The sequence below is a fragment of the Thiobacillus sp. SCN 63-57 genome (assembly GCF_001725555.1).
GTDB lineage: Bacteria > Pseudomonadota > Gammaproteobacteria > Burkholderiales > Thiobacillaceae > Thiobacillus.
The window spans coordinates 1-54427 of record NZ_MEGP01000021.1 but is presented as its reverse complement, the minus strand read 5'-3'; the positions used below and the strand labels follow the sequence as shown (position 1 = coordinate 54427).

At 62.9% G+C, this 54427-nt stretch carries 62 protein-coding genes (1 of these 62 cut by a window edge); 35 read left to right on the top strand and 27 right to left on the bottom strand.

Translation table 11 applies throughout. The features are described from left to right. The 4 genes from ABT23_RS09815 to nirD form a co-directional block, all read left to right on the top strand. Positions 1 to 2326, top strand: the 3' portion of a protein-coding gene (locus tag ABT23_RS09815) for a nitrate reductase (RefSeq protein WP_296634375.1). Its footprint begins 356 nt before the window's first position; 2326 of the gene's 2682 nt are visible here — the last part of the coding sequence; its start codon lies beyond the left edge, outside the window; the stop codon is at positions 2324 to 2326. A 31-nt stretch (positions 2327 to 2357) separates the two neighbouring features. Continuing rightward, positions 2358 to 3323 (top strand): DNA-binding protein YbiB, encoded by a 966-nt coding sequence (gene ybiB / locus ABT23_RS09810; RefSeq protein WP_296634372.1) that lies wholly within the window; start codon positions 2358 to 2360, stop codon positions 3321 to 3323. A 207-nt stretch (positions 3324 to 3530) separates the two neighbouring features. Then, a complete protein-coding gene (gene nirB / locus ABT23_RS09805; RefSeq protein ID WP_296634371.1) occupies positions 3531 to 5987 on the top strand; it encodes a nitrite reductase large subunit NirB in 2457 nt (818 codons plus the stop codon). A 12-nt stretch (positions 5988 to 5999) separates the two neighbouring features. Next, the gene (gene nirD, locus ABT23_RS09800) at positions 6000 to 6332 is read left to right on the top strand and encodes a nitrite reductase small subunit NirD (RefSeq protein ID WP_296634368.1); all 333 of its coding nucleotides are present in this window, start codon (positions 6000 to 6002) and stop codon (positions 6330 to 6332) included. Between the two features lie 33 nt (positions 6333 to 6365). On the opposite strand, the gene minE is transcribed toward nirD, so the two are convergent. The 10 genes from minE to ABT23_RS09750 all read right to left on the bottom strand — a co-directional run bounded on the left by minE (position 6366) and on the right by ABT23_RS09750 (position 14282). Then, positions 6366 to 6620 carry a cell division topological specificity factor MinE gene (gene minE / locus ABT23_RS09795; RefSeq protein WP_296634365.1) on the bottom strand — a complete coding sequence of 85 codons (255 nt, stop codon included), beginning with the start codon at positions 6618 to 6620 and terminating at the stop codon, positions 6366 to 6368. Position 6621: 1 nt separating this feature from the next. Next, the gene (minD, locus tag ABT23_RS09790) at positions 6622 to 7437 is read right to left on the bottom strand and encodes a septum site-determining protein MinD (RefSeq protein WP_296634361.1); all 816 of its coding nucleotides are present in this window, start codon (positions 7435 to 7437) and stop codon (positions 6622 to 6624) included. Between the two features lie 23 nt (positions 7438 to 7460). Continuing rightward, positions 7461 to 8231, bottom strand: a complete 771-nt coding sequence (gene minC / locus ABT23_RS09785; RefSeq protein ID WP_296634359.1) for a septum site-determining protein MinC — start codon at positions 8229 to 8231, stop codon at positions 7461 to 7463. Positions 8232 to 8338: 107 nt separating this feature from the next. Continuing rightward, positions 8339 to 9136, bottom strand: coding sequence for an ABC transporter ATP-binding protein (locus ABT23_RS09780; protein WP_296634356.1), 798 nt, complete (start codon positions 9134 to 9136; stop codon positions 8339 to 8341). Positions 9137 to 9217: 81 nt separating this feature from the next. Next, positions 9218 to 10132, bottom strand: coding sequence for a nitrate ABC transporter permease (gene ntrB / locus ABT23_RS09775; protein WP_296634353.1), 915 nt, complete (start codon positions 10130 to 10132; stop codon positions 9218 to 9220). A 17-nt stretch (positions 10133 to 10149) separates the two neighbouring features. Then, positions 10150 to 10563, bottom strand: a complete 414-nt coding sequence (locus ABT23_RS09770) for a globin family protein (RefSeq protein ID WP_296634351.1) — start codon at positions 10561 to 10563, stop codon at positions 10150 to 10152. Positions 10564 to 10581: 18 nt separating this feature from the next. Then, positions 10582 to 11799, bottom strand: a complete 1218-nt coding sequence (locus ABT23_RS09765; RefSeq protein WP_296634447.1) for a CmpA/NrtA family ABC transporter substrate-binding protein — start codon at positions 11797 to 11799, stop codon at positions 10582 to 10584. Between the two features lie 329 nt (positions 11800 to 12128). After that, on the bottom strand, positions 12129 to 12695 hold the full coding sequence (locus ABT23_RS09760) for an ANTAR domain-containing protein (protein ID WP_296634348.1): 567 nt from the start codon (positions 12693 to 12695) through the stop codon (positions 12129 to 12131). Between the two features lie 275 nt (positions 12696 to 12970). After that, positions 12971 to 13393 carry a DUF4124 domain-containing protein gene (locus ABT23_RS09755; RefSeq protein ID WP_296634345.1) on the bottom strand — a complete coding sequence of 141 codons (423 nt, stop codon included), beginning with the start codon at positions 13391 to 13393 and terminating at the stop codon, positions 12971 to 12973. Positions 13394 to 13487: 94 nt separating this feature from the next. Then, the gene (locus ABT23_RS09750) at positions 13488 to 14282 is read right to left on the bottom strand and encodes a dienelactone hydrolase family protein (protein WP_296634342.1); all 795 of its coding nucleotides are present in this window, start codon (positions 14280 to 14282) and stop codon (positions 13488 to 13490) included. Positions 14283 to 14486: 204 nt separating this feature from the next. Here ABT23_RS09750 and ABT23_RS09745 point away from each other — a divergent pair, with 204 nt between their 5' ends. Beyond that, entirely contained in the window at positions 14487 to 15239 is a 753-nt protein-coding gene (locus ABT23_RS09745; protein ID WP_296634337.1) for an energy transducer TonB, read from the top strand. A gap of 21 nt (positions 15240 to 15260) precedes the next feature. Here ABT23_RS09745 and cueR read toward each other — a convergent pair whose 3' ends face one another. From cueR to ABT23_RS09730, 3 genes are all read right to left on the bottom strand, one after another. Continuing rightward, positions 15261 to 15659, bottom strand: coding sequence for a Cu(I)-responsive transcriptional regulator (gene cueR / locus ABT23_RS09740; protein ID WP_296634334.1), 399 nt, complete (start codon positions 15657 to 15659; stop codon positions 15261 to 15263). After that, the gene (locus tag ABT23_RS09735) at positions 15656 to 18022 is read right to left on the bottom strand and encodes a heavy metal translocating P-type ATPase (RefSeq protein WP_296634331.1); all 2367 of its coding nucleotides are present in this window, start codon (positions 18020 to 18022) and stop codon (positions 15656 to 15658) included. Before ABT23_RS09735 ends, cueR begins: the two co-directional genes overlap by 4 nt. 77 nt (positions 18023 to 18099) lie before the next feature. After that, complete coding sequence (locus tag ABT23_RS09730; RefSeq protein WP_296634329.1) at positions 18100 to 18834, bottom strand: Crp/Fnr family transcriptional regulator; 735 nt, start codon at positions 18832 to 18834, stop codon at positions 18100 to 18102. A 58-nt stretch (positions 18835 to 18892) separates the two neighbouring features. Between ABT23_RS09730 and ABT23_RS09725 the strand changes: the two genes are divergently transcribed. The 17 genes from ABT23_RS09725 (at position 18893) to ABT23_RS09645 (ending at position 33184) form a co-directional block, all read left to right on the top strand. Further along, positions 18893 to 19372 (top strand): BLUF domain-containing protein, encoded by a 480-nt coding sequence (locus tag ABT23_RS09725; RefSeq protein ID WP_296634326.1) that lies wholly within the window; start codon positions 18893 to 18895, stop codon positions 19370 to 19372. Positions 19373 to 19559: 187 nt separating this feature from the next. After that, complete coding sequence (locus tag ABT23_RS09720; protein ID WP_296634323.1) at positions 19560 to 19871, top strand: hypothetical protein; 312 nt, start codon at positions 19560 to 19562, stop codon at positions 19869 to 19871. A 49-nt stretch (positions 19872 to 19920) separates the two neighbouring features. Next, a complete protein-coding gene (locus ABT23_RS09715) occupies positions 19921 to 20283 on the top strand; it encodes a PRC-barrel domain-containing protein (protein WP_296634320.1) in 363 nt (120 codons plus the stop codon). Between the two features lie 404 nt (positions 20284 to 20687). Then, positions 20688 to 21008, top strand: coding sequence for a plasmid stabilization protein (locus ABT23_RS09710; RefSeq protein WP_296634317.1), 321 nt, complete (start codon positions 20688 to 20690; stop codon positions 21006 to 21008). A gap of 182 nt (positions 21009 to 21190) precedes the next feature. Continuing rightward, positions 21191 to 21799, top strand: coding sequence for a hypothetical protein (locus tag ABT23_RS09705; protein WP_296634315.1), 609 nt, complete (start codon positions 21191 to 21193; stop codon positions 21797 to 21799). Between the two features lie 277 nt (positions 21800 to 22076). Then, complete coding sequence (locus tag ABT23_RS09700; RefSeq protein ID WP_296634312.1) at positions 22077 to 22469, top strand: hypothetical protein; 393 nt, start codon at positions 22077 to 22079, stop codon at positions 22467 to 22469. Between the two features lie 229 nt (positions 22470 to 22698). Beyond that, complete coding sequence (locus ABT23_RS09695) at positions 22699 to 24714, top strand: catalase (protein ID WP_296634309.1); 2016 nt, start codon at positions 22699 to 22701, stop codon at positions 24712 to 24714. Positions 24715 to 24759: 45 nt separating this feature from the next. Next, entirely contained in the window at positions 24760 to 25434 is a 675-nt protein-coding gene (locus ABT23_RS09690) for a superoxide dismutase (RefSeq protein ID WP_366366525.1), read from the top strand. Between the two features lie 31 nt (positions 25435 to 25465). Next, positions 25466 to 25849, top strand: coding sequence for a hypothetical protein (locus tag ABT23_RS09685; protein WP_296634305.1), 384 nt, complete (start codon positions 25466 to 25468; stop codon positions 25847 to 25849). A 56-nt stretch (positions 25850 to 25905) separates the two neighbouring features. Next, a complete protein-coding gene (locus ABT23_RS09680; protein ID WP_296634302.1) occupies positions 25906 to 27816 on the top strand; it encodes an AsmA family protein in 1911 nt (636 codons plus the stop codon). Between the two features lie 58 nt (positions 27817 to 27874). Then, the gene (locus tag ABT23_RS09675) at positions 27875 to 29053 is read left to right on the top strand and encodes an AI-2E family transporter (protein ID WP_296634299.1); all 1179 of its coding nucleotides are present in this window, start codon (positions 27875 to 27877) and stop codon (positions 29051 to 29053) included. A 370-nt stretch (positions 29054 to 29423) separates the two neighbouring features. Further along, positions 29424 to 30107 (top strand): PEP-CTERM sorting domain-containing protein, encoded by a 684-nt coding sequence (locus tag ABT23_RS09670; RefSeq protein ID WP_296634296.1) that lies wholly within the window; start codon positions 29424 to 29426, stop codon positions 30105 to 30107. A 28-nt stretch (positions 30108 to 30135) separates the two neighbouring features. Beyond that, positions 30136 to 30552 (top strand): BON domain-containing protein, encoded by a 417-nt coding sequence (locus tag ABT23_RS09665; protein WP_296634294.1) that lies wholly within the window; start codon positions 30136 to 30138, stop codon positions 30550 to 30552. A gap of 65 nt (positions 30553 to 30617) precedes the next feature. Next, positions 30618 to 30833, top strand: coding sequence for a CsbD family protein (locus ABT23_RS09660; RefSeq protein WP_296634293.1), 216 nt, complete (start codon positions 30618 to 30620; stop codon positions 30831 to 30833). Positions 30834 to 30925: 92 nt separating this feature from the next. Beyond that, positions 30926 to 31996: an NAD(P)H-dependent oxidoreductase gene (locus ABT23_RS09655; RefSeq protein ID WP_296634290.1), complete on the top strand. Its 1071-nt coding sequence runs from the start codon at positions 30926 to 30928 to the stop codon at positions 31994 to 31996. A gap of 81 nt (positions 31997 to 32077) precedes the next feature. Beyond that, entirely contained in the window at positions 32078 to 32629 is a 552-nt protein-coding gene (locus ABT23_RS09650; protein WP_296634285.1) for a hypothetical protein, read from the top strand. A 66-nt stretch (positions 32630 to 32695) separates the two neighbouring features. After that, positions 32696 to 33184, top strand: a complete 489-nt coding sequence (locus ABT23_RS09645; RefSeq protein ID WP_296634283.1) for a YetF domain-containing protein — start codon at positions 32696 to 32698, stop codon at positions 33182 to 33184. A gap of 147 nt (positions 33185 to 33331) precedes the next feature. Here ABT23_RS09645 and ABT23_RS09640 read toward each other — a convergent pair whose 3' ends face one another. Then, entirely contained in the window at positions 33332 to 33754 is a 423-nt protein-coding gene (locus ABT23_RS09640; protein ID WP_296634282.1) for a low affinity iron permease family protein, read from the bottom strand. Positions 33755 to 34099: 345 nt separating this feature from the next. Here ABT23_RS09640 and ABT23_RS09635 point away from each other — a divergent pair, with 345 nt between their 5' ends. After that, the gene (locus tag ABT23_RS09635; protein ID WP_296634279.1) at positions 34100 to 34969 is read left to right on the top strand and encodes a YihY/virulence factor BrkB family protein; all 870 of its coding nucleotides are present in this window, start codon (positions 34100 to 34102) and stop codon (positions 34967 to 34969) included. Between the two features lie 124 nt (positions 34970 to 35093). On the opposite strand, the gene ABT23_RS09630 is transcribed toward ABT23_RS09635, so the two are convergent. The 8 genes from ABT23_RS09630 to ABT23_RS09595 form a co-directional block, all read right to left on the bottom strand. Beyond that, positions 35094 to 35576 (bottom strand): hemerythrin domain-containing protein, encoded by a 483-nt coding sequence (locus tag ABT23_RS09630; RefSeq protein ID WP_296634277.1) that lies wholly within the window; start codon positions 35574 to 35576, stop codon positions 35094 to 35096. A 338-nt stretch (positions 35577 to 35914) separates the two neighbouring features. Then, positions 35915 to 36892 (bottom strand): c-type cytochrome, encoded by a 978-nt coding sequence (locus tag ABT23_RS09625; protein ID WP_296634274.1) that lies wholly within the window; start codon positions 36890 to 36892, stop codon positions 35915 to 35917. Continuing rightward, complete coding sequence (locus ABT23_RS09620) at positions 36889 to 37635, bottom strand: c-type cytochrome (protein WP_296634272.1); 747 nt, start codon at positions 37633 to 37635, stop codon at positions 36889 to 36891. The genes ABT23_RS09625 and ABT23_RS09620 overlap by 4 nt, the downstream gene beginning before the upstream one ends. A gap of 164 nt (positions 37636 to 37799) precedes the next feature. Then, positions 37800 to 38345, bottom strand: coding sequence for a hypothetical protein (locus tag ABT23_RS09615; RefSeq protein ID WP_296634269.1), 546 nt, complete (start codon positions 38343 to 38345; stop codon positions 37800 to 37802). A gap of 46 nt (positions 38346 to 38391) precedes the next feature. Beyond that, positions 38392 to 39834 (bottom strand): phospholipase D-like domain-containing protein, encoded by a 1443-nt coding sequence (locus tag ABT23_RS09610; RefSeq protein ID WP_296634267.1) that lies wholly within the window; start codon positions 39832 to 39834, stop codon positions 38392 to 38394. A 3-nt stretch (positions 39835 to 39837) separates the two neighbouring features. Then, complete coding sequence (locus tag ABT23_RS09605; RefSeq protein ID WP_296634263.1) at positions 39838 to 40251, bottom strand: hypothetical protein; 414 nt, start codon at positions 40249 to 40251, stop codon at positions 39838 to 39840. Beyond that, positions 40248 to 40622 (bottom strand): hypothetical protein, encoded by a 375-nt coding sequence (locus ABT23_RS09600; protein ID WP_296634256.1) that lies wholly within the window; start codon positions 40620 to 40622, stop codon positions 40248 to 40250. The genes ABT23_RS09605 and ABT23_RS09600 overlap by 4 nt, the downstream gene beginning before the upstream one ends. A gap of 32 nt (positions 40623 to 40654) precedes the next feature. Beyond that, positions 40655 to 40963 (bottom strand): hypothetical protein, encoded by a 309-nt coding sequence (locus tag ABT23_RS09595; RefSeq protein WP_296634254.1) that lies wholly within the window; start codon positions 40961 to 40963, stop codon positions 40655 to 40657. A gap of 494 nt (positions 40964 to 41457) precedes the next feature. Between ABT23_RS09595 and ABT23_RS09590 the strand changes: the two genes are divergently transcribed. From ABT23_RS09590 to ABT23_RS09575, 4 genes are all read left to right on the top strand, one after another. Further along, positions 41458 to 41631 carry a DUF1328 domain-containing protein gene (locus ABT23_RS09590; protein ID WP_296634251.1) on the top strand — a complete coding sequence of 58 codons (174 nt, stop codon included), beginning with the start codon at positions 41458 to 41460 and terminating at the stop codon, positions 41629 to 41631. A gap of 168 nt (positions 41632 to 41799) precedes the next feature. Continuing rightward, complete coding sequence (locus ABT23_RS09585) at positions 41800 to 41964, top strand: DUF1328 domain-containing protein (RefSeq protein ID WP_296634248.1); 165 nt, start codon at positions 41800 to 41802, stop codon at positions 41962 to 41964. Positions 41965 to 42012: 48 nt separating this feature from the next. Further along, entirely contained in the window at positions 42013 to 42648 is a 636-nt protein-coding gene (locus ABT23_RS09580) for a response regulator transcription factor (RefSeq protein WP_296634246.1), read from the top strand. 49 nt (positions 42649 to 42697) lie between these two features. After that, entirely contained in the window at positions 42698 to 43087 is a 390-nt protein-coding gene (locus ABT23_RS09575; RefSeq protein WP_296634244.1) for a response regulator, read from the top strand. 20 nt (positions 43088 to 43107) lie between these two features. On the opposite strand, the gene ABT23_RS09570 is transcribed toward ABT23_RS09575, so the two are convergent. Next, positions 43108 to 44487, bottom strand: coding sequence for an ATP-binding protein (locus ABT23_RS09570; RefSeq protein WP_296634242.1), 1380 nt, complete (start codon positions 44485 to 44487; stop codon positions 43108 to 43110). 211 nt (positions 44488 to 44698) lie between these two features. Here ABT23_RS09570 and ABT23_RS09565 point away from each other — a divergent pair, with 211 nt between their 5' ends. Next, on the top strand, positions 44699 to 44818 hold the full coding sequence (locus ABT23_RS09565; protein ID WP_245539255.1) for an entericidin A/B family lipoprotein: 120 nt from the start codon (positions 44699 to 44701) through the stop codon (positions 44816 to 44818). 40 nt (positions 44819 to 44858) lie between these two features. Beyond that, complete coding sequence (locus ABT23_RS09560; protein ID WP_296634240.1) at positions 44859 to 45437, top strand: ferritin-like domain-containing protein; 579 nt, start codon at positions 44859 to 44861, stop codon at positions 45435 to 45437. A 34-nt stretch (positions 45438 to 45471) separates the two neighbouring features. Here the strand turns inward: ABT23_RS09560 and ABT23_RS09555 are convergent, their stop codons facing one another. Beyond that, entirely contained in the window at positions 45472 to 46701 is a 1230-nt protein-coding gene (locus tag ABT23_RS09555) for an MltA domain-containing protein (protein ID WP_296634238.1), read from the bottom strand. Positions 46702 to 46903: 202 nt separating this feature from the next. Next, entirely contained in the window at positions 46904 to 47287 is a 384-nt protein-coding gene (gene apaG / locus ABT23_RS09550) for a Co2+/Mg2+ efflux protein ApaG (protein ID WP_296634235.1), read from the bottom strand. 108 nt (positions 47288 to 47395) lie between these two features. Here apaG and rpe point away from each other — a divergent pair, with 108 nt between their 5' ends. The 4 genes from rpe (at position 47396) to ABT23_RS09530 (ending at position 51006) form a co-directional block, all read left to right on the top strand. Next, complete coding sequence (gene rpe / locus ABT23_RS09545) at positions 47396 to 48049, top strand: ribulose-phosphate 3-epimerase (RefSeq protein ID WP_296634232.1); 654 nt, start codon at positions 47396 to 47398, stop codon at positions 48047 to 48049. A gap of 84 nt (positions 48050 to 48133) precedes the next feature. Further along, positions 48134 to 48817, top strand: a complete 684-nt coding sequence (locus ABT23_RS09540) for a phosphoglycolate phosphatase (RefSeq protein WP_296634229.1) — start codon at positions 48134 to 48136, stop codon at positions 48815 to 48817. A gap of 113 nt (positions 48818 to 48930) precedes the next feature. Then, positions 48931 to 50427, top strand: coding sequence for an anthranilate synthase component I (gene trpE, locus ABT23_RS09535; protein ID WP_296634225.1), 1497 nt, complete (start codon positions 48931 to 48933; stop codon positions 50425 to 50427). A 39-nt stretch (positions 50428 to 50466) separates the two neighbouring features. Beyond that, entirely contained in the window at positions 50467 to 51006 is a 540-nt protein-coding gene (locus ABT23_RS09530) for a DUF1697 domain-containing protein (RefSeq protein ID WP_296634222.1), read from the top strand. A gap of 62 nt (positions 51007 to 51068) precedes the next feature. Here the strand turns inward: ABT23_RS09530 and ABT23_RS09525 are convergent, their stop codons facing one another. After that, positions 51069 to 52298, bottom strand: coding sequence for an MFS transporter (locus ABT23_RS09525; RefSeq protein WP_296634220.1), 1230 nt, complete (start codon positions 52296 to 52298; stop codon positions 51069 to 51071). 87 nt (positions 52299 to 52385) lie between these two features. Between ABT23_RS09525 and ABT23_RS09520 the strand changes: the two genes are divergently transcribed. Further along, positions 52386 to 53156, top strand: a complete 771-nt coding sequence (locus ABT23_RS09520) for a helix-turn-helix transcriptional regulator (protein WP_296634217.1) — start codon at positions 52386 to 52388, stop codon at positions 53154 to 53156. Here ABT23_RS09520 and ABT23_RS09515 read toward each other — a convergent pair. Continuing rightward, the gene (locus ABT23_RS09515; RefSeq protein ID WP_296634214.1) at positions 53144 to 53734 is read right to left on the bottom strand and encodes a DNA-3-methyladenine glycosylase I; all 591 of its coding nucleotides are present in this window, start codon (positions 53732 to 53734) and stop codon (positions 53144 to 53146) included. The two genes, ABT23_RS09520 and ABT23_RS09515, sit on opposite strands and share 13 nt — an antisense overlap. Before the next feature lie 267 nt (positions 53735 to 54001). Between ABT23_RS09515 and ABT23_RS09510 the strand changes: the two genes are divergently transcribed. After that, the coding region (locus tag ABT23_RS09510) for a hypothetical protein (protein ID WP_296634212.1) at positions 54002 to 54427 on the top strand (426 nt) is incomplete at its 3' end.

Here is a 54427-nt window from a genome sequence, read left to right as displayed (position 1 = left end):
CGCCAAGGGGCTGATCGGCACCAACAACGTCGACACCAATTCGCGCCTGTGCATGTCGTCCGCGGTGGCGGGCTACAAGGTCACGCTGGGTGCCGATTCGCCGCCGGGCTGCTACGACGACATCGATCACGCCGGGACGATTTTCATCGCCGGATCGAACACGGCCTATGCGCATCCGATCCTGTTCCGCCGCATCGAGGCGGCGCGCAAGGCCAACCCGGACCTGAAGCTGGTCGTGGTCGATCCGCGCCGCACCGACACCGCGGCCGAGGCCGACCTGCATCTCGCGATCCTGCCCGGTACCGACGTCGCGCTGTATCACGCCATGCTCAACGTCATGCTGTGGGAGGAGCGGATCGACCGCGAGGCCATCGCCGCGCACACCGAAGGCTGGGAGGCATTGCGCGACCAGGTGCGCGACTACACGCCGGAAAAAATGGCGCCGATCTGCGGCGTGGCGGCGGCCGACATCGTTCAGGCGGTGCGCTGGTTCGCCCAGGGGCCGACGCTGTCGCTGTATTGCCAGGGGCTCAACCAGTCCAGCTGCGGCGTCGACAAGAACGCCGCGCTGATCAACCTGCACCTGGCCACGGGGCAGATCGGCAAGCCGGGTGCGGCGCCGCTGTCGCTCACCGGCCAGCCCAACGCGATGGGCGGGCGCGAGGTCGGCGGGCTGGCCAACCTGCTGTCGGCGCACCGTGATCTTGCCGATCCCGCGCACCGCGCCGAGGTCGCGCGGCTGTGGGGCGTGGACGCGGTGCCGGCGACGCCGGGCAAGACCGCGGTGGAAATGTTCGAGGCCGTGCGCCGCGGCGAAATCAAGGCGATCTGGATCGTCTGCACCAATCCCGCGCAATCGCTGCCTGATCAGCGTCTGGTCCATGATGCCCTGCAGGCAGCCGAATGCGTGGTGGTGCAGGAGGCGTTTGCCGATACCGAGACCGTGGCCTTTGCCGACGTGCTGCTGCCGGCGGCCAGCTGGGGCGAGCAGGACGGCACCATGACCAATTCCGAACGCTGCATTTCGCGTGTCCACGCCGCCGTGGCGCCGCCGGGCGAGGCCCGCGCCGACTGGGTCATCGCAACTGAATTTGCACACCGGCTGATGCCGGGTGAGGGCGCGCGGCTGTTTCCCTACGACAGCGCCGAAGCCGTGTTCAACGAACATCGCGAAACCACACGCGGGCGCGATCTCGACATCACGGGCCTGTCCTATGCATTGCTGGATCAGGCGCCGCAGCAATGGCCATTTCCCGAGGGCGCGTCGGTCGGCCAGCCGCGCCTGTACGCCGACGGCGTCTATCCCACCGCCAGCGGGCGCGCGCATTTCCACGCCGTGCCGTATCGCCCGGTGGCCGAGGCGATCGACGCGCGCTATCCTTTGCACCTCAATACCGGCCGCCTGCGCGACCAGTGGCACGCGATGAGCCGCACCGGCCGCGTCGCGCGTCTGTTCGCCCATGCCGACACGCCGCTGCTGTCGATGGCAACGCGCGACATGGAACTGCGCCGGTTGAACCCAGGCGATCTGGTGCGCGTGAAAAGCCGTCGCGGCGACGTGGTGGTGGCGGTCGAGGCCAGCGACAGCCTGCGTCCCGGGCAGTGTTTCCTGCCGATGCATTGGGGCGCGCGTTTCATGGGCGGACTGGGGATCAATGCACTGACCCTGCCGACTTTCGATGCGATGTCCAAGCAGCCCGAACTCAAACATGCCGCGGTGCAGGTGGCGAAGGCCGAGCTGCCCTGGCGCATGGCCGCGCTGGCGGTGGGCGACGGCGCGAAGCTTCTCGACGCCGTGCAACCGTTGCTGCGTGCCTGCGATTACGCGGCCGCCGGGCTGGCGGGGCGCGAGCGCGACGTACTGACCTTGCGCCTGGCGCATACGCAGCCGCTGCCGGATGGACTGCTGGCGGCGCTCGATACCGCGCTTGGGCTGGACGATCCGCTCGCGGTGATGCATTACCAGGACAGTCCGCGCGGCATTTCCAAACGTGTGCGCGTCGAGTCGGGCAAGGTCGTCGCCGCGCGGCTCACCGGTGAAACGGCCGCCTTCGATTGGCTGCGGGATGTCATCGTGGAAGGCGTGGATGCCGCTTCGCTGCGCAACTGGATGCTGGCGCCGGTGGCGCGTCCGCCTGTCGGCGGGGCCGGCCGCGGCCGCATCGTGTGCAACTGTCTGAATGTGGCCGAGCCCGATATCGTCGCTGCGATCGCGGCAGGGGCCGATCTGGCGGCGCTGCAGGCCACGCTGAAATGCGGCACCGAGTGCGGCTCGTGCGTGCCGGAATTGAAACGGCTGCTCGCCGGGAATCTGGCGGCGGCATGAGTTATGCCACTTCAATGGGCTCCGTCATTTCATGAGCTACGCGACCCTGATCCGCCAGATCGAAGCCGGCGAAGGACTGGGCTTTGTCGATGCGCGTGCGCTGGGCGCGGCGCTGCTCGATGGCGGCGTGCCGGAACTGGAGACGGCCGCATTCCTGGTCGCGTTCAACCAGCACGATCCGGGACTGGATGCCTGGCTCGGCATGCATGCCGCACTGGCCGAACGCCTGCCGGATTTCGTTGCGCCGACCGGGCCGTTCCGCACCGTGGTGCTGCCTACCTATCACGGCGTGCGTACGCAGCCGCATCTCACGCCGTTGCTGGCGCTGCTGTTGAGGAGTTTCGGCATACCGGTGCTGATCCATGGCGTGCTCGAAGGGGGTGGCGGGACGGCCGCGGCTTACGTCCTGCGCGAGCTCGGCATCATGCCTTGCAGTACGGCGGCCCAGGTCAATGCGGCCCTGCAGGACGACGGCATCGCCTTCGCGCCGGTGGCCTTGCTGAGTCCCGGATTGGCCGCGCTGCTGGCCTTGCGCGCGCGGCTGGGTATCGACGGCTGGGTGACGCGGCTGGCGGCACTGGCCGACGTACTGGGCGAGCGTTCGGTGCGGGTGACGCCCGTGATCTCGGATGGGGACGTTGCGCCGACGCGTGCCGTGCTGGAAGCCCTGGGCGGACACGCCTTGCTGCTGCAGGGCTGCGAGGGCGAGGCGTTTGCCGACCCGTCGCAGCGGCCGGACATGGTGCTGGTACAGGACGGGCAGGGGGAGCGGGTGTACGAGGCCCAGCCCGCATCGTCGCTGCTGGCGAACCTTCCGGAACTGGATGCGCGGGCAACCGGCGCCTGGACGGATCAGGTCATGCATGATCATCTGCCGTTGCCGCTGCCGATCCGCAATCAGCTGGCGGTCTGCCTGTTTGCGGCAGGGTATACCGAAGACCTCAACCAGGCGCGCGCCATCACCGCGATCAATGGGTTCGGACGGGTGGCGGCCTAGCTTCGGTGCATGGCGAGCGATCGAGCACCACGATGGTGCGCGTGACGGCAGCGGATTGACGCTGCGCCTTTCTGAAACCGTTTGAAAACAAGGCGCTTGCTGGGCGCCGGCAGCATGGCATAGCGATTGCTAGGTATCGTAGCAAGCAGACCGAATGCAACGGCGTATCTCGGTCATCACTTTTGGTCTTCCGTTTGGAGTGGTGATATGGATATGAGTACGCCCATGGGACGCGGTCCCAAAATGAAACTGGTCATGGTCGGCAATGGCATGGCGGGGGTACGTACCCTCGAGGAACTGCTGAAGCTTGCTCCCGACCTCTACGACATCGCCGTGTTCGGCGCCGAGCCGCATCCCAACTACAACCGCATCCTGCTGTCGCCGGTGCTGGCAGGCGAGCAGACGGTCGACGACATCATCCTCAACCCGACCGACTGGTACGCGGAAAACAACATCCACCTGCACATGGGCAAGAAGGTCGTGAAGATCGACCGCAGTGCCCGTTATGTCGAGGCCGACGACGGCACGCGCGCCGAGTACGACCGCCTGCTGCTCGCCACCGGCTCCAATCCCTTCATCCTGCCGGTACCCGGCGCCGACCTGCCCGGCGTGATCAGCTTCCGCGACATCGCCGACGTCGACGCGATGATCCGTGCGTCCAGCCAGTACAAGCACGCGGTCGTCATCGGCGGCGGCCTGCTCGGCCTGGAAGCGGCCAACGGCCTGATGAAGCGCGGGATGGACGTCACCGTGGTGCACATCGGCCCGTGGCTGATGGAACGCCAGCTCGACGAACCCGCCGCGCGCCTGCTGCAGCAGAGCCTGGAAGAGAAGGGCATGAAGTTCCTGCTGCAGAAGCAGACCGCGGAACTGGTCAAGGGAGACTCCGGCCGGGTGTCCGCGATCAAGTTCAAGGATGGTGATTCCGCGCCCGCAGACCTGGTCGTGATGGCCGTCGGCATCCGCCCCAACACCGAACTCGCCGAGTCCGCCGGCCTGCACTGCAACCGCGGCATCGTCGTCAACGACACGATGCAGACCTTCGACCCGCGCGTCTATTCGATCGGCGAGTGCGCCGCACACCGCGGTGTGGCCTACGGCCTGGTCGCCCCCTTGTTCGAGCAGGCCAAGGTGTGCGCCAACCATCTGGCGCACTACGGCATCGGCCGCTACCAGGGCTCGGTGACCTCGACCAAGCTCAAGGTCACCGGCATCGATCTGTTCTCGGCCGGCGACTTCATCGGCGGCGAGGGCACCGAATCCATCCTGTATTCCGATCCCATCGGCGGCGTCTACAAGAAGCTCGTCATCAAGGACAACAAGCTGGTCGGCGGCGTGATGTACGGCGACACCGTCGACGGCGCCTGGTATTTCTCGCTGCTGCGCGACGGCAAGAACGTGTCCGAGCTGCGCGATCACCTGATGTTCGGCCAGGACCACTGCGGCAACCTCGGCCACCAGGGCATCAACAAGGCCGCGACCATGACCGACGACATGGAGGTGTGCGGCTGCAATGGAATCTGCAAGGGCGACATCGTCAAGGCGATCCGCGAGAAGGGCCTGTTTACCCTGGAGGATGTGCGGAAGCACACCAAGGCGTCGAGCTCGTGCGGCTCGTGCACGGGGCTCGTCGAACAGATCCTGGCGGTCACCGCAGGCGGCGACTATTCGGCCGCGCCAAAGACGAAATCGATGTGCGGCTGCACCGACCATACCCACGAAGCGGTGCGCGAGGCGATCCGCGAGAACAAGCTCCTCTCGATCCCGCAGGTGATGCAGTTCATGGAATGGCGCACGCCCAACGGCTGCGCATCGTGCCGCCCGGCGCTCAACTATTACCTGATCTCGACCTGGCCGGGCGAGGCCGAGGACGATCCGCAGTCGCGCTTCATCAACGAGCGGGCGCACGCCAACATCCAGCGCGACGGCAGCTATTCGGTGATCCCGCGCATGTGGGGCGGCCAGACCACACCGTCCGAATTGAAGCGGATCGCCGAGGTTGCCGAGAAATATGCCATTCCCACGGTCAAGGTCACCGGCGGCCAGCGCATCGATCTGCTCGGGGTGAAGAAGGAAGACCTGCCCAAGGTGTGGGCCGACCTCGACATGCCGTCGGGCCATGCGTATGGCAAAGCGCTGCGCACGGTGAAGACCTGCGTCGGCTCCGAGTGGTGCCGCTTCGGCACGCAGGACTCGACCCAGATGGGCATCGACCTCGAGAAGGTGTTCTTCAAGATGTGGGCGCCGCACAAGGTCAAGCTCGCGGTGTCGGGCTGCCCGAGGAACTGCGCCGAGGTCGCGATCAAGGACGTCGGCATCATTGGCGTCGATTCCGGCTGGGAGATATACGTCGGTGGCAACGGCGGCATCAAGACCGAGGTCGCGCAGTTCCTGGTCAAGGTGAAGACGCCCGACGAGGTGCTGGAATACGCCGGCGCCTTCCTGCAGCTGTATCGCGAGGAAGCGCGCTACCTCGATCGCACCGTGCACTACGTCGAGCGCGTCGGCCTCGACTACGTGAAGAAGAAAATCCTCGATGACGCCGAAGGCCGCCGTGCTCTGTATGAGCGCCTGCTGTTCGCGCTGTCGGTCGAGCGCGATCCCTGGGTTGAGCGTGCCAGGGAAGGCAAGCTCAAGCATGAATTCGAAACCGTCGCCGCATGAAGGAAGCACACGATGAATAACTGGACTGACATCCTGGATGTGAACGACATCCCCAAGCTCGGCGCACGCGTGGTTCGCCACGGCAGTCTGGATATTGCCGTGTTCCGTACCGCCGACGATGAAGTCTTCGCGCTGGAGGACCGCTGCCCGCACAAGGGCGGTCCGCTGTCGCAAGGGATCGTGCATGGCAGGAAGGTCACCTGCCCGATGCACAACTGGAACATCGAGCTGGATTCCGGTTGTGCGGTGGCGCCGGATCATGGCTGCGCGCGCGAATTCGCAGTGAGAGTCGAAGCGGGCCGGGTGTGGCTGGATTTCACTGAAGCGGTCAGCGCCACTGCGTGAAGTCCAGTGCCCCCTCCCTCGATCCCAGGGGGATCAACGCCCCTCGGGCAGCACGATGTTGACTTCGAGTACTTCGTAGTTGCCCTGCTTCTCGAGCCCAACCTTGATGTCGTCGGGGTTGACCGGGAAGTATTTGGAAATCACCGCAACCAGATCCTTTTGCAGCTCAGGCAGGAAATCCGGGCCGGACGCGCAGGCGCGTTCGTGCGCGATGATGAGTTGCAGGCGCTCTTTGGCGACCGAGGCAGTGGCTTTCTTTTCGCCGAAAATGAGGGAGAGCCAGGACATGTCACTTGCCTCCGAACAGACGCTTGATCAGGCCCGGCTTCTCGTACTCGACGAAGCGCAGCGGGTGTTCTTCGCCGAGGAAGCGAGCGATCGCATCCTGGTAGGCGTCGGCCACCGGCGTGCCTTTCTGGTGGATCGCGGGGATGCCCTGGTTGGAGGCCTGCAGTACGGCCTCGGATTCGGGAATGACGCCCAGCAGCGGAATCCGCAGCAGTTCCTGGATGTCGGTGTAGGTCAGCATCTCGCCTTCGTGCGCGCGCTTCGGCGAATAGCGCGTGACCAGCAGGTGCTCCTTCACCGGCTCGCGTCCTTCGATGGCGCGGCGGCTCTTCGACTGGATGATGCCGAGGATGCGGTCGGAGTCGCGCACCGACGAGACCTCGGGGTTGGTGACGACGATCGCCTCGTCGGCGAAGGTCAGCGCCATCACCGCGCCGTGTTCGATGCCGGCGGGCGAATCGCAGACGATGTAGTCGAAGCCCTGGTGTTCCAGTTCCTTCAGCACCTTCTCCACGCCTTCCTCGGTGAGCGCATCCTTGTCGCGCGTCTGCGAGGCGGGCAGCACGAACAGGTTGTCGCAGTGCTTGTCCTTGATCAATGCCTGGTGCAGGTTGGCGTCGCCCTGGATGACGTTGACGAAGTCGTACACCACGCGGCGCTCGCAACCCATGATGAGGTCGAGGTTCCTCAGGCCCACGTCGAAGTCGATCACGGCCGTCTTGAAGCCGCGCAGCGCGAGGCCGCTGGCGATCGAGGCGCTGGTGGTGGTCTTGCCGACGCCGCCCTTGCCGGAGGTGACAGTGATGATGGTGGTCACGGAGCTTCCTTTTTTACGTGAGGTTAGAGAGGTTCAATGACGATCTGGCTGGTGTCGGCCAGGCGGATCTGCGCCGGCTTCTTCGCCACGGCGGCGTCCGGCGCGGTTTCGAAGGTGCGGTACACGCCGGCGATCGACACCAGTTCGGCTTCGAGATGCGTGGTGAAAATCCGCGCCGAGGTGTCGCCGCGCGCGCCCGCGAGTGCTTTTCCCTTGAGCGGCGCATAGACGTGGATGCTGCCGTCGGCGATCACTTCCGCGCCGGGGTTGACCGCGGCCAGCACGACGATGTCGCCGCCCGCCGCATAGACACGCTGGCCGGAGCGCAGCGGCTTGTCGATGATGCGGGTGGCGGAAGCTGCGGCCGGCTCCGCTGCGGGTTCGGCCGCCGATGCCGGTTCGGCGACCGGTTCAGGTTCCGGCGCGGGGGCCGCTTCGGCGGCGACGATGGCCGGCGCAGGCGCCACATCGTTCAGCACCAGCAGTCCTGCCTGCCTAGCGCTGGCGGCCTGTTCGGCCGACGCGTTCTGCACCGCAAACGGGTTCAGTCCCCGGCTCTTCAGTTCCTGCGCCAGCCAGCCCCAGTCGGGCGAAGGCGCGTCCGCCGGCAGGCGTCCGCATTCGAATACCGCCGGCTCGCCGCCGAAGAAATCCGGCGTCGCTGCGAACAGCGTGGAAATATGGGTATCCAGCGCGGCGTGCTCGGCGCTGTTGAGGATGACCTGGATCCCGGCGAGCCGCGTGGTCTTCAGTTCCAGCGCGGGCGCGGGGCGGGGCTCACGTCGGCGCGGCATGGCGGGCAGGGGTCTGGAAATTCACAAAACGGACGGTTCGAAAGCAACCCCGAGAGTCTAGCCGCACCCGCCACCCGGGGCAACCGCAGCTTGCCCCGGACGCGCGTTCAGGCCGCTTCTTTGGGCCGCATCTGGCGGCTGTAGAGGAATTCCAGCACCTGGCTGCGCAGGTCGTGATAGTGCGGGTCGTGCGCCAGCGCGAGGCGGTCGCGCGGGCGCGGCAGGTCCACGCTGAGGATGTCGCCGATGGTGGCGGCCGGGCCATTGGTCATCATCACGATGCGGTCCGACAGCAGCACCGCCTCGTCGACGTCGTGGGTCACCATGATGACCGTACTCTTTGTCGCCGCGACGATCTTCATCAACTCGTCCTGCAGGTGGGCGCGGGTCAGCGCGTCGAGCGCGCCGAAGGGCTCGTCCATCAGCAGCACCTTCGGCTCCATCGCCAGCGCGCGCGCAATGCCGACACGCTGCTTCATGCCGCCGGAGATTTCGCCCGGCAGCTTGGTCGCGGCGTGGGTCAGGCCGACGAGTTCCAGCGCCGCCGCCGTGCGCGCCTTCAGTTGCGCCTTCGATTCGCTGCCGCCGAACACCTTTTCCACCGCGAGATGGACGTTCTCGAACGTGGTCAGCCAGGGCAGCAGCGAATGGTTCTGGAACACCACCGAACGCTCCGGCCCCGGTCCCTTGATCTCCTTGTTGGCGAGCAGCAGCACGCCTTCGGTGGCATCGAGCAGCCCCGCCACCAGATTCAGCAGCGTGGACTTGCCGCAGCCGGAATGGCCGATCAGCGCAATGAACTCGCCCTCATCGATGTTGAGGTTGATGTCGGTGAGCGCGATGAACTTGCCTTTCTTGGTGCTGAACACCATGCCGGCGTTTTCGATCTGGACGTAGGATTGCATGTCTTTCTCCGTGAGGGGTGAGGCGTCAGGCGTGAAGAAGGGCGTGCGTGCGGGTTCGCCTCACGCCTCACTCCTTACGCCTTACTCGTAGGAAAACCGCTTCGCCAGCAGCATCAGTCCCTGCTCGAGCAAGAGCCCGACGATGCCGACGATGAAGATGGCGATGATGATGTGGGCGACGTTGAGGTTGTTCCATTCGTCCCACACCCAGAAGCCGATACCGACCCCGCCGGTGAGCATTTCGGCGGCGACGATCACCAGCCAGGCGACGCCGATCGACAGCCGCACGCCGGTCAGCACGTAGGGCAGCACGGCCGGGAACAGGATCCGGGTGAACACCTTGAGCTCCGACAGGTTCAGCACGCGCGCGACGTTCATGTAATCCTGCGGGATGCGCTGCACCCCGGCGGCGGTGTTTAGCACCATCGGCCAGATGCTGGAGATGAAGATCACCCAGATCGACGCCGGCTCGGCCTTCTGCAGCACCAGCAGGCCGATCGGCAGCCAGGCCAGCGGTGACACCGGGCGCAGGATGCTGATGATGGGCGACAGCATGCGGTTGAGGAAGTCGAAGCGGCCGACCATGAAGCCGAGCGGAATCCCCACCGCCGCGGCGGCGCCGAAGCCCATGCCGACGCGGTACAGCGAATTGAGGATGTTCCAGCCGATGCCCTGGTCGTTGGGACCGTTGTCGTAGAACGGATCGGAAAACAGCGCCACTGCCGAGGTCCACGTTTCGACGGGCCCCGGAATGTTCTTGATGCTATGGGAGATCAGCCCCCACACGCCGACGAACAGCAGCATGCCGAGCAGGGGCGGGATGGTGTTCCTGAACAGGGTCAGCGTGTTCTCGACGAGGTGTTTGCCCGATTCGGTTTCGAAATAGGGGACGCGGCGGGCGGGGAGGGTCGCCGTCGGCATCGGGGGCGGTGGGGCGATGTCCTCGCCCGAGAGGATGCCGTTCAGATTTTCGGGGGTGGCATTGACTGCGCTCATATCGCACTCCTGTGTGTTTACGCGGCGGCGGTGGCCGCCTGCTTCATGGCGGAGGCCAGGGTAGTGTAGGCCTCTGCCCACGCCGCCTGGACGGCCGAGGTGAACTGCTCGCCCAGGCCTTTGCCCAGGGTCCAGATCAGCGCGCTGCCCACGGTGTCGTAGTGCGCTTCGGTCACGCCGTAGGCGACGTGCCGGCGCCCCAGGTCCTCGATCGCGCCCAGCATGGGGCCGAGCCGGTCGAGGCTCATGACGACCGTGTTGATCATGGTCATCAGCTTGCGGCCCTGCTCGGCCATGTCGCCCCTGAACAGCGGACGCAACGACGGATCCAGCTCGAACAGGCGGCCATAGAAGAGTTCGGCAGCAGCCTTCTGGATGGGCAGCACCTGCTGCCAGCTGGTTTTCACCAGGGCGATGTTTTCGGGGGTCATGATGGCTCCCTGTCCCCGTCAAGCCTTGATCTTGAAGCTGTCGGCGTACTTGGCAGGATTCCTGCCATCCCACACCGTGCCGTCGATCAACTTGGAGGTGCGCATCTCTGACTTCGGTAGCGGGACTTTCACCTGGGTCGCGGCTTCCTTGTACAAGGCAATCTTGTTGACCTTTTTCGCGACCCCCAGATAGTCCGGGTGCTCTTTCAACAGCCCCCAGCGCTTATGCTGGGTGAGGAACCACATGCCGTCCGACAGATAGGGGAAGTTGACTGCGCCGCCGTTGTAGAACTTCATGTAGTTGGGGTCCTGCCATTTTTTGCCGAGGCCGTTTTCGTACTGCCCGAGCATGCGATCCTCGATCACATCGAATGGCGCATTGACATAGGATTTTTCCGAAATGATCTTCGCTACTTCGGAGCGGTTGCTCATGGTGTCGATGTATTTGGAGGCTTCCAGGATTGCCATCGTCATCGCACGCGCCGTGTTCGGGTATTTCTGCACGAATTCGTCGGTGGTGCCGACCACCTTTTCCGGATGGTTGACCCATACATCCTGGCTGGTGGCGGCGGAGAAGCCGATCTTGTCGAAGATGGCGCGCTGGTTCCACGGCTCGCCCACGCAGAAGCCGTCCATGTTGCCGACGCGCATGTTGGCGACCATCTGCGGCGGCGGCACCACGATGTTCTTCACGTCCTTGAACGGGTTGATGCCGTAGGTTGCCAGCCAGTAGTACAGCCACATCGCGTGGGTACCGGTGGGGAAGGTCTGGGCGAAGGTGTATTCGCGCGGCTCGGCCTTCACCAGCCTGGCCAGTCCTGCGCCGTCGGTCACGCCCTTGTCCTTGAGCTGATTCGACAGCGTGATGCCCTGGCCGTTGTTGTTGATCGCCATGAGCACCGCCATGTCCTTCTTCGGCCCGCCGATGCCGAGCTGCACGCCGTAGATCAGGCCATACAGCACGTGTGCCGCGTCGAGTTCGCCGTTCACCAGCTTGTCCCTCACCGCCGCCCACGAGGCTTCTTTCGAGGGCGTGATGGTGATGCCGTACTTCTTGTCGAAGCCTTTCACCGAGGCCATCACGACCGACGCACAGTCGGTGAGCGGAATAAAGCCGATTTTCAGGTTGGGTTTCTCGGGTGCGTCGGAACCGGCGGCCCAGGCACCCTGGCGCACGCCGGGCGGCACCATGGCCATGAGGGCGGCAGCGACGGAAAGTCCGGTGGTCTTTTTCATGAAGTCACGCTTGCTCTGGTCTTGCACAAGGGGTTTGTTCTGGGTGTCGCTCACGGTGTGTTCTCCAAATGCCCGGAGGGCAAAATAAAAAAGGCGTCGCCTTCAGGGCGGACGCCTTTGTCCAGTGATGAATGATTTGACGGTCACGCTGAAAGCCACAACGTTGCGACTGTTCAGTCCAGGTTTAGCAACCGCTGTGCCAGCTTCCCCAGTGCCTTGTATTGCCTGGTTTTTCAGGAAACCCGGCGGATCATGAGCCCTTGCAGGCCGTCCATTCGCGCACCCGTGCGGTGCATGTTTTCAGTGCCGTGCACCAATCGGGGTGCGCCTCACGCCAGGGGTTTCTGCAGGATTTGCCGCGCGATGTCCGCCAGCTTCAGGCCGCGATCCATCGCTGCGCGCCGCATCTCGCGATAGACCTCGGGCTCCGACGCGCCGGTCTGCTTGATCAGCAATGCCTTGGCCTGGTCGATCAGCTTGCGCTCCGACAGTTCGAGGCGCGTCTGTTCGAGCTGGTCGTGCAGCGCCTGGAACGCTTCGAAGCGCGACACCGCGACGTCGAGGATGGGGCGGATGCGCGCCGGGTCGAGGCCGTCGACCACATACGAGGTCACCCCCGCCTGCGTCGCCGCGCGGATCGAATCCGGACTGCCGTCGCCGGTGAACATCACAATCGGGCGCGGGCAGTCCTGGTTCACCACGCAGATGTGTTCCAGCGTATCGCGGTCGGGCGAGTCCTGCGCGATGATCACCACGTCCGGCCGCAACGCCTGGATCTGAACATCCAGGCTGCGCGCCGAATTCAGCGTGGCCGTCACCACGCAGCCTGCCGCCTCCAGTGCGGGCACCAGCATCGCCAGCCGTTCCGGCTGGTTCTCAACAATCAGGACGCGCATGCTTGTTTCATGTTCTGGGTTGCCTCCAAAAAAACGCGGCCTCCTGAGAGGCCGCTAAGTCGGAGGAGACTGCCTGAGCAACCTGGCCTTGCGGTTTGGATACTCAATCAGGATTTAGCAGGGGGCGTGCCAGCTCGCGGTTTGGTTAATAATCAAATACTTATTGATAATCGAGGGGCTGGGCAAGCTGGCCGGGATGTACGCTTGTGGTGCATGAAGCGGGCTAACGGAATCAAAACGGGGCGCATGCGAGGCGGCCGGTCATCGCAACCGTGTCAGCGTGAACGGTCGTGGGGTGACCTGTCGCGGGGCCGGTCGGGCGGGTGCCGTCGCGGCGGATGCCGGACAGGCGGGTAATAGATCGGCTGGGGTACGTAAACCGGCTTCTCGATCACAATGGGGGCCGGAGGCTGCAGGGCCCGGCGCCGGGCATCTTCGGCCTCCTGCGCGCGACGGGCGGCTTCCATTTCGCGGGCCAGTTCCTGGGCTTTTTTCGCCCGCACCTCGGCCTGGCGGATGGCTTCCGCGTCGGGTTGCGACGCGTCCTTCAATTGTTCCGCCTTGAAACCGGGCGGTGGCGGCAGAGAGGAATAGGTGATACGCCCCGCGCTGTCCCGCCATTTATACAGGGGTGCGGCCTGCGCCGCCTGCCAGGCAAACCCGACAAGCAGCAAACAAAGAAACTTGAGTGGAATCATCGTGGCTCCAGTCGGGATTCCCGGCACGCGGGAATCGCCATCTCGTTTCCCTTCTGGAAAGCAGGGCCGGATATTTCGCCCCGCCGGTTCCGGCTTATGCGCAGCGCATCGCCGGCGTCAGCTTCATCCATTTCATCAGCCAGGCTTGTGCCCGCGCCCGGGCATGGCGCGTGGCGATTTTCTCCTCGGGTGTCTGGTCGAGGCGGAAGTCGAACGCGCGCCGCGCCATCGGATATTCCTGCCATTCCACCGGTACGCCGCGCTCCCACAACGCATAGAATGCCCGCCCGCCGTTCATGCGGCGCAGTTCATAGTCGGCGTCGCCAATGAGATACAGGACCGGCGTCGTGATCTGCATGATCTCGGGCGCGACGCGGAACAGCTGGTCGGGCTCGGGCGCGTTGGGATTCTGCATGTGGCCGTAGTAGCTGACGATGGCGGCGATATCGGGGCCGCGCCTGGCGGCCAGGCGGATCGCGAAATAGGGGCCGCGCGACAGGCCGACGATGCCGACCGGCTGCTTGCAGGCATTGGGCAACGATTTCAGATAGTCGAGCCCGGCTTCCACGTCCATTTCGGTGTCGGGATTGTGCGCCGAGGGCCAGCGTTCGATGAAGCGGCCGCTCTGCCAGTCGGGGGCGACGACGAGAAAGCCTTGTTCGGCAAGTTCGCGCACGTGGGCGCGCTCGTCGCCCTCGTAGCCTCGCTTGGCGTGGATGAACAGTACGGGCGGGAACGGGCCCTTGCCGGCAGGCGTGGCGATTTCCACAGGCACCTCGGTACCGTCGGCGGACTGGATGGTGGTTTTGCTCAGATCGACGGCCTGGGCGAGGGCCGGGGCCGCCAGCGCCGATGCTAAGATGGCGCCCGCGATGACGAGTCTTCTCATGGTCTTCTCCTGTCGTTTTTCCGGCCCTCATTCTAGGCCCGTGCCTTCGATTTCACGTGCAGTCAAAACGTACCCCGGATGGCAATGCCATCCGGGGCATGAATACCCTGAAGGGCATGAATACCCTGAAGGGCATGAATACCCTGAAGGGCATGAATACCCGGCAGTGGCCGGGCGCCGGTCCCTTGAAGGGGACGGTTCTCAGTGAGCGCGTCCTTCGACGAACCGTCGATCCCGCCGCGGCTGCGGCGGCCGCTCGCGGCTCTGTGGATTTCGCTGGGGCTGCATGCAGCCGTGATCGCGCTGGTGCAGGTGGTGCCACCTGCGGGCGTCAGCGTGGAGGCGCCGGTGATCGAGGTACGCCTGGTGGCGCCACCGGCGCCCGCGGCCAATGTGCCGCCGCCGCCATCGCCGGTCGTGCCGGTGCCGGCGGTCGCGCCCGTAGCGCAGCTGGCCCCGAGTCCTGCGCCGAAGGCTCTGCCCGTGGCGCCGCCTCCGCCGGCCGTTGTTCCGCCGCCCACCACCACGCCGGCGCATGACGCGCCGTTGCCGATGGCGCCGACCGTGCCTGCAGCGGCAAAGACGGCACCGGCCCTTTCGCCGGAGGCGGCCCCGGTGCCGGCTGCCGCGCTTACCAGTTCGGTCGACCTCACCTATTACAACGCGCGCGATCTCGATGTGCAGCCGCACGCGCTGCGTGTCATCCGGCCGGACTATCCGGCCGAGGCCGACCGTCAGCGCGTGTCCGGCACGCTGCGTCTGCAATTGAAGCTGGAAGCCGATGGGCGCGTCAGCGACATCGAGATCGTGAGCGCGACGCCGCCCGGCGTATTCGAGGACTCCGCAATCAAGGCGTTTCGCGATGCGCGTTTTGCGCCGGCACAGAAGAATGGCCGCCCGGTACGCGCACTGGTGGTGATCGAAGTGGTGTACGACTGGGCGGGCCAGCCTCGCTAGCGCGGCGACAGGCCGCGCGCCTCAGGAATCGGGCGGCGCGGCAAGTCCTTGCAGGATGGGGCAGTCGGGACGGTGATCGCCGTGGCAGGCCTGTGCCAGTGCGACCAGGGTGGCGCGCATCTCGCTCAGTGCGGCGATGCGAGCGTCGAGGTCGGCGATATGGGCCTCGGCCAGATGTTTGACGTCGGCGCTGGCGCGTTCGGGGTCGTCCCACAGCGACAGTAACTGCCGGATCTGGTCGAGCGAGAATCCGAGGTCGCGGGCGCGGCGGATGAAACGCAGCAGGTGCACATCGCGTTCGCTGTATTGCCGGTAGCCCGAGAACGTGCGGCTGCTTTCGCGGATGAGACCGATATGTTCGTAATGACGGATCATCTTGGCCGACACGCCGCTGGCGCGGGCGATTTCGCCGATGTTCATGTGCGGGGTCGCCAGCGCTTGAGCGTCAGCGCGTTCGTCACCACGCTGACGCTGGAGAAGGCCATGGCCGCACCGGCGATCACCGGGTTCAGGAAACCGAATGCCGCGAGCGGAATGCCGACCACGTTGTAGACGAAGGCCCAGAACAGGTTCTGCCGGATCTTGGCGTAGGTGCGTTTGGAAATGTCGATGGCGTCGGCCACCAGCGCCGGGTCGCCGCGCATCAGCGTGATGCCGGCCGTATGCATGGCGACGTCGCTGCCGGAGGACATGGCGATGCCGACGTCGGCCGCCGCGAGCGCAGGCGCGTCGTTGATGCCGTCTCCCACCATCGCCACGGTGTTGCCCGCAGTCTTGAGCTGGCTCACATGCGCCGCCTTGTCGGCCGGCAATACCTCGGCCAGCACGGTGTCGAGGCCCAGTTCGCGGGCCACCGCCTCGGCAGCGCCGCGATTGTCGCCGGTGAGCATGACGGTCGTGATGCCCTGTTCCCTGAGACGCGCCACGCCTGCGGCTGCGCTGGGTTTGACCGCGTCGCCGAAAGCCAGCAAGCCGAGCGCATGATGATCGCGGGCACGCGCCAGCCACGACACGCTGCGGCCTGCGGCTTCGTGTTCGGCGGCCCTGGCGTCGAGTGCAGCGGTGTCGACACCGTTCTCGTTCATCAGGCGACGATTGCCCAGCCACCAGGTTTCGCCCGCCACCTCACCGGCGATGCCGCGGCCGGGCAGTGCCTGCTGCGCACGTGCAGGCTGCGGCGGGACAGAGCGGGCCGCGCTTTCCTCCAGCACCGCGCGCGCCAGCGGATGCTCGCTGCCGGCCTGCAGTCCGGCAGCGATGGCGAGCACCCTATTCTGATCGCTATCGTCGGCCGCCAGATAGGCTGCCACGTGCGGCGTACCGTCGGTGAGCGTGCCGGTCTTGTCGAACACCACCGTGCCGATCTTGTGCGCCAGTTCCAGCGCTTCGGCGTCCTTGATCAGGATGCCATGGCGGGCGGCGACGCCGGTTCCCGCCATGATCGCGGTGGGGGTGGCAAGGCCCAGCGCGCACGGACAGGCAATCACCAGCACCGCCACCGCATTGAGGATGGCCTGCTCGGCGTTGCCGCCCAGCGCCCACCAGGCGATGAACGTGACCAGCGCAATGCCCATCACCACCGGGACGAACACCGCGCTGACCTTGTCCACCAGTCGCTGGATCGGCGCCTTGGCGGCCTGTGCGTTCTCCACCAGGCGGATGATGCGCGCCAGCGTGGTTTCCGTTCCCACCGCCGTGGTGCGTGCCACCAGCACGCCCTGCGCGTTGATCGCGCCGCCGGTCACCGTGTCGCCCGGCTGCTTGTCGACCGGCAGCGATTCGCCGGTGAGCAGGGATTCGTCGACCTGGCTCTCGCCTTCGGTTATCTCGCCGTCCACCGGCACTCGCTCGCCGGGGCGGATCACCACCATGTCGCCGACGCGGATCGCGTCGATCGGCATGTCGTGGTCGACGCCGTCGAGGCGTACGCGCGCGGTCGTCGGCCGCAGGGCCTGCAAGGCGCGGATGGCTTCGGTGGTCTGGCGCTTGGCGCGCGCCTCCAGCCATTTGCCGAGCAGCACCAGGCTGATCACCACTGCCGAGGCTTCGAAATACAGGTGCATCGCGCCGGCATGCGTCAGCAGCAGGTACAGGCTCAGGCCGTACGCCGCGCTGGTGCCGACCGCCACCAGCAGGTCCATGTTGCCGCTACCGGCGCGCAGGGCTTTCCAGCCGGCGCGATAAAAGCGCGCGCCCAGCCAGAACTGCACCGGCGTGGCGAGCGCCAGCTGCAGCCAGCCCGGCAGCATCCAGTGCGCGCCCAACAGGCTGGCAAACATGGGGGCGATCAGCGGCAGCGACAGCCCGATCGCCAGCGCAACCGGCCACCAGTCGGGCAGCGTGTGCGCCGGGGCGGGTGGGGGGGGGGCAGTGGTTTGTGGCAGTCGCGCCTCATAACCGGCGCGCGCTACCGCGGCAATCAGCGCGGCCGTCGACGTGCCCTGCGCCAGTGTTGCCGTCGCCTGTTCGGTGGCCAGGTTGACGCTGGCATCGAGCACGCCGGGTACTTTGTTCAAGGCTTTTTCCACACGTGCCGAACAGCTTGCGCAGGTCATGCCGATGATGTCGAGTTTCAGCGATTCGGTCGGCACGCTGAAGCCGGCCTTTTCGATGGCACGCTGCACCGACGCCATATCGGTGTCGCCCACAACCGTCGCGATCTCGGTCGCCAGATTGACGGTGGCCTCGGTCACGCCCGGCAGTTGCTTGAGCACTTTTTCCACCCGCGCGGCGCAACTTGCGCAGGTCATGCCCTGGATGCCGACAGATAGTGGGTTGGTCATGTGCAAACTCCTGTGGATACGGTTGAGTGCACCATAAACCTTGCCATCATGGCAAGGTCAAGCCCATCGGCCGCGGGTCAGATCAAGGGACGTGCACGTAGCGGCAGGGCGTAGTAATCAGCCAGGCGAGCCATGGCGGCCGGATTGGTCAGTTTGAGCCAGCCGTTACCAAGGGTATAGAGTCCCATGGCCTGCAGACGTTTCAGGGTTTTGTTGGTGTGCACCAGCGACAGGCCGAGCGCATCGGCGATGTGTTGCTGGATCAAGGGAAAGGGCACGCCGTCGGGGCCGCCCAGGCCGACGCTCTCCGCCCGTTTGTACAGGTGGATCAACAGCATGGCGATGCGTTCCGCCGCCGACCGCCGGCCTACCGACAGCAGGTTCTCGTCGACGATCAATTCCTCGTGCGCGCACAGCCAGGTGATGTCGAATCCCAGTCCAGGGTGGCTGCGGTAAATGTCCCAGAGGCGCTCATTCGGAAAGGCGCACAGGGAGACGTCGGTCAAGGCCTCGACGCCGTGCGGCGAGGCCTGCCCCAGCTGATGCTGCAGGCCGATGAAGTCGCCCGGCAGAAGAAAATTGAAAATCTGGCGCCGACCGTCGCTCAACGTGCGATAACGGAAGGCCCAGCCCGACAGCAGCGTATAGAGCGTGCTGCTGGCATCGCCTTCGCGCACGATTCCTTGGCCGGCCTGTACCGGTATCTGGCGTTGCTTGATCGCCTGGATAAACTCGATCTCCGCTTCGCTATTGGCGGAAAAGGCGCCGGTTTTGCGCAAAGGACAGGCACTGCAAGGGGTGAGCTGATTCATCAATCGATACCGGTAAACAGGCCGCAGGAATCGTAAGGGATTTCGCGTAACGACAAGTATGTCTTTTCACATTGTTGCCACCCCGGCCATCGATTATGTTGCACTTCCGCTACCGGAAACCCATCGCATGCCGAATGCCTATCAGTTGATCTATCTGAGTCGCCTGGCCGAGGCAGCCTCGCCTGCTTGCGTGGCCGAAATCGTACGGGTGGCGCGCCAGCGCAATCTGGCTTTCCACATCAACAGCCTGCTTGTATTCGATGGCTGGCGATTTTGCCAAACGCTCGAGGGCGAGTACGCAGTGGTATGCGACCTGGCCGATCGCATTCGCCGGGATGAACGGCATACCGGCTTCCGGGTGCTGCATCAGGCGGAATCGTCGGCAGAGAATCTGTTTGGCCGGAGCAGTCTCGACTATGCCTTGAGCTATGACGATAGCTTGGGCGGTCTCGAGGCTGTACGTGGCCCGGAAACGCTTGTCCTGCTCTCCGGACTGTTGCCCAGGCTGGATCGGGAGCCGGCCCGTCCCGATCTGTGAATTGCTGCCGTTACTTTTTCGGCTGATTCCTACGCGGGCCTGCAACCGCTTCCGACTGTAGCCTCCCCGCCGCTCATCCACACTGCCCCTACAGGCTCGGATCCACTCCCTTCCGCTTCAGGTGCGCGAGCCAGGGTCTGTCATGCCGGGCATCCGCCGGGCATGTATTTCGAACAGGAGAAATGTCATGAAACCCAATACGAGCAAATCCGGAATTCAGGGCGAGGGCGATTACGACTCCGCCAAAAAATACGACGAGCAAGCGCGTGCCTTTGCCGAGTCCGGCAAGGTCGAGCAGGCGGCGAGAGCCGCCGCACCGCGCAATGCACAGGAGCAGGAGGACATGCAGCGGGCCGAGCGCGAAGGACGATCGCATGCCAAGGGCGACCCGAAAGGTGAGCGGGACGAGGAGCCAGGCCGTCCCAAGCCGACCAAAGAAGCGCCGGGCAAGCATCCCGATGGCCGCAACCCCATTCCGGAAAAAGTGCCCGGACGCTGAGTCCGCCCACCTGTCACGCCAATTCAACCAATCGAATCAGGAGATACCCATGAATATGTTTGCATCAAGCCCCATCCTCTCATCCAGCACCATCTCGGGCGACAAGGTCGTCAACCGCCAAGGCGAAGATCTGGGCGACATCAAGGATCTGATGATCGATGTCGAGAACGGTCGCGTCGCGTATGCGGTTCTGGAATTCGGCGGTTTCCTCGGTTTGGGCAGCAAGTTGTTTGCCGTTCCCCTTTCCGCGATGGAAGTCGACCCGGGAAACCATCGCTTCATCTTCGATCAGAGCAAGGAAACGCTGAAAAACGCGCCCGGGTTCGACAAGGACGACTGGCCGAATTTTTCCGATCGCGATTGGGGTACGAATGTCCATGCGCATTATGGCGTCCGCCCCTATTGGGAGTAATGGGCTTCCGTCCTCGCCTGTATGGAGCGGGACGGCGTCTTTCCATCAACCTGGCGGGATTGCCCGCAGGAATTTCGGCTCATTCGAGGAGTTCCCATGAACAGTTCAACACACTGGGGCGTCTGCATGTCCTGTAAATGGTGGCAGATCGAACCGAGCGCCCATGTGGAGAATGCAACCCATGGCCTGTGTATCGACGCAACACTCCAGCCTTATACGTTGCGCGTATCGGGCCGCAGCGGATGCACCCGATATGCGCAGGGCGAGCCGGCCCGAGCCCAAGGCTCCGGTGCGTGTCCGCCCACCGCGGAGCCGGTTCGTTAACGTACGCGCGGGCCATCGTCCCTTCCGGTCACCCGGAGAGTGGGACGTTACAGCGTGATCACGCTGAGGAAGGAAACCTCATGCCAAGAGGAAGCAAATCGAAGTACACCGACAAGCAGAAACGCCAGGCTGAGCACATCGAAGACAGCTATCGCGAACGCGGTGTCCCGCAGGACGAAGCCGAAGCGCGTGCCTGGGCCACCGTCAACAAAATGACGGGAGGGGGCAAGAAAAGCGGTTCGGGGCGAGGCAAGGAAGTCGATCCGTCGCCGGCCAGAACGGGCGGCAAAAAAGGCGGCGCCGCCACGGCCGGGCGCAGCGCGGCGGAACGTAGCGCATCGGCGAAGAAGGCTGCAGAAACACGCGCCCGCCATGCCGCCGCCCGCAAGACAGCGACCTGAAGCCGGTTGAAGGGGCGGCGTGACGCTGCCCTCGCTTGCAACGTTTCCACCAACCGGAAAAAGGCATTCAGCCCCGGTCAGTGCGGACCTACTTCATCGCGCAAGGGCGCTTACAGTTTTCTCGGCCGTGTCGGATATCGCCTTCCCCGCGCAGTGCCTAACGTTGACATACCGAATCGTGCGTGACGCCGACGGCGCAAGTTTCTGCCCGGGGTGTGCACGTTCGATTGGGTCATGTTCAAGCCCATTTATTATTGAAGGAGATTTCCATGAAGCTCAGTCCCGCAATTTTCCTGGCGCTCGGTTTTGCCGTTTCGGGGTCCGTCCCTTTGTACGCCGCCGATTCGAGCGGCCACCCACAGAGTCCGTCCAGCACCTCCCCCGGCATGACCGACGGGGCACAAAAAAACTACCAGGATGCCCTGGATAACTGCAACAAAAAGACCGGTGCGTCCAAGTCCAACTGCATGAAGAAGGCAGCGGAGGAAAAATGCAAGGACATGACCGGCAAGGCCAAGTCGACGTGCATGAAGAATGCGACGAGCTCACATCCTGGGTCGTCCGGCAATGCCTCAGGCATGAAACGCCATCAGGACGGCCGTGCGACCGACATGCCGGGCGGTGCGCCCATGGAAGGCCCCACCGGTGGTTCATCCGGACAGCCTGGCTCGCAAATGAGTACGCCGGATGGTTCGCCATACGGTTCTCCCACCGGTTCGCCGAGCGGTTCCCCGGATGGTTCATCCAGTGGTTCCCCGAGTGGTTCCACCAGCGGTTCCGGTTCGTATTAACGATAAAACTAGTTAGCCAGCGTACGCAGGTCGTGGCGCCGTATATCGCATGCGCCGCGGCCTTGCCCTGTCTGTGCCCACCTCTGCAGGGCGTGGGTAAGGGCGTCAGTATCGGCCTACATCGTCGAGAACGAAAACTGACAATTTTCTCGGCGAATACGGATGGTGAGCATTCAGCGTGAACCCTAGAGTGCTGCTTATGCCGAGCCAGCCGACAGGCTGTCTGCCACCGAATGGCCCGGCCTGTTCACCAACCGATCCAATGAAGGAGTCTGAAATGAAATTACGTCACGCGATGTTCATTGCCCTGGGGCTCTCCATCATGGCCCCGTTGTATGCCGCCGACATGAAGGATGTCATGGAGGATCGGGCCGAGGCCCGCCACGATGCCGCTAAGGATCAGGCCGAAAGGAATTACGACGTGGCCAAGGACAATTGCAAAAAAATGTCCGGCAATGCGAAGGACGTCTGCATGAAGGATGCGAAGGCCGCCTACGTCGGCGCGAAGGCCCAGGCCAAGGCGAATGAGAAAGCGACCAAGAGTCAGGCCGAGGCCAACGAAGACAAGATGAAAGCCGATTACAAGGCTGCCAAGGAGCGTTGCGACAGCCTGTCGGGCAGCGCCAAGGATGCCTGCGTCAGCGAGGCGAAAATGAAATACATGCAGTAGCAGGTGGACTCCCGATGCACCGTTCCGGCGGTGCATGCCAATGGGTTGGGCGCCGTACCTCTGCCGGATGGCTTCCCGATCCCCGCCCGCTGTCTCGTGCGGACGAATCCAGATTGCCTAGAGGAGAGAGTCCATGGCCAAGCCGAAGCATACGTCCCAAACACCTGCGAAAAGTAGCATCTCCAGCCGTTCGTTTGAGCACACGGGCAACGGGGGTGAGCTGCATCAGATGACCGACCAGCGCGATCATACGCTCACGACCAACCAGGGCGTGGCAATTGCGGACGATCAGAATTCGCTTACTGCCGGCGAACGTGGGCCTACGCTGCTCGAGGATTTTGTCCTTCGCGAGAAGATCACGCACTTCGACCATGAACGTATCCCCGAGCGGATCGTGCATGCGCGCGGCTCGGGTGCGCACGGCTATTTCCAGGCCTATCGCGATCTCGGCGATCTCACCTGCGCGGCATTCCTGTGCGACCCGGATGTGCAGACCCCTGTGTTTGCCCGTTTCTCCACGGTTGCCGGCGGGGCGGGGTCGGTCGACCTGCCGCGCGACGTGCGTGGGTTTGCCGTCAAGTTCTACACGCAGGAAGGCAATTTCGATCTGGTGGGCAACAACATCCCGGTGTTCTTCATCCAGGATGCGATGAAATTTCCCGATCTGATTCACGCCGCCAAAATGGAACCGGACCGGGGCTATCCCCAGGCCGCGACTGCCCACGACACCTTCTGGGACTTCGTTTCGCTCATGCCCGAGAGCATGCACATGATTCTATGGGCCATGTCCGATCGGGCGATCCCGCGTTCGCTGCGCATGATGGAGGGGTTCGGGATCCATACCTTTCGCTTGGTCAACGCGAAGGGGAAGTCGACTTTCGTCAAGTTCCACTGGCGTCCCCGCATCGGTTCGGCTTCCGTCCTGTGGGACGAAGCCGTGAAAATTTGCGGCGCGGACCCGGATTTTCACCGGCGCGACCTGTACGAGGCGATCGAGCGTGGCGACTTCCCGGAATGGGAGCTGTCCGTCCAGGCATTCGACGAGGCCACCGCCGAGTCCTTGCCCTTCGATGTGCTGGATCCGACCAAGCTGATACCGGAAGAAAGCATTCCGCTGCAGCCGATCGGGAAGATGGTTCTGAACCGCAACCCCGACAATTTTTTCGCCGAGACCGAGCAGGTCGCCTTCCATCCGGGGCATATTGTTCCGGGTATCGATTTCAGCGACGATCCCCTGCTGCAGGGCCGGCTGTTTTCCTATCTCGACACCCAGCTGTCGCGGCTTGGGGGGCCCAATTTCCATCAGTTGCCGATCAATCGGCCGCGCTGTCCGATGCACAATTTTCAGCGCGATGCCGTCATGCAGACGGATGTTCCCCAGGGGCGCGTGAACTACGAGCCGAACAGCCTGGCGCCGGAATCGCCGAAAGAAAATCCGGCGGCCGGATTCGACACGCATCCTGCCACGCAAAGCGGCGACAAGCTGCGTGTGCGTCCGGAGACCTTCAAGGACCATTACAGCCAGGCGCGCCTGTTCTATCGGTCGATGACAGCGCCGGAACAGGACCATATCGTCTGCGCCTTCACCTTCGAACTCGGCAAGGTGGAAACCGTCGCAGTACGGTGCCGGATACTCGGCCATCTCCGCCATGTCGATCCGGAACTGTGCGACAGGGTGGCGCGTGCGCTGGGCATGGAAGGCCAGGCCGACACGATTGCTCCGGCTGCAACCCCCATCGATCTGAGTCTTTCGCCGACGCTTAGTCTGTTGGCGAAGGCCAAGCCCACGCTGGAGGGCCGGAAGATCGGCGTTCTGGTCAGCGAGGGCTACGACTCTGCCATTCTGGATGCCCTGCTGACCGCGGCCGAGACCGAAGGTGCGGTGCTGGAAGTGATCGGCCTGCATGTGGGGCCAATCCCATCCAGCACCGGCGAGACGCTCACCCCGCACCATGCCGTGGCAGCCGCTCCCTCGGTCCTGTTCGACACGGTCGTGCTGGCGATTTCAGGGACGGCCGTCGATGCCATGAAGCAGAAGGCGGCCGTGATGAATTTCATCCTCGATGCCTATGCGCATCTGAAAATCATCGGGTACACACCCGATGCGATGCCGCTTCTGGATCGGGCAGAGGTCGCGATCGACGACGGCGTCGTGAAGATGGACGCGCGCGAAGGAGTGGCTTCCTATATCGACGCCGCCAAATACGGGCGCGTCTGGTCGCGCGCCGTGCTTATCCAGGCATAACGCCGGAACGGCCCATTTAACTCAATCCTTGAACGGAGCCCTTGTATGAATCTACCGCAACACGACTTTCCTTCCACGGCCTCGGTGACAGCCGGCGGCATCAGTACGGCCATGCTCGAGAACATGAGTTTCCCCTACGAACTGCCAGCCTTGCCTTATGCCATGGATGCGTTGAGCCCGGTCATTTCCGAGAACACGCTCAGGTTCCATCATGGCAAGCATCATCAAACCTATATCGATGCCCTCAACAAGGCGATCGACGACACCGAGTTCCAGGCCATGCCGATCAAGGCCATGATTCTGGCGGCTGGCGCGGGCGGAAAAACCGAGATTTTCAATAATGCGGCCCAGGCATGGAACCATGCGTTCTACTGGGATAGCCTCTGTCAAAACGGCGGGGGCGATCCGCCGCCCATCCTCAAGCAGATGATCGACGTGTCCTTCGGTTCGGTCGAGGCGTGCCGGCAGGAACTCGTGCATGCCGCCGTGACCCAGTTCGGAACCGGATGGGCCTGGCTGGTGCTGGACGGCAAGAAAATCAGCGTGATGAAGACCGAGGATGCGGATACGCCGCTGACATCCGGCATGAGGCCCCTGCTCGCCATCGACGTATGGGAACACGCGTATTACCTCGACTACCAGAACCGGCGCAAGGACCATGTGGCCGGCGTCGTCGACAAACTCATCAACTGGAAGTTCGCCGCCGACAATCTCGCGTGAACACGAACCCATTACACAAGAAAGAAATCCCATGAACAACAGCGAAAGCATCACCCACGACGGAGAAATCCCGATCTACGACGCCGTCCGACACCTCACACGGGATGAGGTCGAGAAAACCGTCCGGAAAAACGCCGCCGCCCGCCAGTTCGACGTTACCGACGAACACCTGGACGTGATTAATTCCCTGATCGAACACTACAAACAGGATTGCAGGTCGCGCGACTGTCTCGCCGCGCACGAACACATGCGTTTTCTTGAAGAAGCATACGAATTCAAGGGGGGTGGCAAATATCTGTACCAGCTGTTCGATGCCGTACCGGACACGCGCGGTGTCCTCATGCCGATTCATGAGCTCGCAGGGTTGCCGACTCTTCGGCTGGAACAAGACAAGGGATTCGGAACGGCGTTCTGAACGGATACGCACCCATTGCCAGGTGCGCCGCTCAATGGAGCCGATCCGCTTGTCCGATGACGCCACGCACGAAGATGGCGGTCGCCCTGCCGTTCGTGACCCTGGCAATCCTGCTCGTGGTGGTGGCGAATGTGACAAACTGGAACGCGCTGCGCGAGCCGATTGCCCATGCGGTTCATGCCAAGACCCACCGCACCTTGCGAATCGGAGGCGATCTCGACATCGGCTTGCGATGGCCTGTCGTGCGGGTTCACGCGTCCGATGTGACGTTTTCCAATCCATCCTGGGCCAGCCGGCCGAACATGATCGACGTGCGCCATGCGACGGTCGATATCGCCATTTTTCCACTCTTTCGCGGCCAGATCGTGTTTCCGCAGGTGCAGCTCGATCAGGCCGCGCTCGCTTTCGAAAAGAGCCGGGACGGGCGCAGGAATTGGCTGCTCGATCGCCGTCAGCGTGACAGCCAGGCGCGCGTCGCCATCCGGCATCTTGCGGTCGGCGACGGGCGCGTCGAGTATGACGATCCTGCGCAGGGCACGCGCCTGAGCGCGCGGATCACGACATCGCATGGGTCGGACAAGACATCCGCGCCATTGAGGTTCACCGTGCAGGGGCGCTACAAGGGCGAGCCTCTTGTCGCCCAGGGCGCCGGTGACACCATACTGGCGTTGCGTGACGAAACGCGGCCGTACCATCTGAATGTGTCCGGGAAGATCGGCCAGACTGCGGTCGACGCAGACGGTCGCATCACCAATCTGCTCAAACTGTCCGCGGTCGATCTCCAGATCGTGCTCAGGGGCGCCAACCTGGCGCAACTCTATCCCTTGGTCGGCGTGGTATTCCCGGATACGCCGCCTTATCGGACGCGCGGTCGCCTGGTGCATGCTTCCCATCAATGGCGCTACGAAAAATTCACCGGCGAGATGGGCAGGAGCGACATCGCCGGCAGTCTCAGCATCGATACGGGAGGCCGGCGCCCCCTGCTGGTTGCCCGTCTCGATTCGACGCGCCTCGACATTTCCGATCTGGGTCCCCTCGTCGGAGCGGGCCAGGCAGGCGAGAAGCCTGCGAGGGCTGAGTCTGCACCAACCGGCATCCTGCCGGGCAAGGCATTTCGCACCCAGCGTTGGAACCATATGGACGCGGATGTGACCCTCGATGCCGGCTCGATCGAGCGTCCGGCAGCCTTGCCGCTCCATCGATTGTCGACACGTTTGCGGTTGCAGGACGGGCGCCTGAGGCTGGACCCCTTGCGGTTCGACGTGGCAGGCGGAACGCTGGCGGGTGCCGTGACGCTGGATGGACGTGCATCCCCCATCCAGGCTTCGGCGAAACTCCAGGCGCGCACACTCCAGTTGGCCAAGCTGTTTCCAACCCTCGATCGTTCGATGGCGAGCATCGGCGAGTTCAATGGAAACATCGATCTGAAAGGACAGGGCGATACTGTTGCATCGATGCTCGGCAGCGCGAACGGACAGGCGTCGTTGGTGATCGACGGCGGTGAAGTCAGCAAGCTCCTGATGGAAACGATGAGCCTTCATCTGCTGGAAATGCTGCAACTGAAAGTCACCGGCGACGAGCCCGTCCGGATCCGGTGCGGAATCGCCGATTTCGCGGTGAAGCAGGGCGTCATGCAGCCCGACATCCTGGTTCTCGATACGGACGTCAGCCGCATCGACGGAAGCGGTCGGATCGATCTCGGACAGGAACGCCTCGACCTGACCGTGGTGCCGAAAAGCCGAAAACCCAGTCTGGTCGCATTGCGTACGCCCATCCACGTGCAAGGCAGCTTTGCCCATCCGCAGGCCAGCCTGGACAAGGGCAAGCTGGCCATGCGCGGCCTCGGAGCGCTTGCGCTGGGAGCGGTCAACCCCGCGCTGGCGCTCCTCCCTCTGATCGATGCCGGACGCAACGCCGACAGCGAGTGCCGACGCCTGATCGGGGAAGTACGGGCGGCCGATCGCTAAGCGCCCCCGAATCCGCCGTAACGTCGTATAAATTCATTCATCGATTCCTGTCGGAGGCATGATGGACAATGCGCATGAAACACCCGTCGATGTTGCACGAGGTTCGGGAGAAAACAGTTCCGTCGAAACGCCGGGGCCCGCCCGGATTTCAGCCGACATCCACAGCCTTCCGCTTATCCTGCTGACCGTATTCGCGAGTGTGTTCATTCTCGACTGGGCCCAGGATTTCTTCATTCCGCTGGTCCTGGGCATCATCCTCAGCTATGCGCTTTCCCCCCTGGTCAACCGGTTGCAGACATGGCATGTGCCGCGCGCGGTCGGGGCCGCGGTGTTGCTGCTGATGATCATGGGCGGCAGCGGTTTCATGGCGTATTCGCTGCAGGATGAAACGGCGAGCATGATCGAAACCCTGCCCGAGGCGGCGCAGAAATTCCGCCATACCCTGAATCGGGAATGGCGCGGCTCCAAGGGGGCGATTGAAAATGTACAAAAAGCGGCGGATCAGATCGAACACGCCGCGAGCGAGACGGCTGTGGCGGTGTCGCCGGCGCCGCGTGGCGTGACCCGCGTCCAGATCGAGCAGCCCAAGTTCAATATTCGGGACTATCTGTGGAATGGCACCCGCGGCGTGCTGTCCTTCCTGAGTCTCGCCGTGATGGTGTTGTTTCTGGCCTACTTCCTGATGCTTTCGGGCGATACGTTCCGGCGCAAGCTCGTCAAGCTCTCGGGCCCGACCCTCAGCAGGAAGAAGATCACCGTCCAGATGCTGGACGAGATCAGCGCCCAAATTCAGCGTTATCTGCTGGTCCAGGTCTTCACCAGTGTTCTTGTCGGGATCACGAGCTGGCTCGCCTTTCTCTGGATCGGCCTGGAGCATGCCGCCGTATGGGGCATTGCAGCGGCCATTCTCAACCTCGTTCCCTACCTGGGCGCGATCGTCATCATCGGCGGAACGGCGCTGGTGGGGTTTCTGCAATTCGAGAGCCTGGGCATGGCGCTGGCCATCGCTGCGATCTCGCTCACCATCCACGGCCTGGAAGGAAATTTGCTCACACCCTGGCTCACCGGCCGGGCCAGCCGCATGAATGCGGTGGTGGTCTTCGTCGGTGTGTTGTTCTGGGGATGGTTGTGGGGCGCGTGGGGGCTCCTGCTCGGCATGCCGATCATGATGGTCATCAAGTCGGTGTGCGATCGCGTCGAGGAATTCAAATCCGTCGGCGAATTCATGGCGGGCTAAGGCGCCCGTCCGCTCGGCATACCTTCTTTCCTGCACCGTGATCCACAAGCGACCCAGGTCATCCGACACGCGCTTCCTTCATTCCTACATGCGGAAGCGTTTCCTTCTTATACCTGTAGCCACGGACCCTGCCTAGAGTGGACGTGTAGCTATCTGCTGTCGTCAACCGCATCTCCGGGTCGGTCTTGGCGAAAGGATCCTGCCATCCAGTACGGGTCTCCACGGCCGTGGCGAGGATTTCCCTGAGCGGACAGATAGCTACACCACGGCGGAGGGCATACACGGCCATCCGGATTTTTCTTGAACTTGAAAGCGCAAAAGGGAAGCGGTCTCCCTATTTCGATTCCATGGCAACCGGGAGGAGCAACACATGAAGCGAGTGAATCATATGGCGGCAGGGGTCTTTTTGCTGGCCCAGGCATTCTCCGGAGTGGCTTTCGCCGCATCGGTCACCCTCAGTGGCGATAGTGTTGATTTCACGTTCGACGATACGCTGATGGGGCTCTTTGGCCAGCCCGTTCTGAGCGGCGACACCCTGTCTTTCACGCCGGTGGATTTCAAGGCGGCGTCGACCAACGGCGCGGGTTATACGCTTGCCGCCAACACCGCCAACATCCAGATGACGGCCCACAACGGTTATTCGTTCTCCAGCATTGATCTTGCCGAACGGGGCGATTACATGCTGCTTGGCGGCGGCAGTACGGCTGACGTCGCAGGCCAGGTACGGGTCTACGACGTGCTCGACCCTGCGAAGGACACGATGACCAGCATTGCGCCCGATGCGGCCATGGATCAGACGGGGGGCAACACGCACCCGTGGACCGCTGCCGCATCCACCGAATGGGCCGGTACCCGGACGGTGAATGTGTCGTTCCAAAATCTTCTCGTGGCATCGACGAGCGGATCGTCGTCACTCGCCTACGTGGACAAGAAATATGGCGGCTTGACGGCGACCACGGCCGCGGTGACGCCCGTTCCGGAGGCGCAGGTCAGCGCCATGATGCTGGCCGGACTGGGTTTGATCGGCTGGAAGATCGGGCGCCGCCGCGTTTGAAAACACGGGATGCAAGGCAGGAAGACGGTTGATTGACCGAGAGTCGGCCAAAAAGGCGGTCGACCCGATCGGCCCTGCATCCATTAACCAGCAAAAAGGAAAGCATCCATTAACCAGCAAAAAGGAAACCATCATGAATGCCAGCAAATTATTTGCAGCCATGCTCGCCGTCAGCACCCTGACGGTGGGTGGGTGCGCGGTGACGCGTGAGCAGTCGACCGTCGGACAGTATGTGGACGATTCGACGATCACGACCCAGGTCAAGGCCCGGTTTGCGGAAAGCCCCGTGGTCAGCGCCATGGCGATCAAGGTTGAAACGCTGAACGGGACCGTCCAGCTCTCCGGCTTTGCCAAGAATGCGACGGAACGGGATACGGCCGAATCGATTGCCCGCAAGGTGCCGAACGTGAAGGCGGTCAAGAACGACATCGTCGTCAAACCGTAAGCAGTGGGTGCGCGCCAGATCCCTTGGCGCGCGATTGTGTAGTGTGTGTTGAAAAGGAGAGAACCATGAATTGGGACATTATCGAAGGCAACTGGAAACAGATGAAAGGCAAGTTCAAGGAGCAGTGGGGCAAGCTCACCGACGACGATTTCGACGCCATCGAGGGCCGTCGCGATCAGCTCACCGGAAAGATCCAGGAACGCTATGGCGTGACCCGTGATGACGCCGAGAAGCAGGTCAAGGAATGGCAAAACCAGGCCAAGGACGACTGGTTCCATTGATCGTCCATCGGCGGTTTCGCTAGCAACGGCAGGCAGACGGGATCGACTCGATGCCGGCGTCCTCCCGTTGCGCTGCCGCACCATGACGCCCCATGATCACGATCCGCACAGGCCAGGCGCCAGCGATGCTGGATCGTCAGACCTTCGGCCAGCGATTCCGTATGGCCTATGCCGATCCCTTGTACGAGACAGTTGCCGACGCACTCGAACGCCTCGAGGAAGTCGCCTGGCAGGCGTATGTCACCGGCAGGAAATCGCCCCGCACCGAGCGTGCCGGTGCGGATTTCGAGAACCCCGATTTCGAACTGTCGAGCGAATGGCTGGCTACCCGGCGCCGCGTGCTGCAGGCCCAGGAGAAATGGAGCCGCCCGGAGACGCCCACACGCGTCCTGCTGGTTTGCGGTGCGGCCCGGAATGACGGGACCTGTCCCGGCGAGATGTCGAAGACGTTTCGCCTGCTCAGCCGCATTCGGGAAACCGTCATGCAGGACGGGGTGGAGACCGACGTGCTCGACCTCAGTCTCCTGGCGTCCGAATATGGCCGCCACATCCACCCGTGCAAAGGCTGCGTGTCGACCGCCATGCCCTTGTGTCACTGGCCCTGTTCCTGCTACCCGAACCACGGACTGAACCAGACGAACGACTGGATGGCCGAGATCTACGAGCGTTGGACGGCTGCCCATGCCGTCGTCATCGTCACCCCGGTTTACTGGTACCAGAGTCCGAGCCCGCTCAAATTGATGATCGACCGGCTGGTGTGCGCGGACGGGGGAAACCCCGATCCCACGCGCACGGCCGGCAAGGATCCGGCACGGGCCAAGGACCTGGAAATGGCCGGATGGGACTATCCCAAGCATCTGGCGGGACGGGTATATGGGCTGTTGGTGCATGGCGACGTGGCCGGGATAGAAAGTTCGCGCCGCGCGCTGTCCGACTGGCTCGACTGGATGGGCTTGATCGATGCCGGTCCCCAGGCGCGCCTCGATCGCTATATCGGCTATTACGAACCCTATGCCGACAGCCATGACACGCTGGACCGGGACGCAGCCGTGCAGGAAGAAGCGGGCAACGTCGGCCGCGCGGTCGTGCATGCGGTCACCGCATTGCGTGCAGGGCAATGGGCGCCCCACCGGCCGGTCGGGCGCAACCCCCGCCCCAAATAGGGGCAGCGGATTTCTGTATCGGCGAGTGCAGCCTCGCAGGTTTCGCCGCACCGTCGGATCGGTATCCGGGAAAGGAGCGATATGAAAATCAAGCGTGTGATATTCGGCGAACGGTCGCTGACCAAGGTGGCGGGTCTCTTCATGAACCGGAGCGGAGCGGAAGATGCCGCCCAGCAGGTGAAACGCACGGCGGGTCTCGACGATACCCAGGTGGATCTGGTGGGCCCGCCCGATGGAGATGCCACGGGCAGTCCCGCATTTTCCAGCAAGCTGGAACCCGAGCAGGCGGGCATCTGGCGCACGCTCGTGAGAGCGCACCTGGTGTCGGGCGCCGCGGGCGTGGTAGCCGGCATCCTGCTTTATCTGGGTTTCATCGTGGCCGGCAATGCCGCCGTCGTGAGTACGGCCGGCATGAGCTTCGCGGTCTTTGCTTTTTTCGGTGGGGTGTTGGGGCTTCTGGTGGGCGGCTTGTTGACGGCGCGCCCCGATCATGTCCTCGTGATCGCGTCCGTGCGGCGGGCCATTCGCAAGGGCCGCTGGGCCGTCGTCATCCATCCTGTGACGCAAGTCCAGATCGACCGGGCCGTGAGCGAACTCCGTGGACGCAGCTATCGGGTCGTGCGCAGCCTGTGAAGGCAGTCCCCACGGCCCCCCCGTTCGCGTCAGGCGCGGTCATGGCGAAGGTGAGGAAACACAGGCATGGACTGGCGTTCGGTTTTCGTTCCCACTGTTCCGCTTCTGGAGATCATTCTTCGCGGTACGGTGATTTATCTTTTTCTCTTTTTCATGCTGCGGGTCTCGCGGCGCGAAACGGGGGGAATGGGGATTTCCGATCTGCTGGTAGTGGTGCTTGTCGCCGATGCTTCACAAAACGCCATGGCCAGCGAGTACAAGTCGATCACCGAGGGACTGGTACTGGTAGCGACGATCGCGTTCTGGGACTTCTTTCTGGACTGGCTCGGCTACCGGTTTACCTGCATCGAGCGCTTACTTCGTCCGGCTCCGCTTCTCTTGATCAAGAACGGTCGGCTGCTCAGGCAAAACATGAAACGCGAACTGATTCGGGAAGAAGAACTGATGGCGAAGCTGCGTGAACACGGTATCCGCGAGCGGGAGTTGGCGGAAGTCAGTCAATGCTACCTGGAAGGGGATGGGCGTATCAGCGTCATCAAACGTGCGTCCGCCTGAGTCGAGACGGCTTACGTCCCACGTTGAGAATTTGCCAAACTGTCGCGTAACGCATCGAACGCGTGACGATTGGAGACAACCGCCTTTGGCTGCGTTCGAATACATGGCTGCGAGGATCTTCTGGTTTTCACATCCTGCGTGGTGCGGTTACGACTCGTCGCGGTGCGGACCGGGGTAGGGCTGGCTGCGCAATTCATGCCGGGCCTGTTTCGCCAGGTCCGTGTAACGGGCCCGGATGCGTTCCAGATCCTCCGGCTCGAGCTCTTCCAGATCGAGCAGAGAGTTCTGCGCGTCGTGCGCCGCGCGAATCAGCTCGTCGAGCTTGATCTGCATCGCTTCGGCGTCACGATTTTGCGTGTTCTGGATGAGGAACACCATCAGGAACGTGATGATGGTGGTGCCGGTATTGATGACAAGTTGCCAGGTGTCGTTGAAGTCGAACAGGGGCCCGCTCAGCCCCCAGACAACGACGATGCACAAGGCAATCATGAACGTACGGGGGGCCCCCATCATGCGGGCTGCAGTCTGGGCGAACCGCGAAAACCGGCTGCCGTTGTTGATCGCACTCATCCTGCTTTCCACGTTAGGCGCACCACACACCCGGCCCCAAAGCTTTCCTTGTCGCCATGTTGCTTGGCAGGCTTACGCCCCGGGTTGTTTCTCATCGCGGTCCTTTTGCGCATTTATGCGCATCGTGGCGGTATCTTAGGGAGAAACCTTCACCCTCATCACCAGCCGCCGCCGAGCCCGTTGTAGGCGGTTTCTCATGTGCGTGTCGGTGCATCCCGATAAAGCCTTGACAGCGCCTGCATGCGCATCTGCGGGGCGAAAGCCCATATTGAGCTGCACTAGAATCAAGGCATGGAAAGTGGATATCTACGCATGGCCGGAAAACACACTCGGAGTCGGTGGTGGATGCGTTATCTGCGGGTTCCCATCCGCGCCGGCCGGAGCTGGGCGGCGCACCGCCTGACGACGCATGGCGCAGCCCTGGCCTATTACGCCGTCTTCGCGCTGTCGCCCATCCTCGTCATCGCCGTGTCGATCTCGGGCCTGTTTTTTGGCCGGGATGCCGTCGAGGGACGGATCGTGGTCCAGATGGAAGGCTTGCTGGGCCACGCCGGAGCCAGTCTGGTGCAGAGATTGCTGGAAGCGAGCTATCTGTCCGGCCAGGGCGGCATCGCGGTGCTGCTTGGTCTCGCCGGCATGCTGATGGGTGCCACGGGTCTGTTCGTTGAAATGAGCGTCGCCTTCGAACGGATCTTCGACGCGAAGCGCGAGTACCGTCACGTCATGGCGGTACTGCTGATGGATCGCCTGCGCGGCCTGGCCATCATCATCGGCGTCGGCTTTCTGCTCATCGTCTCGCTGCTGGCGAGTACCGCGACCATTGCATTGGGTAGCTATCTGACCCGCGGCTTCGGTACTTGGTTAAGACTGGCCGGTGTGTTCCAGGCCCTGGTCTCGCTGGCCTCCATGACTGCCCTGGTGCTACTGCTCTACCGCCTGCTCATACCGGTGCGGATGCCGCGCCGCATTTTGCTGACGGGCGCCGCGATATCCGCAGTGCTGTTCGAGGTGGGCAAATGGGGAATCGGGCTGTATCTGGGGCGTGGCGCGATCATGAGCACGTTCGGGGCGGCCGGTTCGCTGGCGGTGATCCTGCTGTGGGTCTATTACGTTTCGCTGATCATGCTCTACGGGGCTGAGATCACCCACCAGTTGTATCGCCTGCATCGGATCCACCAGCGGGCGGCAGGAGGTGCGGCTCGCGTCAGCCGTTGAAGCAGCGCCCGTAGGAAAGGGCGTGGGAAAATCGGGCCAGGCGAGCGCCGGATGAGGCGCCATTCGAGCCCACCCCTGACCCCTTTAGTGATGATCCGGTTTTCGCTGGACCGGCCCGACCACCTCAGCCAGCCAACGCCTCCGCATCCGCCATCAATTCTTCCTTGCGGGCTTGCAGGGCGTCACGCATTTTCACCAGGTCCACTTTCGACGCACGGGCTTTCGGAAACATTTCATTGCGCTCTTCCTTGACGTGGTGGTCGATGTACTCGCCCAGTACCGTCACTTTGGCGTCATAGAGCGTGTCGCCCGGCGTCATTTCCTGGATCTGGGCGATCAGATCCTTGGCGCTGGCGTGCTCGACGCCGGCTTCGTCCATCATGAGATCTTCCTTGATCGCCTTGCGCACCGCGGGGTAGAAGATTTCTTCCTCCAGCTGTGTGTGCACGATCAGTTCCCGGCAGATTTTTTCCGCCAGCTGACGTTTCTTTTCCCGGGAATTGCCGCGCGCTTCAGCCAATTCCTCGTATTCGGCAAACATCTTCTTGACGGCCTTGTGGTCGGCGTCAAGGAAATCGCACGCATCTTTCTGCTTGGTGGTAGCCATATTTTTCCTCCGGAAAAGGGATGAACAAACGAACCTCTAGACAGGTGTCCGACAAGGTACTTTGCATTAAACGGGGTGCGCCACCCGTACACAATCGCCTTCCACCCAACGTCGTGTCAGACAATTCCCAATAAGAAGCGGTGCGGAGAAAAAGAAATGCGCCGGAGCGTGAATGGCGGGCTTTAAGCCCCCCGGAATTCATGATTGATTCCCAGCGTGGGCGGTACCCGGGGCTTGCCGAATCCCGATAGGCCAGCCGCAACAGGCCTGAAGTGGCTGGCAGGATGTACGTTTAGGCGCGCTGTTCTCGCAAGGCGGGGCAGGCGATCCCTTACGCCCTAGGAGGATTTCCCCTTTCGCGGGTCGGGCGGCCGCGGCTTGCTATCCAGGTATTGGGCCACATCCCAGGCTTCCTGCTCGCTCAGCGAGTTGCCTTTGCCCAGGGGCATGTTCGCGTGGACGAATGCGGCGGCATTCTTGACCTTGGACATGCCGGCCCCGCCGTTGAACGAGTTCTTTCCCCACAGCGGCGGGAATACGTAGCGGCCGCTCATTTCCGTGCCCTGTCCGTCGGCGCCGTGACAGAGGGCACAGTTGGCCTCGAACACCTGCTTCCCACGTGCCGCATCCGGCTTCTGCGGCGGTTCCGGAAGCGTGGGATAACCGCGGCCCTTGAGCTCGACGCCGATCGGTGCGCCTTTGGCCAGCCAGTAGCTGTAGCTGACAAGCGCCACCATTTCCTTGCTGTCGGGGGCCGGCGCTTTTCCGTTCATGCTGAAGCGGAAGCATCCGGCGAGACGCTCTTCATAGGTGTTGACGTGCTTGTTCTTGTCGCGATAGGCCGGAAACATGCCATACGCGGCCCACAAGGGGGCCGAATCCGCCTTGCGTCCCGCACCCAGATGACAGTTCACGCAATTGAGCTTGTTGCCGACATATTGACGCGCATAGGTCTGGGTGTCGGTGAAGATGGCCTTGCCCAAACGGACGGCTTGGCCGAATTCTCCGGTGGGCATGGCCTCGTCGGGCGGAGGCGAAAAATCGACCTGGATCGTCTTGGCGTTGCGCAGTCTGGCAGGGTCGGGCGTTTGCTCGATCACTTTGGGCATGTCCGTGCCGGGCGCCTTGCCATGGTCCGAGATACCTGCTGGTGGCGCGGCCGCCGCAGGCGGTGGAGCGGTCTCGGCAACGAGGGTGGCCGGTATCGCGATGATGCCAGCCACGACGAGCGCTCCGCCGACGGCCATCACGATCCAGCCGGGATGGAATGTGCGCGTCTGCTTCTGGCTTTCATACCAGGTTCTGAATGACATCATTTCTCCTTCCCTGGGCGCGACGGGTTCTCGAGATACCGGCTGACGGCGGCGATTTCCGCGTCGCTCATTTTTTCGGCGACGGCCTGCATCAGGCCCAGCGGATCATTGGTTCGCTGGGCCGCTCTCCAGGCGTTCAGCTGGGTCTGGGTGTAGGCCATGGGCTGGCCGGCCAGGGCGGGGAAGTGCGGGGGAACCCCTTCGCCCGTGATGCCGTGGCAGGCGAAACAGGCGGGCATTTCCTTGGTCCAGTCGCCCTCCGTGGCGATTTTCAGTCCCTGTGCGTATTGAGCCGAAGGGGTGTGCGGCGCGGTCGTCTGCTTCCAGCCGGGGAGGCTGGCATAGTAGTCGGCGGCATCACGCATCTGTGCGGCGCTGAGCGAACGGGCGATCGGCGCCATCTGGGGATTCTTGCGCGTGCCGTCGGCAAATGCCTGGAGCTGCTTCAGCAGATACGCCTGGCCCTGTCCTGCGAGCCGCGGAAACCCGGCCGCTGCCTGACCTTCTCCCTGGGCGCCATGACAGGTCATGCAGGCGGGGGCGCCCCCGCCGCCTTGCTGTGCAAGCGTGGCGCCGGCAAGTCGATCGGCGTGCGCCAGCGACGCACCTGTCGCGCCCCAGGCAATCGACACGACGCCTGCGAGCAGGGACCGGAAATCCGTGGCGCGCGCGGGCAGGTGCGGAGGGCGAGGCAGAACGCGATTCCTTGATCCCGGCATCCAGGCAACGATGAACGACAGTGGCATGGAGGGGCTCCCATTGGTTGGCCGAGTAGACAGCATAGAGGAACGCCGGGGAGCCTGCAAGTCAGTCTAGCGTCAGGCACGCGGTAGGACATGTCTGACGGCAGCGCCTCCGCGGGATGCCGGGATACGGTTTCGCGAGCGTTGCAGGCCGGCAATTACGGGCCTTACCCGATGGTTTTGCCCGACTGGAGCGGGTCGAAGTCCACCCAGTCGCCGTCGCGCAAGGTGCCATCGATTTCCTCCACCTCGTCTGCATATTCGCTCAGGATCTCGATCGCGCTTTCCCGCCGGGCCGGGGCATCGGCCGCAACCGCCAGCAGCATACCGGGTTCGCGGGGCGGCGGACTGCCTGGCTCCTGCGTCTCGTTTTCGTCCATGTTTTTCAGCGCGCCCACCAGGGCGCCGGCATAGGCGCCGACTGCGGCCCCGAGCAAGGGACCCACGGGTCCGAGCGCGGGAAGCGTCGCCACGCCGACCAGCGTACCGGCCCCCAGCCCGCCGGCTGCCCCCGTCATCGCGCCGGAACCGGCTTCGTGCGTGCCCGGGGATTCGTCCAGATCGCCGCCCACCGGGTGGATGGCGTGCTGGCCATGAGGATTGACGTACACCAGGCACATCTCAGGCTTGCGGAATCCGAGCCGCCCCAAGTCGCGTACGGCGGAATCTGCGCTGGATAGTTGCTGGAAACGGCCGACGATCAATGTAGTCATTACAAGCTCCTTTCTACGGTTGCGGGAATGAAATGGCGGAAGTGGGCTACAGCCAGTATTCGAACCGCCGTGCGACCCATTCCTCCATATGCTGCAAGGGAGAGCGGCGTTGCCAGCGGGCGGGTTCGATCAGGGTGGAAGCCGCCCGATCCTGGTCGAACATGGCTTCCATCTGACGTGAGAAATGGGTGCCCAGAATCACGGCATTGATTTCGTCGTTATGCAAATAGCTTCGCCAGTCGAGATTGGTCGAACCGATCGTGGCCCATACACCGTCAATCGACGCCGTCTTGGCATGCAGGACGGTGTCGCGGCGCTCGTAGATCCGGATGCCGGCGCGTAGCAGTTCGGTGTAATGCGATCGTCCGGCCTGGAAGACCAGCCAGGAATCGCTTTTTCCGGGCAGGATGAGTTGCACATCCACCCCGCGGCGCGCCGCGCCGACCAGGGCGCGAACCAGATGGGGATCCGGCACGAAATAGGCATTGGTCAGATGGACGAAACGCTCCGCGTGGTCGATGGCGGACAGCAGAGTGAGATAGATCGGACTGGCCGGTTCGTCCGATTCGCTGGCGATGGCCCGCACGATTTCATCGCCCTCGGTGACAAGTTTCGGGAAATAGTGTTTCTCGGGCAGCGGCGGGCCTTTTTGCCGTGCCCAGGTGTCCATGAAATCTTTCTGGAGCTCGGCGACGACCGGGCCTTCGATCTGCAGTTGCGTGTCGCGCCATCCAGCCTGGGATTTGCCATGCTTCTTCTTGGGCGATCGGGAGAACGAGCCGCTCGAATACGATTCGCTGATATTGATCCCGCCCAGAAAGGCGATCCGGCCATCCACCACGAGCAGCTTGCGGTGGTCGCGGTTGTTGAGCCGCCATTTCCGCTTGTGGGCGTTCGCCGGGTTGATCGGGTTGAACTCGAGAATCCGGATGCCGCCCTCGCGCAGACGATCGAAGAATTCCGCAGGGGTGTCCAGGCAGCCGACGCTATCGTAGATCACGTTGACCTGAACACCCGACGCCTGTTTGGCCAGCAGCAGGTCGGCAAATTCGGTGCCGATCCTGCCGTCGTCGAAGATATAGGTTTCCAGGTTGATGACGTGCCTGGCGGCGCGGATGGCCGCAAACATGGCGGCATAGGTGGCAGGTCCGTCCTGCAGCAGGCTGAGCTTGTTGCCCAGAACCAGCGGACTGTCCTGGTTCAGCGCCTCCTCGACGGCGAGATGTTTTTTCAGAATGGCGTCATCGCCTGAGGCGTCTTCCAGGGTATCGATGATCTGCTTGCTTGTCTGTGTCGAAACCGGGCCGTGAGCGCTTTCAAACGCCACGGGCCCCGACTCGGGTATCGGGTACATCGTCTCAGGCAGCGTCGGGTGCAGCGTGGCACAGGCTGCAAGCGAGGCGATGGCGAGCAGGGCCAGCCATTGGAACAGGCCCGGAAAGAGCAGGGTTCGGGAATGGCCGACAGCGGGTGAAGTCAATCTCCGCATGTTTCATTTTCCGGATCCGCTCGCGCGAGCGGGATGGATCGGTTTACGCCCGGCGCGAGCTGCTGCCATCAACCAGTCGAGAGCGTGAGCGCCGGGCGATGGCACGAGGGCAAGCACCTGCCGCGCAAGCAGGCCGACCAGCACCGATCCGCTCAAACTGCGCCAGGGTTTCCAGTACATCAGTATCATGCCTGCCAGCATGCCCCCGCCGAGACTGGCATACGGGTTGTCTGCCACAACCCGGCGTGCAACCGGGAGAGCGCTCCGGGCTAGTTGGTCGAGCACTCCCAGTGCGCCGGGTGCGTGATGATCCCGCAGGCGGGCGAGCCGTTGTCGCAGGATGGCGCGGTTGAGCGCCAGCCGATCCTCGGGGTCGGTGGGATGATCCGTTTGGATTCCGGGTACAGGCGTCGTCATTGCGGTTTCTTCCAGCCAGCCAATTGCATGTCGTCCGCGACTTGGGCGCGCACGCGCCTAAACGCCGGGTATCCCGGCGTGTCGCTCTTCAGGCGCCAGGCTCCGAACGCGGCAACGGCCAGGGGTATGAGGGGCACTGTCCACAGCAGCCAGTACCAGCCTTCGTCAGCCGCATGCAGCATCAGGGCGATGCCTGCAAACATTACAGCGAGCAGGACGCCCGCACCCAGCAATAACAAATAACCCAGGCGCCGGAGCAGGCGCGCCTGCAAGTGCATCGCCTCCTGCCGAATGAGCGCGGAATAGGCGGCTGCATGCTCGGCCAGGAGGGCTGGCTCGTCCAGCAATATCCTGAGCAGAGGCGGCCACATCCTTCAGCGCCCCTTCCCGTGGCGCAGGCCCATCACGAATGTCCGTGGCGCTTGCCGACCGTCCCTGCGAGTATGGCGATCGCTGCGCCCGCCGCGGCCGCCATCAACAGGGACTTCAAGGGCTGGGCCTGCACATATTGGGCGGCCTGGTCGGTCGTGTGGCTGAGGGCTTCGCGGACTTGCGCAGCGCTGTTGCGGAAAATTTCCTTGCCGTGGGCGGCAGCTTCGGCGGCACCCGCCTTTGCCTCCTCCAGCGAGCGGTTAACGTGCTCTTTGGCTGCATTGCTGCCGGTGTCGTTCTGCGAATTCGGGGTCTTGGGATTGAGAGTTGTCGGTTCCATGGAAGCGTTCCTTTAATTAATAAACGTGAAAAGAAAAAGGCGAGCCAGCACTGATTGCAGGCCTGAGGTGATCGTAAGCCTGGACCGGAGCGATTCGAATGGGCGTATGCCGCGGTCCCTTGTCCGTCAATGCTTTGATCGCGTGTAGGCGACATCCGACGGAATGCCTGAGGCGGGATGGTGTCGGACGAGGCTTACAGGGGGAGGAACTGTTTGCCGGGATGCGTCGTGGTGTTCTCCGACAGACGCTTTCTATTCCCCGATTCAGGATGAAGCCATTGCCGTAACGACATCACCTGGAAAACGCATGTCGATGCTGTCGAGCTTCACTCTGTCGCGATCATGCTCCCTCTCCGCCCCCGTGGAGCGGGGATACGGCGGATCGGTGCGGAATCACTGTTCTTGCGCTTTCCCCGTTCCCTGCGGAAGGCACTTGTCGTGCGCTGGTGCTGTGCCTGCGCTTTTACCGCAATACCCTGTGAGGAGAGATCATCATGCTTAAATGGGCGCTGTTATTTTTCATCGTGTCGCTGATTGCCGGCCTGTTCGGGTTCACTGGCATTGCCGCGGGTGCTGCCGCTGCGGCCAAGATCCTGTTCTACATCGCGGTCGTTCTTTTCGTCGTGTTTCTGCTACTGGGGGTGTTCGCGGCACGGGCAATCAAGTAAGCATGCCTGTCGGTTACACCGGTGTGTCAGCGTTATCTGACAGGCCTTTCAGTGGGGGCCGATGGTACAGCCTGGCACCCGGCTTAAGCTGGCAAGTAACCACTTCGGGGAACCCCGTCCTGCTACACCCTTTCCATTTCACGTTCTGGAAAAATCAGGAGAACACTCATGTTGTATTACGCACTGGTATTTTTTATTATCGCCATCATCGCCGCCGTGTTCGGATTTACAGGGCTGGCGGCCGGTGCGGCCGGCATCGCCAAGATTCTGTTTATCGTGTTTCTGGTGATGGCGCTCGCCACCTTCGTGGTCAATCTCATGCGGGGTCGTTGACATGACCCGGCCCAGATCGGCGGAAGTCCTACAGAACGGGAGCATGGCATGATCCAGGTCGCCATCGTGGACGATCACCAAATTGTTAGAACCGGCTTTCGCGAACTGCTGAATGAAGATTCCGCGATCAGCATCAGTTTCGAGGCGGCGAACGGCGACGATGCGCTTGCTCACTTGCGCACCACGCCATGCGACGTGCTGCTGCTTGATATTTCATTGCCAGGCAAGAGCGGGGTGGATGTGTTGCGTACCGTACGACAGCGCCACCCCGACCTCAAGGTGCTGATTCTGAGCGGCTTCCCGGAGGAAAGCTATGCGTTGGCCATGATCAAGAATGGCGCCAACGGTTATTTGTGCAAGGACTGCGAACAGGCCGAATTGTTGAAGGCGATTCGTACGGTATCGCTCGGGCGCCGCTATGTGTCGCCGCGCACTGCGGAATTGCTTGCAGATGAAATGAGCGGCGGGCGCAGCGGTGAACCGCATGAAATTCTCTCGGATCGCGAGCTTCAGGTTTTTTTGCGGCTGGTGCGCGGCGAATCCGTGTCAGACATTGCCGAACAGCTACATCTCAGCGTCAAGACCATCAGTACCTATCGTTCGCGGCTGACCGAGAAGCTCAATGTCACCAGCAACGCGGAACTGGCAACCTATGCAATACGACACGGACTCATTACGCAATAACGCGGCGTCTTATCGGGTGAGTGCCCATCACATGCTTTCCGATACTTCCATGTTGAAAGTTTTTCTGATCGAGGATTCGCTTTTATTGCAGGAGCTGCTCGGCGGCATACTGGGTGAACTCGACGGAGTCGAATTCTGCGGTTGCGCGGAGGGTGAAACCGAGGCGCTGGGCCGCCTGGCCGAGACACCGGTCGATCTGGTGATTATCGATATCGAACTCAAACAAGGCAGCGGTATCGGTGTGCTGGATGCGCTGCAGACGGATTCCGGCTTGTACGGATCCCCGGACAAGGTGGTGCTGACCAACTACGCGCACGCCACCATGCGCCAGCGCTGCGACCGTTTCGGGATGGATGCCTTCTTCGACAAGTCCATGCAGATCAACCAGTTGATCGATTACGTCAACGAAGCCGCAGCACGGAAGCAATCCTTGCCCTGAACCGGAACGGCGCCTGCGCCTCAGGCTGGAAGTGTCACCCGGATCGTGACGCCTGCATCCGGAGCGGAGCGGATGTCGAGTTGTCCTCCATGCGTGAAAACGCGGTGCTTGATGCCAGCCAATCCATGCCGGGCGAGCTTGGGCGAAGCGGGGTCGAACCCGATGCCGTCGTCCTCGACTTCCAGTTCGATGGTTTCCGCGGTCATGTGCAGCGACACCCTGACATGGTGGGCCTGAGCATATTTGCGGATATTGGTGAACGCCTCCTGGACGATGCGGAACAGGCTCAGCGAGACGTCCTCGGAGAGTTCGGGCTCGGACTCCGGCAATGCCACGACGACGTCGATCTTCTCCTCGCCCTGCCGAAATTCCTCGATAAGCGCCTTCAGCGCCTCGATGAGTCCAAGATCGTATAGCAGGGCGGGCCGCAGATTGTTGGTGATGCGGCGCTTGAGCGTGATCCCGCTGGCCAGGCTCTGGCGGAGACGCACCAGACGTTGTGCAACCAGCGCCTGCGCGTCGGAGGGAAGTTTGCGTTCGATCCAGTCCGCGTCGAGCTTGGCTGCAGTCAGCAGCGCGCCGAGCTCGTCGTGCATCTCGCGCGCCAGATCCAGTTTTTCCGTCTCCCGTACCGTGGTCAGGTAGGTGGCAAGATTGGTCAACTCTTCGGTACGGCTACGCACTTCGTATTCAAGCCGCTCGTTTTCCTGTGCCAACATGCGATGGATTTTTTCCCGTAGATCCTGTTTCTTCTGCTGCTGCGAGACGACCAGCATCAGCAAAAGGAGCGAAGCGCCGGCAAGGACTATCGCGCTGAGGCGGGCATTTTCGAAGCCGTTGGTGGATTGTTTGACGTTCTGCAGATTTCTTGTGAGCAGGGCGACTTTCATCGTGGCTTGTTGTTGCCGGTAGGCATCCATCGCCAGCGAATCCTGGGCAAACCAGTTGGTGTCCAGCGCAATCCCGCCTTCCACATGACGGGCGGTGAGCTCCATGCGGGCCGCCAGGTTCTCTGCCCGTTTGACGAGTTGCTCGACGGTGCCTGCCTGCGCACCGCCCTGCTCGTCCCGCTTGATGATTTCCAACGTGTCGTGGATTTTTGGACGGACGGTCTTGTAGGCGTTGAAATAGGCCGGTTCGCGCGTGAGCGCATAGCCGCGAACCGAGGATTGCGCCTCGACCAGAAGCTGGCTCAAACGGTCCAGATGGTCGGCTCGCTGATTCATCAAGCCGAACTCTTTCAGGGCGTCGAGGCCTGCCGAGGCTTGCATGTAGCTCGCCACCAACAGGCCGATCAGAAGCGCCATGCCGACTGCGAGATAGAGGTGGGTGCTGCGCCGCAATCCATCGTCGGATCGCGGCCCTTCATTCAACTGTGCGGGGAGAGGCGTATTCGACATGATTGGGCTTCGCTCGCGGTCTGGATGAGCGTTTGTTTATTGCAGGAATCATCCGACAGGTCAATCCGTTCCATCCGACAGAATCGCCCCGTCGCCGGGGCATATGATGTTTTCACAATCCGGCGAAAAGACAGACTGGCACGGATTGCAAGGGCCACAGCCTATTTCTTGACTTCGGGAGAACACCATGAAAACACTTTTTGCATTCTTAATGTCTTCGGTATTTGTCGTCTTGGCAGGCTGCAATACCGTGGCGGGCGCCGGCAAGGATATGGAACGGGGCGGCGAAAAAGTCCAGGATACGGCGAAGGACGTTCAAAACAAGATGTAAGGGTCGACGGCTCTTATCGCTTTCCCACAGGAGTTCATCCATGCGCAGCGCACCCACTCAGACGGGCCGGCAGAGCCGCTCCGGCGAAACGTCCGATCCGGCAGGTTTCCTGTCGGATGTAAAAACACTCAGGGCCCGAGCCCGCAAGCATATCGAGGAAGGAGCCGTGACCGACGACTACGGCATGAACGCGAAGGCCGCGGTCAAAATACTGAATGATGCGCTGGCCACCGAGCTCGTTTGCACCCTGCGGTACCGCCAGCATTCCTTCGTTGCGAAGGGGATCAATTCCGAGCCGATTGCACAGGAATTCCTGGTGCACTCAAACGAGGAATTGGCCCATGCCGACCTGATCGCCAAGCGAATCGTGCAACTGGGCGGTACGCCAGAATTCAACCCCGACAGGCTTGCGACGCTATCGCATGCCGAATACAAGACTTGCGATACGCTTGAAGCGATGATCCGCGAGAATCTCGTGGCTGAAAGAATTGCGATCGAGAGCTATCGGGAGATGGTGCGGTATTTTGCCCAGCATGATCCGACGACACGCACCATGCTGGAAGGCATCCTGGCGATTGAAGAGACGCATGCCGATGAGTTGTCGGATTTGTTGCACTAAAGTCGCTCGGCGCAGTGCTTCAGGGGGTTCGGCGCTACCGCGGGACGATGCCGGATAAGGCCTTGGGCAGCAACACCCACATGCGGCCGCGCTGTTTCATGCGGCCGGCGAGTTCACCAGCTTCATCACCAAAACCCCAGAAGAAATCGGCACGCACGCCGCCCTTGATCGCGCCGCCGCTGTCCTGCGCCATCACCAGCCGGTTCATCGGCTGTGTCGAATTGGGCCGGGTGGTGGCCAGGAAGACCGGCGCGCCGAGCGGAATGAACTTCGGGTCGACGGCGATCGAGCGGCCGCCGGTCAGGGGAACGCCGAGCGAACCGAGCGGCCCGGGCAGGCCGTCGGGCAGTTCGCGGAAAAAGACGAAGCTCGGGTTGCTGGCAAGCAGTTCGGGCAGCTTGTCCGGATGTTTCGCGCCCCAGTCCTTGATGCCTTGCATCGAAGCCTGTTCGAGCTTGAGTTCGCCGCGTTCGACCAGCAGTTTGCCGATCGACAGATAGGGATAGCCGTTCTGGTCCGCATAGCCGACCCGCATGTGTGAACCATCGGGAAGCTCGATGCGGCCCGATCCCTGGATCTGCAGGAAGAACAGGTCGACCGGATCCTCGGCCCAGGCGATGGGCTTGCCCTTGAAGCCGTCGCCGCTGCCGTTGGCAGAAGATTGCTCGATTTCCTTGCGGGTGAGGTAGGGCACGATCTTGTTGCCGACCAGGCGGCCGCGCAGGCGCAGGCTTTTCAGTTCGGGATAAATGCTCGCCAGATCGACCGTGATGAGATCGTCCGGCGCGGCATAGAGCGGATAGCGCGCACGTTCGGTGCGCACGCGATCGCCTTTCAGCAGAGGCTCGTAGTAGCCGGTGATCATGCCGTCGGTGCTGCCGTCTTCCTGCGTGGCCTGGTAAGGCTGGAACCGCTGCTCGAAAAAGGCGCGCGCAGCCTTGTCATCGGGCGGAGGCATGGACATCGCTTCGCTGCATACCGCCTGCCAGCCGCTTTGTTTGACGAGCGTGGCGCAACTGCGCAGGAAGGCGACCCAGGCTTCGCCGATCTGCTCGTCCTTTCCCAGACCGACCGACGACCAGCTCACCGGCTTGAGTGTGGAATAGGTGACGGCCGGCGTGGGGATGGGCGCTGCAGGCGGTGCCGGCGCCGGCTCCGGTGCCGGACGGGGAATGGGGCTGGGCACCGGCGGCGCCGTGGGAGGGGATACCGCACAGGCTGACAGCAACAAAACGAACAGCCACGGGCTTGCGCGTAACGGCATCACGGGTGAAGATGGCTCACATCGAAAACACCTGTCGAGTATATCAAGGGAGTATCGCGCTTAATGGAAACCCAAGGACTGGGCTGGTTGATACTGGAAGCTGCCATTGCGGCGGGATTGCTGGCATTCATCGTGTGGTGGACGATGAAGAAGTGAATGGTGAGTGGTAAGCGGGTAGACCGCTTGCCGCTTACCGCTCACTCTAATGCAATACCCGTGGCATCGACAGGGTGAACGGGGGGATTTCCGCTTCGAACTTGTTGCCGTCTTCCGCCACCATCTGATAGGTGCCGCGCATCGTGCCGACCGGCGTCGCCATCGCGGTGCCGCTGGTGTACTCGAAACTCTCGCCCGGCCGCAGCAGCGGCTGTTCGCCCACCACGCCAAGTCCCTTCACTTCCTGAGTGACGTTTTCCGCGTCGGTGATGATCCAGTGGCGCGAGATCAGTTGCGCTGCTACCGTCCCACTGTTGGCGATGGTGATGGTATAGGCGAACACGTAGCGATCCGCCGACGGGTCGCTCTGGTCGGCCAGATAGGTTGTGTTGACGTTGATGCTGATCTGGTATTTCTTGCCTTCTGCCACGGGATTGCTCGACGGAATGGAATGCACCGAGTGTAACGCAATGACGTGACGGGCTGGTAAAATGGTCGGGTTTCCCGAAAATCCGCAGAAATCCCAGGAGCCCTTCCCATGACGTATCGCATCGCCCCGTCCATTCTGTCCGCCAATTTTGCCAAGCTGGGCGAGGAGGTCGACAACGTACTTGCCTCCGGCGCCGACATCGTCCATTTCGACGTGATGGACAACCACTATGTCCCCAATCTCACCATCGGGCCGCTGGTGTGCGAGGCCCTGCGCAAGCATGGCGTCACCGCCCCGATCGACGTCCACCTGATGGTGAAGCCGGTCGACCGCATCATTCCCGACTTCGCCAAGGCCGGCGCCACCTACATCACCTTCCACCCGGAAGCCTCCGAGCACATCGACCGTACCATCGGCCTGATCAAGGAAAACGGCTGCAAGGCCGGCCTGGTGTTCAACCCGGCCACCCCGCTCGACGTGCTGGAATACACCCTGGACAAGCTCGACATGGTGCTGCTGAAGTTCATCCCCTACGTGCTCGACAAGGCGCGCGCCGTGCGCAAGATGATCGACGACCGCGGCCTCAAGGTGAACATCGAGATCGACGGCGGCGTCGGTCCCGCCAACATCGCCGAAGTCGCACGCGCGGGCGTCGATACCTTCGTCGCCGGCTCGGCCGTGTTCGGCGCCGCCAAGGACAGCGACCCGCAGCGCTACAACAGCATCATCGCCGCGATGCGCGCAGAACTGGCCAAGGTCTGATTAAGAAGTAAGGCGTGAGGAGTCAGGCGTGAGGCGTAAAAGCCCGCAGCCAATCGCTCCTTACGCCTCACCCCTCATGCAAATATGAAAAGCTTCCCTCTTCCCATCAAAGCCGTCGTCATCGATCTCGACGGCACCCTTCTCGATACCGCGCCTGATCTGGCCTACGCAGCCGAACTGATGATGGCCGAACTCGGCCTGCCGTGCCCGTCGCTGGACACGATCGTCACCTACATCGGCAACGGCGTGTCGCGGCTGGTCAAGCGCGTGCTGACCGGCGACATGGACGCCGAGCCGGATACGGCGCTGTTCGAGAAAGCCATCGCTTCGTACAACAAGCATTACAGCGCCCACGTGTCCCTGCACACGCGCCCCTTCCCCGGTGTGGTCGAAGGCCTGCAGGCGCTCAAGGCGATGGGGCTGCGCGTGGCCTGTATCACCAACAAGGCCGAAGCGTTCACCCATCCGCTGCTGAAGGACACCGGCCTGTTCGATTATTTCGAACTGATCCTGTCCGGCGACTCGCTGCCGAAGCGCAAGCCCGACCCGCTGCCCTTGCTGCATGCCTGCGAGGTGTTCAAGATCAAACCGACCGATCTGCTGCTGATCGGCGACTCGCTCAACGACACCCAGGCCGCGCGTGCCGCCGGCAGCGCAGTGTTCTGCGTACCCTACGGCTACAACCGCGGCCGTCCGGTGACCGAACTCGACCTGGATGCCGTGGTGCCGAGTCTGGCCGAGGCAGCCAAGATGGTGGTCAAGGGTTGAATCGGTGAGGCGTGAGGCGATAGGCGTGAGGTGCAGTGCCGGCGCGAGTGCGCGATGGCGGCGTCGTGTTGTACTCCATTCCTCACCCCTTACCCTTTACGCCTCACTGACAAATGACTGAACAAGACTTTTTCGACCTCGTCCGCCAGGGCTACAACCGCATTCCGCTGGTGCGCGAACTGCCCGGCGACCTGGAAACGCCGCTGTCGGTGTATCTCAAGCTGGCCAACGCGCCCTACACCTACCTGCTCGAATCGGTGGTGGGCGGCGAGCGCTTCGGGCGCTATTCCTTCATCGGCCTGCCGGCGCGCACCGTGATCCGCGTGCGTGCCCATCTGCTGACGGTGGAAACCGACGGCAAGGTGATCGAGGAATACAACCTGCCCGATCCGCTGGCTTTCGTGGCCGAGTTCCAGGCGCGCTTCAAGGCCGCGCCGGTGGCGGGACTGCCGCGCTTTACCGGCGGACTGGCCGGCTATTTCGGCTACGACACCATCCGCTACATCGAGAAACGCCTAGCGCCGGAATTTAATCAGAATCGGCCGCGCAAGGACGATGTGCTGCACACGCCGGACATTCTCCTGATGCTGACCGAGGAACTGGCGGTGTTCGACAACCTCGCCGGCAAACTCTATCTCATCACGCATGCCGACCCGATGCAGCCGGATGCGTATGCGCAGGGGCATCTGCGCCTGGCCGAGCTGACCGACAAACTGAGCGCACCGGTGACGCTACCGGCCGAACCTGCTGCGGATACGGCAGAGCCGAGTTCGGAATTCGGCGAGGCCGAATTCAAGGCCGCGGTGCAGAAGGCCAAGGACTACATCGCTGCTGGCGACGTCATGCAGGTGGTGCTCTCGCAGCGCATGGCGCGTCCGTTCGCCGCGTCGCCGCTTTCGTTGTACCGTGCGCTACGCAGCCTGAATCCCTCGCCCTACATGTTCTTCTACGATCTCGGCGGCTTCCACGTCGTCGGTTCGTCGCCGGAAATCCTGGTGCGGCTCGAGAGCGACCTCGTGACGTTGCGCCCCATCGCCGGCACCCGGCCGCGCGGCCTGACGCGCGAGGACGACCAGCGCCTGTCCGAAGAACTGCTGGCCGACCCCAAGGAATGCGCCGAGCATCTGCAGCTGCTCGACCTGGGGCGCAACGATACCGGGCGCGTCGCCGTCACCGGCAGCGTCAAGGTGACCGAGAACATGCAGATCGAGCGCTACTCGCACGTCATGCACATCGTCTCCAACGTCGAGGGCAGGCTGAAGCCCGGCCTGACCGCGCTCGACGTGCTGCGCGCCAGCTTCCCGGCAGGAACCGTCTCCGGCGCGCCCAAGGTGCGGGCGATGGAAATCATCGACGAACTCGAACCGAGCAAGCGCGGCATCTACGCCGGGGCGGTGGGCTACCTCGGCTTCAACGGCGACATGGACCTGGCCATCGCCATCCGCACCGCGGTGGTCAAGGACGGCATGCTGTACGCGCAGGCCGGCGCCGGCATCGTCGCCGACTCGGTGCCCGCCAGCGAATGGATGGAAACCCTCAACAAGGCCCGTGCCGTTGTGCGTGCCGCCGAGCTTGCCCAGGCGCGCTTCGGCGGCGAAGCGGTCGAGTAGCGCGAACCGGCCTGGCCGGGCACGTGCCGTGGCGACGCGATGAAAACGTATATCGCTCTCTTTCGTGGCATCAACGTGGGCGGAAACAACACACTGCCGATGAAAGAACTGGCGGCAGTGCTGGAAGGGCTCGGCCTGCAAGGTGTCGCGACCTACATCCAGAGCGGCAACGTGGTGTTCCAGGGCAAGGCGGTCGATCTCGCGCTGCTGTCGAAAAAGATCGCCGTCGCCATCGGCAAAAGCCACGGCTTCGAACCCTGGGTGCGGCTGCTCGAGATGCCAATGCTGGAAGCGGTGATCAACGGCAATCCCTATCCCGAAGCGGAGACCGTGCCTACCACCCTGTACGTGAATTTCCTCGCCACCGTTCCGCCCCGGCCCGATCTCGACGGCCTGGAAAAACTCCGAGCCGCGAGCGAACGTTTTCATCTGGCGGGCGATGTGCTCTACCTGCATGCGCCGGACGGCATCGGCCGGTCCAAGCTCGCTGCTGCCCTGGAACGTCTGCTGGGCGTACCGATGACCAGCCGCAACTGGAACACCGTGCGCAAACTTGGCGAGATGGCGCGCGCTGCCTAGCGTCGGCCAGGGCCGTCAGTCGTACCGGGTTTTTTCCGGGATGAACGAAGACCCGGTGGGCGTCATTTGACCGGTATCGTGGCCGGCATGGGCGTCGCCCGCACGGCACCGGCCTGACTGCGCAGATCCGGCAGGAACACCGCCAAGAGGCCGATCAGCGGCAGGAACGAACACAGCATGTAGACCGTTTCGATGCCCCAGCGGTCGGCCAGCCCGCCCAGCACGGCGGCGCCGATGCCGGCCAGGCCGAAGGCCAATCCGAAGAACAGCCCCGACACGGTGCCGACCTTGCCCGGCATCAGTTCCTGCGCGTAGACCACCATGGCCGGAAAGGCCGAGGCCAGCATGAAGCCGATGATCAGCGTCAGTCCCGCCGACGCGGCCAGACCCACGTAGGGCAGGGCCAGCGTGAACGGCGCCACGCCCAGGATGGACAGCCAGATCACGCGCTTGCGGCCGATGCGGTCGCCGATCGGCCCGCCCAGCAGCGTGCCCGCCGCCACCGCGAACAGGAAGTAGAACAGGTGGTACTGTGCTTCCTGCGCGCCGATGCCGTAGTGCTGCATCAGATAGAAAATGAGATAGCTGCTGATGCTGGCCAGGTAGAAGAACTTGGAGAACATCAGTGCCATCAGCACCGCCAGGGTGCGCAGCACGCGGCCGCGCGGCAGGTCGTGACCGCCGGCGGATGCGGCCTTTTTCGGCTTGCGGTGCTGGTCGCGGTACCAGATGCCGACCCCCGCCAGCACGATCATGGCCAGCAACGCGAACAGCGAGAACACGGCCAGGCTTTTCTGGCCGTGCGGCAGCACGACCCAGGCTGCAAGCAGCGGCCCGAACGCCGCCCCCGCGTTGCCGCCGACCTGGAAGATCGACTGCGCCAGGCCGTGCCGCCCGCCCGAGGCCATGCGCGCGACCCGCGACGCTTCCGGGTGGAAGATCGACGAGCCGCTGCCGACCAGCGCGGCGGCGGCCAGCAGCAGCGGGAACGTGGTCGCCTGCGACAGCAACAGCAATCCGGCCAGGGTGAAGCCCATGCCCAGCGACAGCGAGAACGGCTTCGGATGACGGTCGGTATACGCGCCCACCAGCGGCTGCAGCAGCGAGGCGGTGAACTGGAAGGCCAGCGTGATCAGGCCGATCTGCGCGAAGCTGAGATGGAGACTGCTCTTGAACAGCGGGTAACTCGCGATCAGCAGCGACTGCATGGTGTCGTTGAGAAAATGCGAGAAGCTGATCGCGCCCAGTACCTTGAAGGTGGTACGGTCGGCGGCGGAATGCGCGGTCGTCATGGCGGCGGGCTCGAAAGGATACGAGGCACCAATTTAGGGCTAAGATGCTTGTCCGTCTCGCTGAATTAAGGCATCGACCTTTTTGAAATGGACATTTCCCCACACGGCAGCCTGAATCTGGACCAGGGCTACATGCCCGTGACCGGCAAGGCCATCGACTATCCCACCGGCCACGTGGTACCCAGCCACAGCCACCCCACCGCCCAGCTCATCCATGCCGTCCAGGGCGTCATGGTGGTTGCCGCCCGGGGCGACCAATGGGTGGTGCCGCCCACGCGCGGCCTCTGGGTGCCGGCCCGCGAGCCGCACGGCATCCGCATGGTCGGCGATGTGAAAATCCGTACCGTCTACATCCGCCCCGACGCCAGCCCGAACCTGCCGGCAGACTGCCAAGTGGTCGGCATCTCGCCGCTGCTGCGCGAACTGATTCTGGCGGCCATCGAGGTGGCGCAGCCCTACGATCCGGCTGCGCGCGACGGCCGCCTGATGCAGTTGCTGCTCGACGAAGTGGCGGTGCTGCCCAGTCTGCCGCTGCATCTGCCGCAGCCCAGCGATCCGGACTTGTTGGCCATCTGCCGCGTCCTGACCGACGCGCCCGACGATGCCTCCACGCTGGGCGACTGGGCAGGCCGCCTGGGCGTCGACGCCAAGACCATCCAGCGCCGCTTCGCCCGCCAGACCGGCATGACCTTCGGCCAGTGGCGCCAGCAGGCGCGCCTGATCACGGCACTGGAACAACTGGCCGCGGGCGTGAAGGTCGTCGACGTCGCGCTCAACCTGGGCTACAACAGCCCGAGCGCCTTCGCCACCATGTTCAAGCGCCAGTTCGGCGCGTCGCCCAGCGGCTACTTCCGCTGAGCCGTTCCGGCCACCTCGCGATGGCGGAAGCAATCCACCGTATGGTCGTTGACCATGCCTGTGGCCTGCATGTGCGCGTACACGATGGTCGAGCCGACGAACTTGAAGCCGCGCTTTTTCAGGTCCTTGCTGATCGCGTCGGACAGCGGCGTGCTGGCCGGCACCTGTCCGATGTTTTTCCTCGCATTGTGGATGGGGCGGCCGTCCACGAAATTCCAGAAGTAGGCGTCCAGCCCGCCCAGCGTTTCGCGCAGCGCCAGCGTCGCGCGCGCGTTGGTAATCGTCGATTCGATCTTCAGCCGGTTACGCACGATACCCGCATCCGCCATCAGCCGCGCCACGTCCGCTTCGCCGTAGCGCGCGATGCGCTCGACGTCGAAATGGTCGAATGCGCGTCGGTAGCCTTCACGCTTCTTCAAGATGGTGAGCCACGACAGCCCCGCCTGCGCGCCTTCCAGAATCAGGAATTCGAACAGCGCGCGTTCGTCGTGCAGAGGCACGCCCCATTCCTCGTCGTGGTAGGCGCAGTAGAGCGGATCGGTGCCGCACCAAGTGCAGCGGGAGCGAGGGTCGGTCATGGGGATGTCTTGTTGGGGGTTGGGCGATAGTTTGGCACAACAGGCACGTGACAAAGTCTTATTCGCTTGTTTCGGTTATAGGTGTCGACTTGCAGTACGACCGGTTCTCGGCCAAAGCGGTCATTGAATAACATGGCAACAAGTCACTAGATATGGACCAAATATGCGCTGGGAGATATTGAGGGGCATCCAAACAACTTGATACATAATGTTGGAAAGATCGCCAGCAAGGTCTGCGGTAGCGAAACTAGTGTGCAGGGAGATAAGGTGCATCCAGAACAAACATCAGTGGACCATGCTTTCGTCGCATACCCATCACGCGACAAGGCATTGTCAAAACTAATTGCAAGCGGCGTGGCGAAGGCTAATCGTAAGCTTAGTCACCTACGATATGACCCCTGGGAGTTCAACGATATTGCAGGTGCACCTCTTATCTCTCCAATCATAGAGGGCATTGATGCGTCCAAGTTCGTTGTTGCCGACATAACCTACTTGAATCCAAATGTCGTCTACGAGATTGGTTTTGCGATAGGTAGAAGCCGCCGTTGTTTCCTTGTACAGCACGCAGGCACAGAAGGAGACAAAAAGATTGCCCGTGAAGCAGGCATCTTTGACACACTGGGCTACGAATCATATGCAGACGAGGATGGTCTATCAGACACTCTGACTGCTTATGTAGACCCAACTCCTTTG

What these genes read in the sequence shown, in the direction of transcription:
- ybiB (WP_296634372.1), top strand. Translation starts at nt 2,358, where the DNA reads ATGAGCTACGCGACCCTGATCCGCCAGATCGAAGCCGGCGAAGGACTG.
- nirB (WP_296634371.1), top strand. Translation starts at nt 3,531, where the DNA reads ATGGATATGAGTACGCCCATGGGACGCGGTCCCAAAATGAAACTGGTC.
- nirD (WP_296634368.1), top strand. Translation starts at nt 6,000, where the DNA reads ATGAATAACTGGACTGACATCCTGGATGTGAACGACATCCCCAAGCTC.
- minE (WP_296634365.1), bottom strand. Translation starts at nt 6,620, where the DNA reads ATGTCCTGGCTCTCCCTCATTTTCGGCGAAAAGAAAGCCACTGCCTCG.
- minC (WP_296634359.1), bottom strand. Translation starts at nt 8,231, where the DNA reads ATGCCGCGCCGACGTGAGCCCCGCCCCGCGCCCGCGCTGGAACTGAAG.
- ABT23_RS09780 (WP_296634356.1), bottom strand. Translation starts at nt 9,136, where the DNA reads ATGCAATCCTACGTCCAGATCGAAAACGCCGGCATGGTGTTCAGCACC.
- ntrB (WP_296634353.1), bottom strand. Translation starts at nt 10,132, where the DNA reads ATGAGCGCAGTCAATGCCACCCCCGAAAATCTGAACGGCATCCTCTCG.
- ABT23_RS09770 (WP_296634351.1), bottom strand. Translation starts at nt 10,563, where the DNA reads ATGACCCCCGAAAACATCGCCCTGGTGAAAACCAGCTGGCAGCAGGTG.
- ABT23_RS09765 (WP_296634447.1), bottom strand. Translation starts at nt 11,799, where the DNA reads ATGAAAAAGACCACCGGACTTTCCGTCGCTGCCGCCCTCATGGCCATG.
- ABT23_RS09760 (WP_296634348.1), bottom strand. Translation starts at nt 12,695, where the DNA reads ATGCGCGTCCTGATTGTTGAGAACCAGCCGGAACGGCTGGCGATGCTG.
- ABT23_RS09755 (WP_296634345.1), bottom strand. Translation starts at nt 13,393, where the DNA reads ATGATTCCACTCAAGTTTCTTTGTTTGCTGCTTGTCGGGTTTGCCTGG.
- ABT23_RS09750 (WP_296634342.1), bottom strand. Translation starts at nt 14,282, where the DNA reads ATGAGAAGACTCGTCATCGCGGGCGCCATCTTAGCATCGGCGCTGGCG.
- cueR (WP_296634334.1), bottom strand. Translation starts at nt 15,659, where the DNA reads ATGAACATCGGCGAAATCGCCCGCGCCAGCGGCGTGTCGGCCAAGATG.
- ABT23_RS09735 (WP_296634331.1), bottom strand. Translation starts at nt 18,022, where the DNA reads ATGACCAACCCACTATCTGTCGGCATCCAGGGCATGACCTGCGCAAGT.
- ABT23_RS09730 (WP_296634329.1), bottom strand. Translation starts at nt 18,834, where the DNA reads ATGAATCAGCTCACCCCTTGCAGTGCCTGTCCTTTGCGCAAAACCGGC.
- ABT23_RS09725 (WP_296634326.1), top strand. Translation starts at nt 18,893, where the DNA reads ATGTCTTTTCACATTGTTGCCACCCCGGCCATCGATTATGTTGCACTT.
- ABT23_RS09720 (WP_296634323.1), top strand. Translation starts at nt 19,560, where the DNA reads ATGAAACCCAATACGAGCAAATCCGGAATTCAGGGCGAGGGCGATTAC.
- ABT23_RS09715 (WP_296634320.1), top strand. Translation starts at nt 19,921, where the DNA reads ATGAATATGTTTGCATCAAGCCCCATCCTCTCATCCAGCACCATCTCG.
- ABT23_RS09710 (WP_296634317.1), top strand. Translation starts at nt 20,688, where the DNA reads ATGCCAAGAGGAAGCAAATCGAAGTACACCGACAAGCAGAAACGCCAG.
- ABT23_RS09700 (WP_296634312.1), top strand. Translation starts at nt 22,077, where the DNA reads ATGAAATTACGTCACGCGATGTTCATTGCCCTGGGGCTCTCCATCATG.
- ABT23_RS09695 (WP_296634309.1), top strand. Translation starts at nt 22,699, where the DNA reads ATGACCGACCAGCGCGATCATACGCTCACGACCAACCAGGGCGTGGCA.
- ABT23_RS09690 (WP_366366525.1), top strand. Translation starts at nt 24,760, where the DNA reads ATGAATCTACCGCAACACGACTTTCCTTCCACGGCCTCGGTGACAGCC.
- ABT23_RS09685 (WP_296634305.1), top strand. Translation starts at nt 25,466, where the DNA reads ATGAACAACAGCGAAAGCATCACCCACGACGGAGAAATCCCGATCTAC.
- ABT23_RS09680 (WP_296634302.1), top strand. Translation starts at nt 25,906, where the DNA reads ATGACGCCACGCACGAAGATGGCGGTCGCCCTGCCGTTCGTGACCCTG.
- ABT23_RS09675 (WP_296634299.1), top strand. Translation starts at nt 27,875, where the DNA reads ATGATGGACAATGCGCATGAAACACCCGTCGATGTTGCACGAGGTTCG.
- ABT23_RS09670 (WP_296634296.1), top strand. Translation starts at nt 29,424, where the DNA reads ATGAAGCGAGTGAATCATATGGCGGCAGGGGTCTTTTTGCTGGCCCAG.
- ABT23_RS09660 (WP_296634293.1), top strand. Translation starts at nt 30,618, where the DNA reads ATGAATTGGGACATTATCGAAGGCAACTGGAAACAGATGAAAGGCAAG.
- ABT23_RS09655 (WP_296634290.1), top strand. Translation starts at nt 30,926, where the DNA reads ATGATCACGATCCGCACAGGCCAGGCGCCAGCGATGCTGGATCGTCAG.
- ABT23_RS09650 (WP_296634285.1), top strand. Translation starts at nt 32,078, where the DNA reads ATGAAAATCAAGCGTGTGATATTCGGCGAACGGTCGCTGACCAAGGTG.
- ABT23_RS09645 (WP_296634283.1), top strand. Translation starts at nt 32,696, where the DNA reads ATGGACTGGCGTTCGGTTTTCGTTCCCACTGTTCCGCTTCTGGAGATC.
- ABT23_RS09640 (WP_296634282.1), bottom strand. Translation starts at nt 33,754, where the DNA reads ATGAGTGCGATCAACAACGGCAGCCGGTTTTCGCGGTTCGCCCAGACT.
- ABT23_RS09635 (WP_296634279.1), top strand. Translation starts at nt 34,100, where the DNA reads ATGCGTTATCTGCGGGTTCCCATCCGCGCCGGCCGGAGCTGGGCGGCG.
- ABT23_RS09630 (WP_296634277.1), bottom strand. Translation starts at nt 35,576, where the DNA reads ATGGCTACCACCAAGCAGAAAGATGCGTGCGATTTCCTTGACGCCGAC.
- ABT23_RS09625 (WP_296634274.1), bottom strand. Translation starts at nt 36,892, where the DNA reads ATGATGTCATTCAGAACCTGGTATGAAAGCCAGAAGCAGACGCGCACA.
- ABT23_RS09620 (WP_296634272.1), bottom strand. Translation starts at nt 37,635, where the DNA reads ATGCCACTGTCGTTCATCGTTGCCTGGATGCCGGGATCAAGGAATCGC.
- ABT23_RS09615 (WP_296634269.1), bottom strand. Translation starts at nt 38,345, where the DNA reads ATGACTACATTGATCGTCGGCCGTTTCCAGCAACTATCCAGCGCAGAT.
- ABT23_RS09610 (WP_296634267.1), bottom strand. Translation starts at nt 39,834, where the DNA reads ATGCGGAGATTGACTTCACCCGCTGTCGGCCATTCCCGAACCCTGCTC.
- ABT23_RS09605 (WP_296634263.1), bottom strand. Translation starts at nt 40,251, where the DNA reads ATGACGACGCCTGTACCCGGAATCCAAACGGATCATCCCACCGACCCC.
- ABT23_RS09600 (WP_296634256.1), bottom strand. Translation starts at nt 40,622, where the DNA reads ATGTGGCCGCCTCTGCTCAGGATATTGCTGGACGAGCCAGCCCTCCTG.
- ABT23_RS09595 (WP_296634254.1), bottom strand. Translation starts at nt 40,963, where the DNA reads ATGGAACCGACAACTCTCAATCCCAAGACCCCGAATTCGCAGAACGAC.
- ABT23_RS09590 (WP_296634251.1), top strand. Translation starts at nt 41,458, where the DNA reads ATGCTTAAATGGGCGCTGTTATTTTTCATCGTGTCGCTGATTGCCGGC.
- ABT23_RS09585 (WP_296634248.1), top strand. Translation starts at nt 41,800, where the DNA reads ATGTTGTATTACGCACTGGTATTTTTTATTATCGCCATCATCGCCGCC.
- ABT23_RS09580 (WP_296634246.1), top strand. Translation starts at nt 42,013, where the DNA reads ATGATCCAGGTCGCCATCGTGGACGATCACCAAATTGTTAGAACCGGC.
- ABT23_RS09575 (WP_296634244.1), top strand. Translation starts at nt 42,698, where the DNA reads ATGTTGAAAGTTTTTCTGATCGAGGATTCGCTTTTATTGCAGGAGCTG.
- ABT23_RS09570 (WP_296634242.1), bottom strand. Translation starts at nt 44,487, where the DNA reads ATGTCGAATACGCCTCTCCCCGCACAGTTGAATGAAGGGCCGCGATCC.
- ABT23_RS09565 (WP_245539255.1), top strand. Translation starts at nt 44,699, where the DNA reads ATGTCTTCGGTATTTGTCGTCTTGGCAGGCTGCAATACCGTGGCGGGC.
- ABT23_RS09560 (WP_296634240.1), top strand. Translation starts at nt 44,859, where the DNA reads ATGCGCAGCGCACCCACTCAGACGGGCCGGCAGAGCCGCTCCGGCGAA.
- ABT23_RS09555 (WP_296634238.1), bottom strand. Translation starts at nt 46,701, where the DNA reads ATGCCGTTACGCGCAAGCCCGTGGCTGTTCGTTTTGTTGCTGTCAGCC.
- rpe (WP_296634232.1), top strand. Translation starts at nt 47,396, where the DNA reads ATGACGTATCGCATCGCCCCGTCCATTCTGTCCGCCAATTTTGCCAAG.
- ABT23_RS09540 (WP_296634229.1), top strand. Translation starts at nt 48,134, where the DNA reads ATGAAAAGCTTCCCTCTTCCCATCAAAGCCGTCGTCATCGATCTCGAC.
- trpE (WP_296634225.1), top strand. Translation starts at nt 48,931, where the DNA reads ATGACTGAACAAGACTTTTTCGACCTCGTCCGCCAGGGCTACAACCGC.
- ABT23_RS09530 (WP_296634222.1), top strand. Translation starts at nt 50,467, where the DNA reads ATGAAAACGTATATCGCTCTCTTTCGTGGCATCAACGTGGGCGGAAAC.
- ABT23_RS09525 (WP_296634220.1), bottom strand. Translation starts at nt 52,298, where the DNA reads ATGACGACCGCGCATTCCGCCGCCGACCGTACCACCTTCAAGGTACTG.
- ABT23_RS09520 (WP_296634217.1), top strand. Translation starts at nt 52,386, where the DNA reads ATGGACATTTCCCCACACGGCAGCCTGAATCTGGACCAGGGCTACATG.
- ABT23_RS09515 (WP_296634214.1), bottom strand. Translation starts at nt 53,734, where the DNA reads ATGACCGACCCTCGCTCCCGCTGCACTTGGTGCGGCACCGATCCGCTC.